48 protein-coding genes (2 of these 48 only partly in view) are annotated in these 56,669 nt (G+C 63.3%); 28 read left to right on the plus strand and 20 right to left on the minus strand.

The window, feature by feature from the left end:
- Positions 1 to 108, plus strand: the final stretch of a protein-coding gene (locus ACSQ3I_RS14610; RefSeq protein WP_436000030.1) for an NAD-dependent succinate-semialdehyde dehydrogenase. It extends 1,377 nt beyond the left edge of the window; the window shows 108 of its 1,485 coding nt (coding positions 1,378-1,485); its start codon lies off the left edge, out of view; the stop codon is at positions 106 to 108.
- A gap of 230 nt (positions 109 to 338) precedes the next feature.
- Here the strand turns inward: ACSQ3I_RS14610 and ACSQ3I_RS14615 are convergent, their stop codons facing one another.
- The gene (locus ACSQ3I_RS14615) at positions 339 to 632 is read right to left on the minus strand and encodes a type II toxin-antitoxin system Phd/YefM family antitoxin (RefSeq protein ID WP_436000031.1); all 294 of its coding nucleotides are present in this window, start codon (positions 630 to 632) and stop codon (positions 339 to 341) included.
- Positions 633 to 773: 141 nt separating this feature from the next.
- Positions 774 to 1,343 (minus strand): elongation factor P, encoded by a 570-nt coding sequence (gene efp / locus ACSQ3I_RS14620; protein ID WP_436000033.1) that lies wholly within the window; start codon positions 1,341 to 1,343, stop codon positions 774 to 776.
- 152 nt (positions 1,344 to 1,495) lie between these two features.
- Here efp and epmA point away from each other — a divergent pair, with 152 nt between their 5' ends.
- The 7 genes from epmA to ACSQ3I_RS14655 all read left to right on the plus strand — a co-directional run bounded on the left by epmA (position 1,496) and on the right by ACSQ3I_RS14655 (position 9,820).
- Entirely contained in the window at positions 1,496 to 2,560 is a 1,065-nt protein-coding gene (epmA, locus tag ACSQ3I_RS14625; protein WP_436000035.1) for an EF-P lysine aminoacylase EpmA, read from the plus strand.
- Positions 2,557 to 3,621 (plus strand): lysine-2,3-aminomutase-like protein, encoded by a 1,065-nt coding sequence (locus tag ACSQ3I_RS14630; RefSeq protein WP_436000036.1) that lies wholly within the window; start codon positions 2,557 to 2,559, stop codon positions 3,619 to 3,621. The genes epmA and ACSQ3I_RS14630 overlap by 4 nt, the downstream gene beginning before the upstream one ends.
- A 312-nt stretch (positions 3,622 to 3,933) precedes the next feature.
- Entirely contained in the window at positions 3,934 to 4,185 is a 252-nt protein-coding gene (locus tag ACSQ3I_RS14635; RefSeq protein WP_436000038.1) for an acyl carrier protein, read from the plus strand.
- Positions 4,185 to 5,366 (plus strand): acyl-CoA dehydrogenase family protein, encoded by a 1,182-nt coding sequence (locus tag ACSQ3I_RS14640; protein ID WP_436000040.1) that lies wholly within the window; start codon positions 4,185 to 4,187, stop codon positions 5,364 to 5,366. Before ACSQ3I_RS14635 ends, ACSQ3I_RS14640 begins: the two co-directional genes overlap by 1 nt.
- Before the next feature lie 4 nt (positions 5,367 to 5,370).
- Positions 5,371 to 6,279 carry an amino acid--[acyl-carrier-protein] ligase gene (locus ACSQ3I_RS14645; RefSeq protein WP_436000042.1) on the plus strand — a complete coding sequence of 303 codons (909 nt, stop codon included), beginning with the start codon at positions 5,371 to 5,373 and terminating at the stop codon, positions 6,277 to 6,279.
- Positions 6,280 to 6,287: 8 nt separating this feature from the next.
- Complete coding sequence (locus ACSQ3I_RS14650) at positions 6,288 to 7,253, plus strand: DUF1839 family protein (protein WP_436000044.1); 966 nt, start codon at positions 6,288 to 6,290, stop codon at positions 7,251 to 7,253.
- Positions 7,254 to 7,342: 89 nt separating this feature from the next.
- A complete protein-coding gene (locus tag ACSQ3I_RS14655) occupies positions 7,343 to 9,820 on the plus strand; it encodes a glycosyl hydrolase 2 galactose-binding domain-containing protein (RefSeq protein ID WP_436000046.1) in 2,478 nt (825 codons plus the stop codon).
- A 327-nt stretch (positions 9,821 to 10,147) separates the two neighbouring features.
- Here the strand turns inward: ACSQ3I_RS14655 and ACSQ3I_RS14660 are convergent, their stop codons facing one another.
- The 3 genes from ACSQ3I_RS14660 to ACSQ3I_RS14670 form a co-directional block, all read right to left on the minus strand.
- Positions 10,148 to 11,947 carry an alpha/beta fold hydrolase gene (locus ACSQ3I_RS14660; RefSeq protein ID WP_436000048.1) on the minus strand — a complete coding sequence of 600 codons (1,800 nt, stop codon included), beginning with the start codon at positions 11,945 to 11,947 and terminating at the stop codon, positions 10,148 to 10,150.
- A gap of 28 nt (positions 11,948 to 11,975) precedes the next feature.
- Entirely contained in the window at positions 11,976 to 13,493 is a 1,518-nt protein-coding gene (locus tag ACSQ3I_RS14665) for an oligosaccharide flippase family protein (RefSeq protein ID WP_436000050.1), read from the minus strand.
- A gap of 180 nt (positions 13,494 to 13,673) precedes the next feature.
- Complete coding sequence (locus ACSQ3I_RS14670) at positions 13,674 to 14,846, minus strand: glycosyltransferase family 4 protein (RefSeq protein ID WP_436000237.1); 1,173 nt, start codon at positions 14,844 to 14,846, stop codon at positions 13,674 to 13,676.
- Positions 14,847 to 15,035: 189 nt separating this feature from the next.
- Here ACSQ3I_RS14670 and ACSQ3I_RS14675 point away from each other — a divergent pair, with 189 nt between their 5' ends.
- The 6 genes from ACSQ3I_RS14675 (at position 15,036) to purU (ending at position 21,562) form a co-directional block, all read left to right on the plus strand.
- Entirely contained in the window at positions 15,036 to 15,995 is a 960-nt protein-coding gene (locus tag ACSQ3I_RS14675; RefSeq protein ID WP_436000052.1) for a GlxA family transcriptional regulator, read from the plus strand.
- 108 nt (positions 15,996 to 16,103) lie between these two features.
- On the plus strand, positions 16,104 to 17,012 hold the full coding sequence (locus ACSQ3I_RS14680) for a class II glutamine amidotransferase (protein ID WP_436000054.1): 909 nt from the start codon (positions 16,104 to 16,106) through the stop codon (positions 17,010 to 17,012).
- A gap of 59 nt (positions 17,013 to 17,071) precedes the next feature.
- A complete protein-coding gene (locus ACSQ3I_RS14685; RefSeq protein WP_436000056.1) occupies positions 17,072 to 17,758 on the plus strand; it encodes a protein GlxC in 687 nt (228 codons plus the stop codon).
- A gap of 9 nt (positions 17,759 to 17,767) precedes the next feature.
- Positions 17,768 to 19,096 (plus strand): FMN-binding glutamate synthase family protein, encoded by a 1,329-nt coding sequence (locus ACSQ3I_RS14690; RefSeq protein WP_436000058.1) that lies wholly within the window; start codon positions 17,768 to 17,770, stop codon positions 19,094 to 19,096.
- 161 nt (positions 19,097 to 19,257) lie between these two features.
- A complete protein-coding gene (glnT, locus tag ACSQ3I_RS14695) occupies positions 19,258 to 20,565 on the plus strand; it encodes a type III glutamate--ammonia ligase (RefSeq protein ID WP_436000060.1) in 1,308 nt (435 codons plus the stop codon).
- Between the two features lie 112 nt (positions 20,566 to 20,677).
- Positions 20,678 to 21,562 (plus strand): formyltetrahydrofolate deformylase, encoded by an 885-nt coding sequence (gene purU / locus ACSQ3I_RS14700; protein WP_436000062.1) that lies wholly within the window; start codon positions 20,678 to 20,680, stop codon positions 21,560 to 21,562.
- Here purU and ACSQ3I_RS14705 read toward each other — a convergent pair.
- Positions 21,538 to 21,873: a hypothetical protein gene (locus tag ACSQ3I_RS14705; protein WP_436000064.1), complete on the minus strand. Its 336-nt coding sequence runs from the start codon at positions 21,871 to 21,873 to the stop codon at positions 21,538 to 21,540. The genes purU and ACSQ3I_RS14705 overlap by 25 nt on opposite strands.
- Entirely contained in the window at positions 21,854 to 22,375 is a 522-nt protein-coding gene (locus ACSQ3I_RS14710) for an MgtC/SapB family protein (RefSeq protein ID WP_436000066.1), read from the minus strand. Before ACSQ3I_RS14710 ends, ACSQ3I_RS14705 begins: the two co-directional genes overlap by 20 nt.
- A gap of 374 nt (positions 22,376 to 22,749) precedes the next feature.
- Between ACSQ3I_RS14710 and ACSQ3I_RS14715 the strand changes: the two genes are divergently transcribed.
- From ACSQ3I_RS14715 to repB, 6 genes are all read left to right on the plus strand, one after another.
- A complete protein-coding gene (locus ACSQ3I_RS14715) occupies positions 22,750 to 23,982 on the plus strand; it encodes a 3-methyl-2-oxobutanoate dehydrogenase (2-methylpropanoyl-transferring) subunit alpha (protein ID WP_436000068.1) in 1,233 nt (410 codons plus the stop codon).
- Between the two features lie 3 nt (positions 23,983 to 23,985).
- On the plus strand, positions 23,986 to 24,999 hold the full coding sequence (locus ACSQ3I_RS14720; protein ID WP_436000070.1) for an alpha-ketoacid dehydrogenase subunit beta: 1,014 nt from the start codon (positions 23,986 to 23,988) through the stop codon (positions 24,997 to 24,999).
- 2 nt (positions 25,000 to 25,001) lie between these two features.
- Entirely contained in the window at positions 25,002 to 26,297 is a 1,296-nt protein-coding gene (locus ACSQ3I_RS14725) for a dihydrolipoamide acetyltransferase family protein (protein ID WP_436000071.1), read from the plus strand.
- A gap of 3 nt (positions 26,298 to 26,300) precedes the next feature.
- Complete coding sequence (gene lpdA, locus ACSQ3I_RS14730) at positions 26,301 to 27,695, plus strand: dihydrolipoyl dehydrogenase (RefSeq protein ID WP_436000073.1); 1,395 nt, start codon at positions 26,301 to 26,303, stop codon at positions 27,693 to 27,695.
- 89 nt (positions 27,696 to 27,784) lie between these two features.
- A complete protein-coding gene (repA, locus tag ACSQ3I_RS14735) occupies positions 27,785 to 29,005 on the plus strand; it encodes a plasmid partitioning protein RepA (RefSeq protein WP_436000075.1) in 1,221 nt (406 codons plus the stop codon).
- Between the two features lie 89 nt (positions 29,006 to 29,094).
- Positions 29,095 to 30,105, plus strand: coding sequence for a plasmid partitioning protein RepB (gene repB / locus ACSQ3I_RS14740; protein WP_436000077.1), 1,011 nt, complete (start codon positions 29,095 to 29,097; stop codon positions 30,103 to 30,105).
- 210 nt (positions 30,106 to 30,315) lie between these two features.
- Here the strand turns inward: repB and ACSQ3I_RS14745 are convergent, their stop codons facing one another.
- Positions 30,316 to 30,888: a TetR/AcrR family transcriptional regulator gene (locus tag ACSQ3I_RS14745; protein ID WP_436000079.1), complete on the minus strand. Its 573-nt coding sequence runs from the start codon at positions 30,886 to 30,888 to the stop codon at positions 30,316 to 30,318.
- A gap of 206 nt (positions 30,889 to 31,094) precedes the next feature.
- Between ACSQ3I_RS14745 and ACSQ3I_RS14750 the strand changes: the two genes are divergently transcribed.
- Positions 31,095 to 34,526 carry an acyl-[ACP]--phospholipid O-acyltransferase gene (locus ACSQ3I_RS14750; RefSeq protein WP_436000081.1) on the plus strand — a complete coding sequence of 1,144 codons (3,432 nt, stop codon included), beginning with the start codon at positions 31,095 to 31,097 and terminating at the stop codon, positions 34,524 to 34,526.
- Positions 34,527 to 34,728: 202 nt separating this feature from the next.
- Here ACSQ3I_RS14750 and ACSQ3I_RS14755 read toward each other — a convergent pair whose 3' ends face one another.
- Positions 34,729 to 35,622 (minus strand): DUF4344 domain-containing metallopeptidase, encoded by an 894-nt coding sequence (locus tag ACSQ3I_RS14755; RefSeq protein WP_436000083.1) that lies wholly within the window; start codon positions 35,620 to 35,622, stop codon positions 34,729 to 34,731.
- A 329-nt stretch (positions 35,623 to 35,951) separates the two neighbouring features.
- Between ACSQ3I_RS14755 and ACSQ3I_RS14760 the strand changes: the two genes are divergently transcribed.
- Positions 35,952 to 36,344 (plus strand): hypothetical protein, encoded by a 393-nt coding sequence (locus ACSQ3I_RS14760; protein WP_436000085.1) that lies wholly within the window; start codon positions 35,952 to 35,954, stop codon positions 36,342 to 36,344.
- Positions 36,345 to 36,368: 24 nt separating this feature from the next.
- Here ACSQ3I_RS14760 and ACSQ3I_RS14765 read toward each other — a convergent pair whose 3' ends face one another.
- Positions 36,369 to 36,956, minus strand: coding sequence for an IMPACT family protein (locus ACSQ3I_RS14765; protein WP_436000086.1), 588 nt, complete (start codon positions 36,954 to 36,956; stop codon positions 36,369 to 36,371).
- A gap of 60 nt (positions 36,957 to 37,016) precedes the next feature.
- Positions 37,017 to 38,204: an acyl-CoA dehydrogenase gene (locus tag ACSQ3I_RS14770; RefSeq protein WP_436000088.1), complete on the minus strand. Its 1,188-nt coding sequence runs from the start codon at positions 38,202 to 38,204 to the stop codon at positions 37,017 to 37,019.
- A gap of 92 nt (positions 38,205 to 38,296) precedes the next feature.
- Here ACSQ3I_RS14770 and ACSQ3I_RS14775 point away from each other — a divergent pair, with 92 nt between their 5' ends.
- Complete coding sequence (locus ACSQ3I_RS14775; protein ID WP_436000089.1) at positions 38,297 to 39,205, plus strand: LysR family transcriptional regulator; 909 nt, start codon at positions 38,297 to 38,299, stop codon at positions 39,203 to 39,205.
- Between the two features lie 69 nt (positions 39,206 to 39,274).
- Here the strand turns inward: ACSQ3I_RS14775 and ACSQ3I_RS14780 are convergent, their stop codons facing one another.
- Positions 39,275 to 40,057: an SDR family oxidoreductase gene (locus tag ACSQ3I_RS14780; protein WP_436000091.1), complete on the minus strand. Its 783-nt coding sequence runs from the start codon at positions 40,055 to 40,057 to the stop codon at positions 39,275 to 39,277.
- Positions 40,058 to 40,138: 81 nt separating this feature from the next.
- On the opposite strand from ACSQ3I_RS14780, the gene ACSQ3I_RS14785 reads away from it, so the two are divergent.
- Positions 40,139 to 40,948: a phosphate/phosphite/phosphonate ABC transporter substrate-binding protein gene (locus tag ACSQ3I_RS14785; RefSeq protein WP_436000093.1), complete on the plus strand. Its 810-nt coding sequence runs from the start codon at positions 40,139 to 40,141 to the stop codon at positions 40,946 to 40,948.
- A 7-nt stretch (positions 40,949 to 40,955) separates the two neighbouring features.
- Here the strand turns inward: ACSQ3I_RS14785 and ACSQ3I_RS14790 are convergent, their stop codons facing one another.
- Positions 40,956 to 41,936 (minus strand): Tim44 domain-containing protein, encoded by a 981-nt coding sequence (locus ACSQ3I_RS14790; RefSeq protein WP_436000095.1) that lies wholly within the window; start codon positions 41,934 to 41,936, stop codon positions 40,956 to 40,958.
- A 397-nt stretch (positions 41,937 to 42,333) separates the two neighbouring features.
- Between ACSQ3I_RS14790 and ACSQ3I_RS14795 the strand changes: the two genes are divergently transcribed.
- On the plus strand, positions 42,334 to 43,626 hold the full coding sequence (locus tag ACSQ3I_RS14795; RefSeq protein ID WP_436000097.1) for an O-acetylhomoserine aminocarboxypropyltransferase/cysteine synthase family protein: 1,293 nt from the start codon (positions 42,334 to 42,336) through the stop codon (positions 43,624 to 43,626).
- 75 nt (positions 43,627 to 43,701) lie between these two features.
- Here the strand turns inward: ACSQ3I_RS14795 and ACSQ3I_RS14800 are convergent, their stop codons facing one another.
- The gene (locus tag ACSQ3I_RS14800) at positions 43,702 to 44,670 is read right to left on the minus strand and encodes a DUF4214 domain-containing protein (RefSeq protein ID WP_436000099.1); all 969 of its coding nucleotides are present in this window, start codon (positions 44,668 to 44,670) and stop codon (positions 43,702 to 43,704) included.
- Positions 44,671 to 44,788: 118 nt separating this feature from the next.
- Positions 44,789 to 45,949 carry an acyl-CoA dehydrogenase family protein gene (locus tag ACSQ3I_RS14805; RefSeq protein ID WP_436000101.1) on the minus strand — a complete coding sequence of 387 codons (1,161 nt, stop codon included), beginning with the start codon at positions 45,947 to 45,949 and terminating at the stop codon, positions 44,789 to 44,791.
- A 184-nt stretch (positions 45,950 to 46,133) separates the two neighbouring features.
- Between ACSQ3I_RS14805 and ACSQ3I_RS14810 the strand changes: the two genes are divergently transcribed.
- The gene (locus ACSQ3I_RS14810; protein WP_436000103.1) at positions 46,134 to 46,739 is read left to right on the plus strand and encodes an RBBP9/YdeN family alpha/beta hydrolase; all 606 of its coding nucleotides are present in this window, start codon (positions 46,134 to 46,136) and stop codon (positions 46,737 to 46,739) included.
- Between the two features lie 353 nt (positions 46,740 to 47,092).
- On the plus strand, positions 47,093 to 48,514 hold the full coding sequence (locus ACSQ3I_RS14815) for an FAD/NAD(P)-binding protein (RefSeq protein ID WP_436000105.1): 1,422 nt from the start codon (positions 47,093 to 47,095) through the stop codon (positions 48,512 to 48,514).
- Between the two features lie 2 nt (positions 48,515 to 48,516).
- Here the strand turns inward: ACSQ3I_RS14815 and ACSQ3I_RS14820 are convergent, their stop codons facing one another.
- Both ACSQ3I_RS14820 and ACSQ3I_RS14825 read right to left on the minus strand, forming a co-directional pair.
- On the minus strand, positions 48,517 to 49,254 hold the full coding sequence (locus tag ACSQ3I_RS14820) for a glutathione S-transferase (RefSeq protein WP_436000106.1): 738 nt from the start codon (positions 49,252 to 49,254) through the stop codon (positions 48,517 to 48,519).
- A 56-nt stretch (positions 49,255 to 49,310) separates the two neighbouring features.
- A complete protein-coding gene (locus ACSQ3I_RS14825) occupies positions 49,311 to 49,559 on the minus strand; it encodes a hypothetical protein (protein WP_436000107.1) in 249 nt (82 codons plus the stop codon).
- Between the two features lie 280 nt (positions 49,560 to 49,839).
- On the opposite strand from ACSQ3I_RS14825, the gene ACSQ3I_RS14830 reads away from it, so the two are divergent.
- Positions 49,840 to 50,454, plus strand: a complete 615-nt coding sequence (locus tag ACSQ3I_RS14830; RefSeq protein WP_436000239.1) for an HAD family hydrolase — start codon at positions 49,840 to 49,842, stop codon at positions 50,452 to 50,454.
- 14 nt (positions 50,455 to 50,468) lie between these two features.
- On the opposite strand, the gene ACSQ3I_RS14835 is transcribed toward ACSQ3I_RS14830, so the two are convergent.
- The 3 genes from ACSQ3I_RS14835 to ACSQ3I_RS14845 form a co-directional block, all read right to left on the minus strand.
- The gene (locus ACSQ3I_RS14835; RefSeq protein ID WP_436000109.1) at positions 50,469 to 50,606 is read right to left on the minus strand and encodes a hypothetical protein; all 138 of its coding nucleotides are present in this window, start codon (positions 50,604 to 50,606) and stop codon (positions 50,469 to 50,471) included.
- 355 nt (positions 50,607 to 50,961) lie between these two features.
- Positions 50,962 to 53,046, minus strand: a complete 2,085-nt coding sequence (gene pbpC / locus ACSQ3I_RS14840; RefSeq protein ID WP_436000111.1) for a penicillin-binding protein 1C — start codon at positions 53,044 to 53,046, stop codon at positions 50,962 to 50,964.
- Between the two features lie 7 nt (positions 53,047 to 53,053).
- On the minus strand, positions 53,054 to 56,669 hold the 3' portion of the coding sequence (locus ACSQ3I_RS14845) for an alpha-2-macroglobulin family protein (protein ID WP_436000241.1). The gene runs 1,829 nt beyond the window's last position; 3,616 of the gene's 5,445 nt are visible here — the last part of the coding sequence; the start codon falls outside the window, past its right edge; it ends in the stop codon at positions 53,054 to 53,056.

Below are 56,669 nucleotides of genomic sequence, written 5' to 3' on the forward strand. Positions count from 1 at the left end.
GCCCCCTTCGGCGGCATCAAGCAATCCGGCCTCGGCCGCGAAGGCTCCAAGTACGGCTTGGAGGATTACACCGAGCTGAAATATCTCTGCCTCGGCGGCATCGAGTGAGTTGACTAAAAAGCCCCGGAGCGATCCGGAGCCAGACTGCTGACAAAGTCATAAAATCTCTCTTTCGTCACCCTCGGGCTTGTCCCGAGGGTCCAAGCACGGCGGATATATCCTTTGCCGTCAATGTCTTAGTTGCCGAAGGCAGATCCTCGGGACAAGCCCGAGGATGACGTGATCAGGAGAGCGGCGGTTTGTCAGCAGTCTGAGTCCCGGATGGCTCCGGGGCTTTTTTATTCACCGCGCAACTTTTCCTGATAGGCAAGGCCGTCGGCGGGATGGTCGGCCCAGAGACCGAAGGCTTGCTGCTCTTCCATATCGCGGTCTGACTGTATGGGTGTGATGAAATCGGGCACAGGACCGGTAACGAGATCCTTCAGCAAGCCGAATTTGAATTCGGACTTTCGAATAGGTACGAGTTGAGCCACCGGCGTTCGCCCTCTGGCGATGATGACGTCTTCACCAGCAAGTGCGGCCTCGATCAGTTTCGAAAGATTTTTCTTCGCCGCTTGAATGGTGACCTGCATAGACGCCTCCTGCGATGTGCAGCAGAGCATAGCTGACTTGGCCAAGAAGCGTCGAAATTTTTCATCTGCCTCTACACCAATACAAAAAGCCTCCGGAGCCATGGGTTCCGAAGGCTTTGTGAAAGCAATATCCGACTGAAATCAGTCCTTGGCGCGTTCCACGTAGGAATTGTCTTCCGTCATGATCACCACGCGGGTGCCGGCGCTGACGTGTGGGGGTACGGACGTGCGAACGCCGTTGGACAGAATGGCCGGCTTGTAGGAAGACGATGCCGTCTGGCCCTTGACGACCGGTTCGGTCTCGACGATCTCGAGAATGACGTGACGCGGCAGTTCCAGCGCCAGCGCCACGCCTTCGTGGATCGACAGGGTGACGGTCATGCCTTCCTGCAGGTAGGGCTTGGCATCGCCGACCGTATCGACGTCGACGGCGACCTGGTCGTAGTTTTCCGGGTTCATGAAGTGGAAGCCTTCGCCGTCTTCATACAGGAACTGGAACGGGCGGTCTTCGACGAAGGCGCGCTCGACCTGTTCCGTCGTCCGCCAGCGTTCCGAAACCTTCACGCCGTCGACGATGCGGCGCATGTCGACCTGCGTTACCGGCGTGCCCTTGCCGGGATGAAAGTTCTGGGCGGTGAGAACGACATAAAGCTTGCCGTCCACATCGAGAACGTTGCCCTTGCGGACCGAAGAGGCGATGATCTTGACCATAAGACTTCCTTGTAACTCGCGTCATGGCGTCGTAGAGGACTGGCAACAGCCATGCCGGAGACGCTTTATTTGTTTTTCTGGGGCGCCACTACCGCAAATCCACGGAAATAGCCAGCCTTCCGTGATCGAAAGCCGTAAAGAAACCGTTGGAAATGACAGCTTCTTCCTTCAAACCGTCGCCCTGGTGGATACCGGCCGTGCATGCTGACCGCAGGCCTTTCCTGATGGCGCGCAACCGCATTCGCGTGGCACTCGCCGGGTATTTTGCGGCGCGTGATTTTGTCGAGGTGGACACGGCGACGCTGCAGGTTTCTCCGGGAAACGAGGCGCACCTGCATGCTTTTGCGACCGAAGGCATAACCACCAGCGGCGGGCGCGCACCGCTTTACCTGCATACGTCGCCGGAATTCGCCTGCAAGAAACTGCTGGCGGCGGGAGAAGAACGCATGGCCTGTTTTGCGCATGTCTACCGCAATCGTGAGCGGGGGCCGCTGCACCATCCGGAATTCACCATGCTGGAGTGGTACCGCGCCGGGGAAACCTATGAGGCGCTGATGGCCGATTGCGCCGCGCTTCTGGCGCTGGCGGCGGAAACGGCCGGGCAGGCAAAGCTTACCTATCGTGGCCAGACCTGCGACCCGTTCGCCGAGCCGGAACGGCTGAGCATTGCCGAGGCTTTCGAGCGTTATGCCGGTGTCGACCTGCTGGCAACCGTAGCGCCGTCAGGCGAAACGGACCGGGACGGGCTGGCGGATCGCGCCGGTGCCGCCGGCATTCGTGTGGCGGCGGATGACGGCTGGGCCGACATCTTTTCCCGGATCATCGTTGAAAAGGTCGAACCCAACCTCGGTTTCGGGCGCCCCACCATTCTCGATGAATATCCGGTCAGCGAGGCGGCGCTGGCGCGGCCTTCGGGACGCGATCCGCGGGTGGCGGAACGTTTCGAGCTTTATGCCTGCGGCGTCGAGCTTGCGAATGCTTTTGGCGAACTGACGGATGCGACGGAGCAACGCCGCCGCTTCGAGATCGAGATGGCGGAGAAGGCGCGCATCTATGGCGAGACCTATCCGATCGACGAGGATTTCCTCGCGGCCCTGGCGCTGATGCCGCCTGCCAGCGGTTCGGCGCTCGGCTTCGACCGGCTGGTGATGCTGGCGACCGGTGCTGCGCGCATCGACCAGGTCTTGTGGGCGCCGGTTGCGGAGTACGGGCAATGAGTGTCGCCCGCGCCATCACCACTCCGGACGAACTGGAAGCCGCAGGGCTTGCCGATCCGCGGCAACGGGTCGGCATCGAGGCCGTCGCCGCGCGGTATGCCGTGGCCATCACGCCCGATATCGCCCGGCTGATCGAACCCGGCGTTGCCGCCGATCCGATTGCCCGGCAATTCGTGCCCGATCCGGCGGAACTGCTGACCACGCCGGAAGAGCGGGCCGATCCGATCGGCGACCATGCCCACAGCCCGGTGGAGGGCATTGTCCACCGTTATCCGGACCGGGTGCTGCTCAAGGCGGTGCATATCTGTCCGGTCTATTGCCGTTTCTGCTTCCGCCGCGAGATGGTCGGGCCGAAAGGCGAGGGGACGCTGACGGCGGAAAAGCTGACAGATGCCATGGATTATATCCGCAGCCATCCGGAAATCTGGGAGGTCATCCTCACCGGCGGCGATCCGCTGGTGCTGTCGCCGCGGCGGCTTGCGGCGATCATGGCGGAACTGCGCGATATCGAGCACGTCAAGATCGTGCGGTTCCATTCGCGGGTGCCGGTGGTATCGCCCGACAGGATCGATGCGGCGCTGATCGACGCAATCCGTGCCTGCGGCAAGACCGTCTACATCGCGTTGCATGCCAACCACCCGCGTGAACTGACGCCTGCGGCGCGGGCCGCCTGCGCGCGGCTGGTCGATGGCGGTTTCGTAATGATCAGCCAGTCGGTGCTGCTGCGCGGCGTCAACGACGATCCGGCTGTCCTGGCCGAGCTGATGCGGGCGTTCGTCGAGATCCGGGTCAAGCCCTATTATCTGCATCACCCCGACCTTGCCCCCGGCACCGGCCATTTCCGCCTGTCGATCGAGGAGGGCAGGGCGATTGTTGGCGCGTTGCGCGGACGCATATCCGGTCTCTGCCAGCCGACCTATATTCTCGATATTCCCGGCGGTTACGGCAAGGTGCCGATCAGCGCGGAAGCGGTGAAGGCCACCGGCGAGGGCTGTTATTCGGTGTCCGATTATCGCGGCGAGGACCATCTCTATCCGCCGGCTGTGCCGTCCGCCCTCTGAATCTGGTCATTCTGGCACAGTTCGGAATGATCCGACATGGATAGATGGGCCGGATCGGCCCCGGTCGCCTTTGTGCCGAAATGATGCGGGCAGGCACAAAAGCTGCGCTGCAATCGCCTTCATCGGCCGCCTGTTGCCGATGTTGCGCCGCTGCCGGGGCGATTTGGCGGTTTCATTCAAATTCTCGGTAATTCTCTGACGATACTTTCACCACGTCGCTTAGACGAATCTTATGCTTTTTTCTCTACTCATTTCCCTATCGGACGGCATCAGGCCGTTCTTCGGTGTTTGTGTTACGAGAAGGATGTCGAGATGAACGAGACAATTCGAGGCCTGCTGACGAAATTTGGTGGCCTGCCGGTCGCCGTCGAGCAGATTGCAGACGATGCCGATCTTTACAGCGCGGGCCTCTCCTCTTTCGCATCGGTGCAGCTGATGCTCGGGCTGGAAGACGCATTCGACCTCGAGTTTCCCGACACGTTGCTCAACCGAAAATCCTTCTCCAGCATCAACGCCATCGCGGCGACGCTGGCCCAGATCCTCGATCAGAGGGATGTCGCCTGATGAACATGTCCGTCAGCATCCCCGATGCCGGACTTGTGGCGCGCGCGGCCCGTGTCGCCACCATCGCGGCCAAACATGCCGATGCGGTCGATGCCGCGGGGTGTTTTCCCCGGGAGGCCGTCGACGCGATGATTGCCGAGCGCTTGCTCGGCATCCAGATTCCCCGCAGCCACGGCGGCGAGGACGCGGATTTCTCGAAGATCGCCGAGCTTTGCTCGATCCTGGGGCAGGCCTGTGCCGCCAGCGCCATGGTGTTCGCCATGCACCACATCAAGCTCTCCAGCCTGGTGCAGCATGGCAGCGAAAGCGCCTGGCACACGGCCTTCATGCGCCGGGTGGCCGATGAACAGCTGCTTTTGGGCTCGGCGACGACCGAAGGCGGCATCGGCGGCAACCTGCGCAACTCCATCTGCGCCATCGAGGTCAAGGACGGCGTCTGCCATCTCGAAAAGGATGCGACGGTCATTTCTTACGGCGACTATGCCGATGCGATCCTGATCACCTCGCGCTCCAACGCCGAGGCGGCATCCTCCGACCAGGTGATGACCGTCTTCCTCAAGGAGCAGTACACGCTCGAGAAGACGCATGTCTGGGATACGCTCGGCATGCGCGGCACCTGCTCCGACGGTTTCCTGTTCAAGGGAACGGCGCCGGCCGAGCAGATCTTCCCGAAACCGTTTGCGGAAATCGCGGCGCAATCGATGCTGGCGGCCTCGCACCTCCTGTGGAGCGGCGTCTGGCACGGCATCGCGGCCGATGCCGTCTCGCGCGCCCAAGCCTTCGTTCGTGCCGCCGCACGCAAATCGCCCGGCGCCATGCCGCCCGGCGCGCTGCGTCTGGCCGAGCTGTCCAACATGCTGCAGACGCTGCGCTCCAACGTCGTCGCCGGCCTGAAGGCCTACGAAGACGCCAAGGACGATCCGGACAAGCTCGCCTCGATGGGTTTTTCGGTGGCGATGAACGGCGTCAAGGTCTGCTCGTCGGAGATGATCCTGCCGATCGTCAACCATGCCATGCTGATCTGCGGCATCATGGGTTACAAGAACGGCACGCCCTTCAGCCTCGGCCGGCATCTGCGCGACGCGCATTCGGCGCAGCTGATGATTTCCAACGACCGCATCCTGAGCAACATGTCGACCATGCTGCTCGTCCACAAACTCGACACGAGCCTATTGGGGTAAGACCATGGATATGCAAGTATCGTTTCTCGACCGACTTTTCGAAGCCGGTCTGCTCATCGACACGGGTGTCGAGGGCCTTTATGGCCGCAGCGGCCAGTTTGAAGACGTGATTGCCGCTTTCGAACGTCTCATCGACCGCTTCGGCGGGGCCGATGGCGCCGAGGCCATCCGCTTTCCGCCCGGCATGAACCGCGCCTATTTCGAAAAGAGCGGTTACATGAAGAGCTTTCCGCAGCTTGCCGGCACGGTGCATTCCTTCTGCGGCTGCGAACTCGATCACGTCAGCCTGATGAAATGCATGGATGAGGGCGGCGACTGGACGGGCGAGCAGAAGGCGACCAACATCGTTCTGACGCCGGCGGCGTGTTATCCGCTCTATCCGACGGTCGCCAAGCGCGGCCGCTTGCCGGCAGACGGCGGGCTTTACGACCTGCAGTCCTACTGTTTCCGCCACGAGCCCTCCACCGATCCGGCTCGCCAGCAGCTGTTCCGCATGCGCGAATATGTCTGCATGGGCACGCAGGACCACGTCACCGATTTCCGGCAGCGCTGGATGGATCGCGGCGTGCAGATGATGGATGCGGTCGGGCTGACCGTCGAGATCGACGTTGCCAACGACCCGTTCTTCGGCCGCGCCGGCCGCATGCTGGCCAACAACCAGCGTGACCAGAACCTGAAGTTCGAACTGCTGATCCCGGTCACCTCGACGGCCAAGCCGACCGCCTGCATGAGCTTCAACTACCACCAGGATGCCTTCGGCACCAAGTGGGGCCTGGAGCTGGCAGACGGCAGCACGGCGCATACCGCCTGTGTCGGTTTTGGCCTGGAGCGCATCGCGCTGGCGCTGTTTGCCCATCACGGCCTCGACGTCAAGGATTGGCCGGCCAACGTTCGCAAGGCCCTGTGGGGTTGAGCGGCGCCATGCAGGCCGTCTTTGCCAAGCTCAATCCGGCCGCCTACGCGCCGCATGCGCTGCATGCGGCCGAGCGGATGTGGCCGGAGACCAATTGTTACGTCGATCTGTGGATCGAGGTGTTGTCGGCCTTCGGCGCGGCGCCGGAAGCGATGCTCGGTTTCACGCTGACGCAGGATTTCGAGGGCGACCAGCTGACCTTCTTCAAGGTGCCGCTGGAGGATCTCGAAAGCCTTTACGGCATCCGGGTCACGGAACTGGCGATCTTCGACGACGTTAAGGGCCATGTCCTGCAGCAGATCGCCCGCGGGCGGTTGTGCCTGCTGGAGATGGACAGTTTTTACATGCCCGATACGCAGGGCGTGGCCTATCGCAAGGAACACGGCAAGACCACGGTTGCCATCAACCGTCTCGATCCGCTGAGCCGCACCATCGAATATTTCCACAATGGCGGCTATTTCGGCCTGCAGGGCGATGATTTCGACGGGCTGTTCCAGCATCACCTCGGCGAGGACGATCCGCCGTTCCTGCCCTATACGGAGTTCGCCAAATTCCCGGCGGTTGCGCCCGGCGGAGAGCACCAGCGCAACGAAGCGCGGCGCCTGCTGCAGGTCCACTTCCGCCGCCGGCCGGAGGCCAATCCGCTCAGCGCCTTTTCGGCCGTCTTCCCGCAGCAGGTGGAGGCGGTTGCCGAGCGGCCGTTCGGGTTCTTCCACAAATATGCGTTCAACACGCTGCGGCAGGTGGGCGCCAATTTCGAACTGCTGGGCAGCCATCTGGACTGGCTGGCACCGGGCGAATTCGAGCAGGCGGCAACGGAAGCGAGACGTATTTCCGAGGTGGCAAAGTCGGTGCAATTCCAGCTTGCCCGCGCCGTGACGCGTAAAAAATTCGAGCCGCTGGCGACGGCGCTGGCGCCGGCTGCGGATGCCTGGGATAGCCTCATGGACGATCTCGGCAGCCGGATCGGCTGATTTTCACCCATAGACTGAGCCGGCCGGCTGGCAAGACGGCCGGGAATCACCGAGAACGGCAACATCGTCGAACCGGAGTGCGTTTCATCATGCCTCGTAGCCTGTCTCTGTCCGGCGGCACGCACACGCCGCTTTCCGAAGGGTGGAGGCTGGTGCTGACCGCCGCCGGTGCGCATGCCGGACCGGAAACGGTCGATGCGACGGCCGGCCTGCCGGCGCCGGTGCCGGGCACGGTGGCGGAAGCATTGGAAAATGCCGGGCTTTTCGACCGGGAGAAGCCGCAACCACTGCATGACAAGGATGCCTGGTATGTTCGCCCGCTGACGGAGTTTGGCGGCGGCGCGGCGCGGCTGTGCTTCGAGGGGCTGGCGACCGTTGCCGAAGTCTATCTGAACGGTGACCTTATCCTGACCTCCGGCAGCATGTTCGAAGCGCATGCGGTGGACGTCGTCCTCACGGGGGCGGAAGACCGGCTGGCGATCTGCTTCCGGGCGCTGCGACACTTTCTCGATGCCAGCGGTCCGCGAGCCCGCTGGCGGCCGCAGATGATGGAGACGCAAGGCTTGCGGCTGGTTCGGACCACGGCGCTTGGCCACATGCCGGGTTGGTGCCCGTCGATCGATGCCGTCGGCCCCTGGCGAGCCGTGTCGCTTCTGCGGCGGGACGGTGCGGAGCACATCGCCTTCGATCTGTCGCTGGCGGCCAGACTGGCCGACGACGGAGACGGTATCCTGCATCTCTCCTTTGCCTGTGGCATCGATCTGGAGGATGTCCATCTTGAATGCGCCGGCCAGAGGTGCGTCGTGACGCGTGATGCGGACGGCCGCTGGCAGGCGGTGCTGACGCTGCCGCAGGTGGAGGCCTGGTGGCCGCATACCCACGGTCAGCCGAAACTGTATGAGGCGCATCTGTCTGTCGGTGGAAAGACCATTCCGCTCGGCAAGGTCGGCTTCCGCAGCCTCGACATCTACCGCGGCGCGGACGGCAAGGATTTTGCCGTCATCGTCAATGGCGAACGGGTGTTCTGCCGCGGCGCGGTGTGGACGACGGCGGACATCGTCCGCCTTCCCGGCGGGCAAGACGATTATCGCTCGTGGCTTCTGCAGGCGCGGGACGCGGGCATGAACATGCTGCGCATCGGCGGCACGATGGCCTACGAGACGCCGGAATTTTTCGAGATCTGCGACGAGCTTGGCCTGATGGTCTGGCAGGACCTGATGTTCGCCAATTTCGATTATCCGGTGAAGGACGAGGCTTTTGTCGCACATGTGCGGCGGGAGGTAGAGCAGCTTCTGGCCGGCCTCCAGGCATCGCCGTCACTCACCGTTCTCTGCGGCGGCAGCGAGATCTACCAGCAAGGCGCCATGCTCGGCCTGCCGGAACGGATATGGAAGGGATCGCTTACCGAAGAGATCCTTCCGGAGGTCTGTAGCAAGGGCCGGCCGGATGTGCCCTATGTCGCCAATTCGCCATGCGGCGGCGCCATGCCCTTTTCGCCGAACGAGGGTGTGACCCATTATTACGGTGTCGGCGCCTATTGCCGGCCGCTCGACGATGCGCGGCGCGCCCATGTGCGTTTTGCCGCCGAAAGCCTTGCCTTTGCGCATGTGCCGCAGGCCCGCACGCTGGCGCAGCACCTGCCGGTGCCGGCGCTGCATCACCCGCGCTGGAAGGAGCGGGTGCCGCGCGACCGCTCGGCCTCCTGGGATTTCGAGGACATCAGAGACTTTTACCTGCAGGATATCTTTGCCGCCGATCCCGCCCGGTTGCGCCGCGAAGAGCCGGATCGCTATCTCGACCTCTCCCGCGCTGTGACGGCGGAGGTGGTGGAGGCGGTCTATGGCGAATGGCGCCGGCCCGGCTCGTCCTGCAATGGCGCGCTCGTCTGGACGCTGCAGGACCTGCTGCCCGGAGCCGGCTGGGGCGTGATCGATGCGACCGGCGAACCGAAACCCGTCTGGTACGGCCTGCGCCGCGCCTTCCGCCCACTGCAGGTGATCCTGACCGACGAAGGCACCAACGGTCTTTATGTCCATATGCTCAACGAAACGCAGCAGCAATGGACCGGCACAATCGAACTCGCCTGCCTGCGTAATGGCGAACAGGTGGTGGTCTCCGGGCGCCGTGCCCTGACGCTTGCCCCGCGTGGACAGGAGAGTTTTGCGGCGACGGACCTTTTCGGCGCGTTTTTCGACACCACCTACGCCTTCCGCTTCGGCCCGCCCTCCCACGAGGTGACGACGGCGCGGCTGCTGGACGGCGACGGCGCGGTGATGGCCGAAGCCTTCGATTTCCCGCTCGGCCGCAGCAAGGCGTTTTTCGATGCCGACATCCAGGTTTCGCTGGTGAAATCGGATGCCGGCTGGTGCCTCGATCTGGAGACGAACCGTTTCGCGCAGTCCCTGCATATCGAAGCGGACGGATACCGGGCCGAGGAGGACTGGTTCCATTTGGCCCCAGGCAGCCGCAAGCGTATAACGCTGCTGCCGCGGGAAGGCACGGATGCGTCCGCCTTGCCCAGCGGCGAAATCAGCCACATCGGCAGCCGGCGGATCATCCGTTTCTAAGAGAAGGAGCGTTCCGGTCTCAGGCCGCGGACAAGCCGCCACCGTCTCCACCCCAGGGCTATCGTATGTGGCGCGACATCGCCCCTTTCCCCTTCTCCCCCGCGGGGAGAAGGTGGCCCGAAGGGTCGGATGAGGGGGCCAAACGGATAGACCTTCGCTTGGGGCACCCCCTCATCCCGCTGCCGCGACCTTCTCCCCTAGGGGAGAAGGGGCAGATGGCCCCCTCTCATTCCATATGTGATAACCCTGGTCTCCACCCCGCCGTCCTCGGGCTTGTTGCAAAGCCCGAGGACGGCGGAAGAGAGGTTATCGGCAAGCCGGAGCCGTTCAGGCCTCCCGCCCTTCGGGGAAACACTTCACAGCCACCGCTTCGATCTCCTGCTGATAAAGCGCGCGAAAATGCGGTGTCGTCAGATCGTGGTCGGCATCGGGGACGATCATGAAGCGGGCGTTCGGATACCGCGTAAGCCCGGCTCCGTCATTGCCGAAATGAAAGCTGAAATGGTTGAGGCCGACATCGGCCTGGCTGTAGAGCAGCGACAATTCCGTGCCGTGCGCCAGCATCGATTGAAAGACGTGAAACACCTCGCGGCGCTCGCGCGACAGCGAGGGGATGGCTTCGAACAGCGGACCGGCGAATTTCAGGCTGCGTTTGCGTAAAGACCGCAGCGTGTTGATGACGGCGTATTTGAGGTTCACCTGGCCGCTGGCGATCCGCCGCCAGGTATCCGCCCGAAAAATCTTCACGCCGTAGGTGGAAAGCTGCTGCGGCACGAACTGCAGCAATTCCTCGATCGAGTGGCTGCCATCCCAGAAGAAGGCATAAGGATTGGCCGAGACCGCGCCGCGGATGCGCACATCCCGCGCGGCGGCGCGGACGGCGAGATATCCGCCGCTGCAGCGCCCGGCAATGACGACCGGGCCGAGGCCGCGGTGGATGATCAGGTCAACGGCGGCATCGACGTCGTCATATTGCGCATCGGAATAGATGATCTGCTGCGGCGCGCCGGCAACGGGCGGGCTGTCGGCGGCATTGGCAGCGTCGAAGCGCAGCGAGGCGATGCCGGCGGCGGCAAGCTTTCGGGCGGTTTCCGTCGCCACCCGGCCCCAGCCCGACATCCGTTCATAGGCCGTGGTCAGCATGATGACGGTGGCGCCGGTACGCTGGCCGTCTGCCGGTTCGCAGAGAATGCCGAGCAGCCGGCCGTTGTCGCCGAAACGCAGCGGCGTTTCACGGAAGGTTTCGCCGTGCAGCGGTTCCGGTTTCGCCGGTATCTTGACGGGCAGGGAAGGGGATTGCGGCTTGGCGGCCTCCACCCATTTCACCCAGTTGACGACGGCTTCGATAACGGCAAGCGGCGGCCTGGAAAACACCAGATTGCCGACCAGCTGGTCGTAACCCTCGTAGGAAACGGTTTCCACCGAGGCACCCGCTGCCTGGAACCGTGCCCCGAGCTCGCCGTCGCCGGGCCTGTCGGCGCGGGTGGCGACGAAGCAATGGCGGGCCGGTGCCGCCTCGTGTTTGCTGAGATTGACCTGCTTGATGTCGGCGGCGATGGCCTCCGGCATGGTGACGCCGGCGACGGTCAGGCCATCGCCCGTCTCCGCCGCGCCGCGGACCATACGCGACCAGACCGAGAGTTCGCGCAGATAGGCGCGGCCGGCGATAACCGGCGCCAGCAGCGCAACCCCTTCGACATCGCCGATGGCGGCTGATGCTTCGCAGGCGAGGGCGGCACCCAGGCCATGGCCGACGAGGATGAGGTCGCCGACGCCGGACAATGTGCGCAGCTGCGCCGCCGCGTCGAGAATGCTTGCGCGCCACAGGTCGAGGCCGGCGGCGACATCGAGGGCATCGCCGGTGCCGGGATAGTCGAAACGCAGGCTGGCAATGCCCGCCGCCGCCAGATCTTCCGCCAGCATGCGCCACAGCTTGCGCACGCACATTTCCTCGTAGCCCCAGGGGCTGACGAGCAGGACGGCGATGTTGCAGCTGGCGGCACCGGCTTTCGGCGGCATGTAAAGCCCGACCGTCCGCGAGAAGGTGACCGGGAAAGCCGCGCCCCCGGCGGCGGCTCCAAGGCCTGACGCTGCGGCAAAAGGCTGGACTGTCGCGTGTATCGTCATCGTTTCGTCGGCCTCCTCTCGTTGCAGCTCAGACGGGTTTGCCGCTGGCGATCAGGTTGAGCATGTGCTTGCCGGGGCCTTTCAGCCGGCCGGGCAGTTTTTGCAGCAGTCGCTCCATCAGCGCGATGTCGTCGGGCGGCACGACGCGCAGCAGGCGCAGCGCCAAGGCATAGACCGCCACCCCGGCGATGATCGCAAGCCCGACGCCGGCAAGGCCGTCGATGGCATCGGCGACGAAGAAGGCGGCGACGGCGCAACCGATCGACGCGACGAGGATCCGCACCAGCGAGGCGAACATCGGCGCCAGCGACCCGTCGAAATCCATGCGGCGCACCAGCAGGACGCTCATGAGCAGCAGCGCGGCGATGCGCGTCAGCGCCGCTCCCTCTCCGCCGAAATGGGGAACGAGGGCGAGGCAGCCGAGAACCATGGCGATGGCGCCGGCGATGCCGATCTTCAGGCGGTCGCGTTCGCGGTCGATGGCGAACAGGTATTTGGTGGCGATCTGGACAAAGACCGACACCGGGGCGCTGAGCGCCAGGATGGCGACGATGTTGCCGGCCGGCAGGAAGGCCTCGCCATAGACCTCGGAGACCATTTCCCAGGAGATGGCGGCAAGCCCGAGGCTCATCGGCAGCGTGAAATAGGCAAGGCTGCGGATCAGGTCCTCGAACAGCCGGACGGGCAGCTTGCCGTTCGGCTGGGCCTGCAGCTGTTCGGTATAATAGGGCACGAGGGTGCCGGTCAGCTGCACCGGCAGCTGCAGCGCCAGATTGGCGAGCGACAGGCCGATGGCGTAAAAGCCGACGAGCTGGACGCCATGGAACTGCTGCAGGAATAGAAGCTCGATGCGGTTGAGGAAGATCGAATCGATGACGATTTGCAGCGAGATGACGGCGGAGCTGCTGGCAAGCGTCCCGGCATGGGTGCCGCAGGCATTCGGGCGCACGGCAAACAGCCTGATGGCATAGACGAAGAACACGCCTTGGCCGACGACATAACCGACGAGCGCCCCGGCAGCGCCGTAATAAAGGGCGCCGAACAGCACGACGCTCAATTGCAGCGCCGCCGAAACGAGCGTCAGCTTGAAGAAGGTCGTGACCTGCTGCTCGCCGATCATGAAGCTGATCGACATCATGCCGAGCGATTGGACGAGGAACAGCAGGCCGGTGATGATCAGCACGTCCGGTGCCGTCGAGGCCCAATGCAGCCGCTCGGTTTCATAATAGCTGGCGGCATAGAGGCAGAGGATGAAAAACACCACGGTAACGACGACGCGGGCGAGATGGGCGCCGAAGCCGCGGCGGGCCATGGCGTCGTATCCGCGTGCCTTCAACTGCGGCAGCATGCGCGGCAGGATGACGTCGGTGCCGAGGCCGGCGATCATCGTCGCCGTCGTCGACAGCCAGAAGGAAAAGGTGATGATGCCGTTGGCCTCGGGGCCGAGCAGGCGGGCGGCGATGATCGAGCAGGCAAAACCCGTGACGAGCATGGTCAAGCCGGCCGCCGCGTTCAGCAGCGAATTCGCCATGATGCCCTTGCTCATCTCGTGCACCACCTCCGTTGCAACGCCTGTCGCCGGCCTCGTCCTCTCGCGGGGTAACCGGATGCGTTTTTTATGCGAAAGAGCTTAAGGTTCTGCATGACGATTGTGTCGGATTGTCCGGAATTCGGTGTTTGTGGCGGGGCGCTGTGTCCATTCAAGACAGCGGCGATAGGTCTGATTTCAAGGGCGGCGGCCGGCGAGCACCGTCTCGTAGACATCGACATACCGATCCGCGACGCTGTCCCAGGAGTAGGCGGCGGCTTCCGCGATGAGGCGGTTTCTGGCGGCATCGGTGCAGTCGAGAGCGTGCCGATAGGCGTCCTCGAAATTCCGTGCGGCACTTTCCGCTTCGCTGAAATCCACGAGCCGGATACCGTCGTGGCGGCCGGCGAGATTGCGATAGGCGTCGTTGGGATGCAGCAGCGGCACGAGGCCGGCGCTCATCGCCTCGATGGCGACGACACCGAACCCTTCATATTCCGAAGCCGAGGCAAAGAAGGATGCCTTGCCGATGCGCTCGGCGATCGTGGCATCCGGCACGCCGGCGAAGACCGCAATGTTTTGCGACAGGCCCGCTGCCGCGATCTGCGTCTCGAGGTCTGCCGCCGACAGGTCGGACGTTGCGCCGATGATATCGAGATGCCAATCCGGATTGTTTTGGACGAGCGGGCGCATCATGGCGATCAGTCGGTCGAGACGCTTGTTCACCGAGAAGCGGCCGATCGTGGCGATATGCCGGGCCGGCGTCGTCGAGGCGCGGCCGGCGAATTTTTCGGTGTTGGCGCCGTTTTCGATCGTCACGGTCCGCTGCGCGGCGATCTGCGAAAACAGGGCGGCATCGGACTGGCTGCAGCAGACCAGGCGCCGGTAGCCGAGCGCCGAGGCGCGCGTGACGGTGCGGAACCAGATTTTCTTGAGCGCTGCATATTTTTGCGTGTGGAAGAAGCCGCCGTGTGTCGTCGCCACCATCGGCCGGCGGTGCAGCAGACGGCCCCAGGACAGGGCGTCGAAGAAGAAATCGATGGCGTGGACATGGATGAGGTCGGCATCGGCCAGATGCCGGAAGACCTGCGGGGCGAGGGGATAACGGGTGGAACCGGACCACGGCACGCGGACGACCTCGATGCCGTCGACGATCTCATGCGCCGGCAGGATCGGGCCGGGCTCGGCGAACACCGAATTGCAGGTGACGACACGAACGCGAAAACCGCGCTTCAGCAATTGCCGGCAAAGATTGCCGATCACATCCTCCAGCCCGCCGCGGCTCGGCGCAAACTGTCGGGTGACATGGACGATCAGCGGCGCGGTGCCATCTGTCCGGCGAAGGGCTTGCGGGGTGGCGGTGGAGATCATGTTCATCGGACACCTGGGCTTTGGCAGCGTCCTCATGACGCATGGGCGGATAACGGCTTGCGGAGGCAAGGCCGGACCGCTCTAAATGGTCGACAGACCCCTTAATATCGGGTGTATTTCCGGCTATCCCGGCCAGACCTTCGGGATGTGGTTAGCAAAGGTCGAAGAGAACGGCTCCGCAGGAAGCGCATGAGGGACGAACAGAACACCGTTCAGGAAATCGGCTTCATGCTGATCCCCGGTTTTGCGCTGATGTGTTACGCATCGGCGGTGGAGCCGCTGCGGGCGGCGAACCTGCTGGCCGGCCGGGAAATCTTTCGGCCGCGGGTTTTTTCGCCGAAAGGGGAAATGGTCGCCGCCTCCAATGGCACGCTGGTGCCGGCGGAAATCCTGCCGGGCAGGGGCGGCCGGCTGCACACGGTCTTCGTCGTCGCCGGCGGTCATCCGTCCAGCTGGGACTATCCGTCGGTCTTCCCGGCGCTCAGGGCGCTCGACCGCGACGGCGTTCGCCTCGGCGGCATATCGGGCGGTCCTTATCTCCTGGCGCAGGCCGGGCTGCTGGAGGGCCGGCGCTTCACCCTCCACTGGGAGCATGCGCCGGCGCTGATGGAGGCCTTTCCCGGCATGCGGCTGGAGCAGGCCCGCTACATCATCGACGGCAACCGGGTTACCTGCGGCGGCGGCGTCGCCCCTCTCGACATGATGCATGCGCTGATCGCCGCGCAGATGGGGGCCGATTTCGCCCGCCGGGTCAGCGACTGGTACCTGCATGCGCATGTGAGTTCGGCCAGCGAGCCGCAACGGGCATCGCTGGCGGAGCGCCATGGCGTGCATCACCCGGTGCTGCTGGCGGTGATGGAAAAGATGGAAACCACCATCGAGCAACCGCTCGACCGGACGGCGATGGCTCGTTTTGCCGGGATTACGCCGCGGCATCTCGACAGGCTCTTCGCCACCCATCGCGGCGCAACTTTCCTGGCGGAATACCGGCGCATCCGCCTCGCCCATGCGCGCAACCTGCTGCAGCAGAGCACGCTTTCCGTTTCGGAGATTTCTTTCGCCTGCGGCTTTTCCAGCCCCGGCCATTTTTCCCGCTGTTACCGGGAGATGTATGATGTGCCGCCACGGGGAATGCGGGCGATGAAATGAAAAGGGTCGAGGCGGTATATTTCTTTTAATGAAATATACTTTCTTGTAAGTTGATTTTTTCGCCTGCTGCTGCTAGGTCGAGAATGAGGCTGGTTTTGGAGATCGTCTATGTGTGGGATTGTTGGTTTGTTTCTGAAGGATCGGGCCCTGGAGCCGCATCTGGGAGCGCTGCTCTCCGACATGCTGGTGACCATGACCGATCGCGGCCCCGATAGCGCCGGCATCGCCATCTACGGGGCGCCCGATCCGGTGCGCGCCAAGCTGACGGTGCAATCGCCCTATCCCGCGCGGGATTTCGAGAACCTCGAACACGATCTTGGCGCGGCCATCGGCGACACGGTCGAGGTGATCGTCAAGAACACCCATGCCGTCATTTCCGTCGATCCCGAATGGGTGGGCGTCGCCCGTGCCGTGCTGGCCTCGATCCGGCCGGATGTGCGGGTGATGTCGAGCGGCGAAACCATCGAGATCTACAAGGAAACCGGCCTGCCGAAGGATGTCGTCGGCCGTTTCGACATCCGCTCGATGGGCGGCACGCACGGCATCGGCCACACGCGCATGGCGACGGAATCGGCGGTGACGACGCTTGGCGCCCATCCGTTTTCCACTGGCGCCGACCAGTGCCTGGTGCACAATGGCTCGCTGTCCAACCACAACAACCTGCGCCGCGAACTGGTTCGCGAAGGCATGACCTTCGAGACCGAGAACGACTCCGAGGTCGCCGCCGCCTACCTGACGGCGGAAATGGCTAGGGGCAAGAATCTTGGGCAGGCGCTGGATGGCGCCGTCAAGGATCTCGACGGCTTCTTCACCTTCGTCGTCGGCACCAAATCCGGTTTCGGCGTGCTGCGCGATGCCATCGCCTGCAAACCCGCCGTGATGGCCGAGACGGACCAATATGTCGCCTTCGGTTCGGAATATCGCGCCCTGGTCAACCTGCCGGGCATCGAGACCGCCCGCATCTGGGAACCGGAGCCGGCGACGGTCTATTTCTGGGAACATGAAAAGGCGGCGTGATCCGTTCGTCGGTTATTTCGCCTGCCATCTCGATTGAAGAAGACGACAAGGACAGCTCCATGCCGGTCATAGACCTCGCGGTCACGCCATTGCGCGAACTCAACCAGGCCCTCCACGATATTACCTCGGGCAGCAACGACACCCATTTCGAAGTCATCAATCCGCGCGGGCACCACGCCGTCGCCGTCGGCGTCGACCAGCCCGTCACCGTCGATGTGAAGGGCAGCGTCGGTTATTATTGCGCCGGCATGAACGACCAGGCGACGATCACCATCCATGGCTCGGCAGGCCCGGGCGTGGCCGAAAACATGATGTCCGGCACGGTGGTGGTCAAGGGTGATGCCAGCCAGTATGCCGGCGCCACCGGTCGCGGCGGCCTGCTGGTGATCGAAGGCAATGCCTCGTCGCGCTGCGGCATCTCGATGAAGGGTATCGATATCGTCGTGCACGGTAATATCGGCCACATGTCGGCCTTCATGGCCCAGGCCGGCAATCTCGTCGTGCTCGGCGATGCCGGCGAGGCGCTGGGCGATTCCCTCTACGAGGCGCGTATTTTCGTGCGCGGCGCGGTGAAAAGCTTAGGCGCCGATTGCATCGAGAAGGAGATGCGGGCGGAACATCTCGAAATCCTCGCCGAGCTGCTGGACAAGGCGGGTGTCGCCGATGCCCGGCCGGAGGAGTTCAAGCGGTACGGATCGGCCCGCAAGCTCTACAACTTCCACATCGACAATGCCGATGCTTATTGAGGCAAGACCATGAGCTATCAGAACCCGCCCACCACGCCGCGCACATCGGCCACTTTCGACGACTACACCACCTCCGAAATCCGCCGCGCCGCAGCCACCGGCATCTACGACATCCGCGGCGGCGGCGCTAAACGCAAGGTGCCGCATTTCGACGACCTCTTGTTCCTCGGCGCCTCGATCTCGCGTTATCCGCTCGAAGGCTACCGCGAGAAATGCGAGACGAACGTCGTACTCGGCGCGCGTTTTGCCAAGAAGCCGATCGAACTGAAGATCCCGATCACCATTGCCGGCATGAGCTTCGGCTCGCTCTCCGGGCAGGCCAAGGAAGCGCTGGGGCGCGGCGCGACGCTGGCCGGCACCTCGACGACGACGGGCGACGGCGGCATGACCGAGGAGGAACGTGGCCACTCGCAGACGCTGGTCTATCAATACCTGCCGTCGCGCTACGGCATGAACCCGCGCGACCTGCGCCGCGCCGACGCCATCGAGATCGTCATCGGCCAGGGCGCCAAGCCCGGCGGCGGCGGCATGCTGCTCGGCCAGAAGATTTCCGATCGCGTTGCCGACATGCGCACGCTGCCGAAGGGCATCGACCAGCGCTCCGCCTGCCGCCATCCGGACTGGACCGGGCCGGACGACCTGGAAATCAAGATTCTGGAACTGCGCGAGATCACCAACTGGGAAAAGCCGATCTATGTGAAGGTTGGCGGCGCGCGTCCTTATTACGATACCGCTCTGGCAGTGAAGGCCGGTGCCGATGTCGTGGTGCTCGACGGCATGCAGGGCGGCACGGCGGCGACGCAGGAAGTCTTCATCGAGAATGTCGGCATGCCGACGCTCGCCTGCATTCGCCCGGCCGTGCAGGCGCTGCAGGATCTCGGCATGCACCGCAAGGTGCAGCTCGTCATCTCCGGCGGCATCCGCTCCGGCGCCGACGTGGCCAAGGCGCTGGCGCTGGGGGCCGATGCCGTGTCCATCGGCACGGCGGCTCTGATCGCCATCGGCGACAACGATCCGCGCTGGGAGGCGGAATACAATGCGCTCGGCACCACGGCCGGCGCCTATGACGACTGGCACGAAGGCAAGGACCCGGCCGGCATCACCACGCAGGACCCGGAATTGTCGCAGCGGCTCGATCCGGTCGCGGCCGGGCGGCGGCTTGCCAACTATCTCAAGGTCATGACGCTGGAGGCGCAGACCATCGCGCGCGCCTGCGGCAAGAACCATGTCCACAATCTCGAGCCGGAAGATCTCTGCGCGCTGACGATCGAAGCCTCGGCCATGGCCCAGGTGCCGCTGGCCGGCACCAGCTGGATACCCGGAAAAGGCGGGTTCTGATCGGTCCGGGCCACGCTTTCCGTAGGGAGGAGATGGAAGGCGAGGCGCGGGCATGAATGACTGACGACTTTTCCCTTCCCGCCAACGGGAAGGGCGAGGGTGAGGAGAACACTCCCATCCGCATCGAACATAAGTGTCTCAAAAATCCAAAAGGGGAACAAATGACACTGGATCTTGCAGCCTATGCCAAGGAGCATGGCATCAAGTATTTCATGATCAGCTATACCGATCTTTTCGGCGGCCAGCGCGCCAAGCTGGTGCCGGCCCAGGCGATATCAGGCATGCAGGCGGAAGGCGCGGGTTTTGCAGGTTTTGCCACCTGGCTCGACATGACGCCCGCCCATCCCGACCTGTTCGCCCTGCCGGATGCCGCTTCGGTGATCCAGCTTCCGTGGAAGAAGGATGTCGCCTGGGTGGCGGCCGATTGCATGATGGACGGCAAGCTGGTCGAGCAGGCGCCGCGCAACGTCCTGAAAAGGCTGATCACTGAAGCGGCAGCCATGGGCAAGCGGGTGAAGACCGGCGTCGAGGCCGAGTTCTTCCTGATCACGGCGGATGGATCGGCGATTTCGGACAGTTTCGATACGGCGGAAAAACCCTGCTACGACCAGCAGGCGGTGATGCGGCGCTACGACGTCATCGCCGAGATCTGCGACTACATGCTGGAACTCGGCTGGGGGCCGTACCAGAACGACCACGAGGACGCCAACGGCCAGTTCGAGATGAACTGGGAATTCGACGACGCGCTGAAAACCGCTGACAAGCATTCCTTCTTCAAGTTCATGGTCAAGTCCGTTGCCGAAAAGCATGGGCTGAAGGCGACCTTCATGCCAAAACCGTTCAAGGGGCTGACAGGCAACGGCTGCCATTGCCACATTTCGGTCTGGGATACGGACGGCACGGTGAACGTCTTCGCCGACAAGGCAGCCGATTTCGGCCTGTCGGCCGAGGGCCGGGAATTCCTCGGCGGCATCATGGCGCATGCCTCGGCGCTGGCGGCGATCACCAACCCGACGGTCAACTCCTACAAGCGCATCAACGCGCCGCGCACCACTTCGGGCGCCACCTGGTCGCCGAACACCGTCACCTGGACCGGCAACAACCGCACGCATATGGTGCGCGTGCCCGGTCCCGGCCGGTTCGAACTGCGCCTGCCGGATGGTGCCGTCAACCCTTATCTGCTGCAGGCGGTGATCATCGCCGCCGGGCTGGACGGGCTGAAGAGCAAGGCCGATCCCGGCCCTCACCATGACATCGACATGTATGCCGAGGGGCACCTGGTGAAGAATGCGCCGCGCCTGCCGCTCAATCTTCTCGATGCCCTGCGCGAATACGACGCCGATCAGCGCCTGAAAGACGCAATGGGGACGGAATTTTCCGCAGCCTTCCTTAAGCTCAAGCATAACGAATGGAACGCCTACGCTTCGCATTTCACCGAATGGGAGCGCCAGACGACGCTGGATATCTAGCGGCGCTGCGGCAGGGCGAAGATTTCGATCAGGAGGCGGGCGCCGGAGGCTTTCCGGCGCTTTTGATTTGATTTAAGCAAGCCGCCGAAGGCCTGCTTTGAAAGGAAGATCGATGACGAATTATGTTCTGACGGTGAGCTGCAAGTCGACACGGGGCATCGTCGCCGCCATCACCGGTTATCTGGCCGGGGAAGGCTGCTACATCAGCGACAGTTCACAGTTCGACGACCTGGAGACCGGGCTGTTCTTCATGCGCCTGACCTTCATCAGCCAGGAAGGTGCCTCGCTCGAGAAGCTTCGCACCGGTTTTGAGGCGGTCAAGGCACAGTTCGGCATGGAAGCCGAAATCCGCAACAGCGAGCATCGCATGAAGGTGCTGCTGATGGTGTCGCGCTTCGGCCACTGCCTCAACGACCTGCTCTACCGCTGGAAGATCGGTGCGCTGCCGATCGATATCGTCGGCGTCATTTCCAACCACTTCGATTATCAGAAGGTGGTGGTCAATCACGACATCCCGTTCCACCATATCCCGGTGACCAAGGCCAACAAGCCGCAGGCGGAAGCCCGGATCATGGACGTGGTCGAGCAGACCGGCACCGAGCTGATCGTTCTCGCCCGCTACATGCAGATCCTCTCCGACCAGATGTGCCAGAAGATGTCCGGCCAGATCATCAACATCCACCACTCCTTCCTGCCGAGCTTCAAGGGCGCCAACCCCTACAAGCAGGCCTATGAGCGCGGTGTGAAGCTGATCGGCGCGACAGCGCATTACGTCACCGCCGACCTCGACGAAGGCCCGATCATCGAGCAGGACATCGCCCGCATCACCCATGCCCAGAGTGCGGAAGATTACGTCTCGATCGGCCGCGACGTCGAAAGCCAGGTGTTGGCGCGCGCCGTGCATGCGCATATCCACCACCGCACCTTCATCAACGGCAACCGCACCGTCGTCTTCCCGGCGAGCCCCGGCTCTTACGCTTCCGAGCGCATGGGTTGAAAAAATCTCGGCCGGTCGAATTTTTTCGGGAACCAACGGCATCCCGGAACGTTTGGGATCTGGCTGAAACAACAAGTGGCGATATGACGAGGTATCGCCACTTTGTCTTTTTGTCGCGAGATGGAACAGACGGAGGCGCAAGCGCCGGTAACCGCAAGGAAATCGGTGTATTGGGCTGGATTTTCCGGTGCAGTTTCTGCTGGCGGACCACCGATGACGGCATCGTTGGCCTGAATTCGCGCCTCTCCCATCTTCCCCGTGCCGGATTTCGCCGGCGCGGGGATTTTCGTTTCAGCCGCCGGCTTTTTCATCGTCGACCGCCGCCGGGCCTTGTTTCTCCTCCATGCCGAGGGCGATCTGCATGCGGGCGAGGATGAAGAGCACGACCAGTGCCGCGCCCGTCGCGAAGGCGGCGATGAACCAGTGGCCGAAGCCGAGCGCAAGACCGATACCGCCGGACAGCCACATGCCGGCGCCGGTGGTCAACCCCTTCACCTCGCCGCGCGAAAAAACGATCATGCCGGCCGCGAGAAAGGCGACGCCGGCAGTGACGGCCTCGATGACGCGCAGCGGATCGATGCGCACCTGGTCGTCGGCGAAACCCGGCATATGGACGCTTTCGATCGAGATGATCGCAAACATCGCCGCCGCCAGGCTGACGAGGATATGGGTCCGCAGCCCGGCGGGCCGATCCCGCGCTTCGCGCTCCAGGCCAATGATGCCGCCGAACAGGATCGCTGCCGCAAGCCGCGCGAAGATGACCGGATAGGGCGTCTGGGTCTCGTGATACATGTCGGCAATGATCTGCTCCATCTTCCGCAAAAACTCCTTTGAAACGCGATTCTGAAAATCCGCCGGGCAGGTGTCGGAGGGCCGGCGTCCGAAAGAAACGCGGACAGCCTCTTTCCGGTTCGAAACGATCGCAAAAAGATCCGGAATCGCACATTTGCTGCGAATATCGACGGCAGGGCGCAAGGCTCTCGCCAAAAGGGCGGTTTTCGGCTCAATTCGAACAGTGCTTCAGAAAAACCGCATTGCCTCGGCCCGCCGTTGCGAACAGTTTTTGATGAAGCCACACCCGTTTTGAGGAGACGGGTGAGAGGAGGACGCCAGCTTTTGCCGCCGTTGTCGAACCGGCCGGCAGGCGTGGGCGTTGATAATGCCTGAGGAGGAGGAGGAGGAAACCGATGCCTGACGCGCCACGTCTTTCCCTGCACGTGCCGGAGCCGGAATGGCGGCCCGGAGACCAGCCGGATTTTTCGCATGTGAAGATCCCGCGCGCCGGCACCATCCGCCGTCCGGAGATCGACGAAAAGCCCGAGGATATGCGCGACCTCGCCTTCTCGATCATCCGTGTGCTGAACCGGCAGGGCGAGGCCGTCGGTCCTTGGGCGGGAACGCTGACCGACGACGAACTGCGCGACGGCCTGCGGCACATGATGACGCTGCGGGCTTACGATGCGCGCATGCTGATGGCGCAGCGCCAGGGCAAGACCTCGTTCTACATGCAGCATCTGGGCGAGGAAGCGATCAGCTGCGCCTTCCGGATGGCGCTGGAACCCGGCGACATGAACTTCCCCACCTATCGCCAGGCGGGGCTGCTGATCGCCGGCGGCTATCCGATGGTCACCATGATGTGCCAGGTCTATTCCAACGACAAGGACCCGATGCACGGCCGGCAGCTGCCGGTGTTCTATTCCTCGAAGGAGCATGGTTTCTTCTCGATTTCCGGCAATCTGGCGACGCAGTATATCCAGGCGGTCGGCTGGGCCATGGCTTCCGCGATCAGCCACGACCGCAAGATCGCCGCCGCCTGGATCGGCGACGGCTCGACGGCGGAAAGCGATTTCCATGCGGCGCTTGTGTTCGCCTCGACTTACAAGGCCCCCGTCGTCCTCAACATCGTCAACAACCAGTGGGCGATCTCGACCTTCCAGGGCATCGCCCGCGGCGGCTCCGGCACCTTTGCCGCGCGTGGCCATGGTTTCGGCATCCCGGCGCTGAGGGTGGATGGCAACGATTATCTTGCCGTGCATGCCGTCGCCAAATGGGCGGTGGAGCGGGCGCGCCGCAATCTCGGGCCGACCATCGTCGAATATGTCACCTACCGTGCCGGCGGTCATTCGACCTCGGACGATCCGGCCGCCTATCGCCCAAAGACGGAAAGCGATGCCTGGCCGCTCGGCGATCCCATCCTGCGGCTGAAACTGCACCTCATCGCCCGCGGCCTCTGGTCGGAGGAACGGCACAAACAAGCGGAGGCCGAGGTGTTGGACAGCGTGCTCGTGGCGCAGCGCGAGGCGGAAGCGATCGGCACCCTGCATACCGGCCGCCGGCCGTCGCCGCGCGACATGTTCGAGGACGTGTATGCCGAGATGCCGGCGCATCTCCTGAAACAGCGCCACGAAGCGGGGTATTGAGCCATGGCAAAGATGACCATGATCGAGGCGATCCAGAATGCCCTCGACATCGCCATGGGCGACGACGACAAGGTTGTCGTGTTCGGCGAAGACGTCGGTTATTTCGGCGGCGTCTTCCGCTGCACCTCCGGCCTGCAGAAGAAATACGGCACCTCTCGCTGCTTCGATACGCCGATCAGCGAGCTCGGCATCGTCGGCACGGCCATTGGCATGGCGGCCTATGGCCTGAAGCCGTGCGTGGAAATCCAGTTCGCCGATTACATGTATCCCGCCTACGACCAGATTGTTTCGGAGGCGGCGCGGCTGCGCTATCGGTCGGCCGGGGAGTTCACCTGCCCGCTGGTGGTGCGCATGCCGACAGGCGGCGGGATTTTTGGGGCGCAGACGCACAGTCAAAGCCCGGAGGCGCTGTTCACCCATGTCGCCGGCCTGAAGACCGTGGTGCCTTCGACACCGGCGGATGCCAAGGGCCTGTTGCTGGCGGCGATTGCCGATCCCGATCCGGTGATTTTTTTGGAGCCGAAGCGGCTCTACAACGGTCCCTTCGACGGCTACCATGAAAAGCCGGTGGTTTCCTGGAAGAAGCACGATCTCGGCGAGGTTCCGGACGGGCATCACCTGGTGCCGCTCGGAAATGCCGCCATTCGCCGGGAAGGGCAGGCGGTGACGGTTCTGGCCTACGGTACCATGGTGCATGTGGCGCTGGCCGCTGCCGAAGCCACCGGCATCGATGCCGAGGTGATCGACCTACGCACGCTCTTGCCGCTGGACACGCCGACCATCGTCGCTTCCGTGCAGAAGACCGGGCGCTGCGTCATCGTTCACGAGGCGACGCTGACCTCCGGTTTCGGCGCCGAGCTGGCGGCCGTGGTGCAGCGCGATTGCTTCTACAATCTCGAAGCGCCGATCCTGCGGGTGACCGGCTGGGATACGCCTTATCCGCATGCGCAGGAATGGGATTATTTCCCCGGCCCGGAGCGTGTCGGCCGGGCGCTGCAGCAAATCATGGAGGCCTGAACATGGGTGTGTTTTCGGTCAAATTGCCCGATGTCGGCGAAGGCATTGCGGAAGCCGAGCTTACCGAATGGCATGTGAAATTGGGCGACATGGTGCGCGAGGACGACCTGCTGGCCGCCGTGATGACCGACAAGGCGACGGTGGAAATTCCCTCCTCCGTTTCCGGCAAGGTGATCTGGCTCGGCGCGACGGTCGGCGAAACGATTGCCATCGGCTCCGAGATCGTGCGGATCGAGGTGGAGGGTGAAGCGCACGGCGTGGACGACGCCGAGGATGAGGGCGAGGAACCGGTACCAGTGACTGTTGCCGTCCCCGAAAAAGCACGCCAGCAGGAGATCGCCAGGCCGGCTGCCATTGCGCCTGAGAGGGATGCCTTATCTCCGGCCAGCCGGGCCTTCGCGGGCGCCGGCCCCCGGCGCCCCGAGGGCGAAAAACCGCTGGCGCCGCCTTCCGTGCGGCTGCGGGCGCGCGAGGCCGGTATCGATCTTCGCCGGGTGCGCGGCTCCGGGCCGGCCGGGCGGATCACCCATGACGATCTCGACGCCTTCCAGCAGCAGGACGACACGGCCCAGCCTTCCGCCACGCCGGCGGCCGATCTCTCCGTCACCGAAATCAAGATGGTCGGGCTGCGCCGCAAGATCGCCGAACGCATGGCGGAGGCCAAGGCGCATATCCCGCACATCACCATCGTCGAGGAGGTGGATGTCACCGCGCTGGAGGACCTGCGGACACGGATGAATGCCGAGGGTGTGGCGGGCCGGCCGAAGCTGACCGTGCTGCCTTTCCTGATCCGCGCCATCGTCAAGGCGGTGAAGGAACAGCCGGCGCTCAATGCCCATTACGACGACGAGGCGGAAATCATCCGCCAGTTCGGCGGCGTACATGTCGGCATCGCGACGCAGACGCCGAACGGGCTGCTGGTGCCGGTGATCCGCCATGCCGAGACGCTGGGGCTTTATGCTGCGGCAAGCGAATTGGCCCGGGTGGCCGAGGCCTCGCGCAACGGTACGGCGAGGCGCGAAGAGCTTTCCGGATCGACGATCACCATCTCTTCCCTCGGTCCGCTGGGTGCCGTGGCGACGACGCCGATCATCAACAGGCCGGAGGTGGCAATCGTCGGCGTCAACAAGATTGCGGTCAGGCCGCATTGGGACGGTCAACAATTCGTGCCGCGCAAGATGATGAACCTCTCCTCATCCTTCGATCACCGGGTGATTGACGGCTGGGATGCCGCTGTTTTCGTCAAGCGATTGAAAACGCTGATAGAAACGCCTGCAATGATGTTCCTGGAGGGCTGAGCGATGAAGGATATCACCTGCAAGGTGGCGGTGATCGGCGGTGGTCCCGGTGGTTATGTCGCGGCGATCCGGGCCGGGCAACTCGGACTCGACACCGTGCTGATCGAAAAGAAGATGCCGGGGGGAACCTGCCTGACGGTCGGCTGCATTCCATCCAAGGCACTGATCCACGCGGCTGACGAATTTTCGCGTTTGCGGCATTTTGCCGATGGCGGCGCCATGGGCATCACGGCGTCCGATCCGGCCATTGACCTGCGCCGCACCGTCGAGTGGAAGGACGGCATCGTTTCGCGGCTGACATCCGGCGTTGCCGGATTGCTGAAGAAGGCCAGGGTGAAAACCGTGTTCGGCACGGCGCGGTTCCTCGATGGCAAGACCATCGCCGCCGAGACCGATATGGGCGAACAGATCATCCGCGCCGAAAACGTGATCATCGCCACCGGCTCGGTGCCGGTCGAGCTATCGGCGCTGCCTTTCGGCGGCCGGGTGATGTCTTCCACCGAGGCGCTGGCGCTGACGGCGATGCCGAAGACGCTGGCCGTTGTCGGCGGCGGTTACATCGGGCTGGAGATCGGTACGGCTTACGCCAAGCTCGGTGCGTCCGTGACGGTGGTCGAGGCGGCGGAGCAGATCTTGCCGCTCTACGATGCCGAACTGATACGCCCGGTGGCGAAGCGGCTGCAGGAGCTTGGCGTGCGTGTGCTCACCGGTGCTTCCGCCAAGGGACTGGCGCCGGATGGAGAAGGGCTGGTGGTGCGCCGGGCAGATGGCACGGATGAAACGATTGCCGCCGAGCGGGTGCTGGTGACCGTCGGTCGACGGCCACTGACCGAGGGGTTCGGTCTCGACGAAATCCGGCTCGACATGGCCGGGCGTTTCATCCGCATCGACGAGCGTTGCCGCACGTCCATGCGCGGCGTCTACGCCATCGGCGACGTGACCGGCGAACCGATGCTGGCGCACCGGGCCATGGCGCAGGGCGAGATGGTGGCGGAGATCATCGCCGGGCTGAGGCGCGGCTGGGACAAGCGTTGCATTCCCGCCGTCTGCTTTACCGATCCGGAAATCGTCTCGGTCGGCCGCACTGCGGAGGAGGCGCGCGCCGCCGGACTGGAGGTCAAGACCGGCAGCTTCCCCTTCCAGGCGAATGGCCGGGCCATGACCATGGGCCGGGAGGACGGTTTCATTCGTGTGGTCTGCGAGGCGAACAGCCATCTGGTTCTCGGCATCCAGGCGGTCGGCGCCGGGATCTCGGAACTCTCGACCGCCTTCGCCCAGGCCATTGAAATGGGTGCGAGACTGGAGGATATCGCCGGCACGATCCACGCCCACCCGACACTGGGCGAGGCCTTGCACGAGGCGAGCCTGCGCATTCTCGGACACGCCCTGCACATCTGACGGAAGCCGCCGCCGCTATCATTGCGTTTTCATCTTGTCACGGTAATGATCTCCAATAACGGAAATAACCGTGATCAGGGAGAATGAGCGTGAGCAATCGCAGGCATCTGGAAAATCTTCCCTCCGTCGATGAAACCATCGGTCAGCATGCGTCGATCCTGAGTTCGCAGCTGCAGGCGATGAGCGAAGCGTTTTTTCCGCCGACCTCTCACAAGACCCTGCGCCGTTTCACCTCCGGGGAGGCGGCGCGGCTGATGGGGATTTCCGATTCCACCCTGCGCAAGATGGCGCTGGCCGGCGAAGGGCCGGAGCCGACCACCAGCCCGGCCGGCCGCCGCTTCTACAGCCTGCAGCAGATCAACGAAATCCGCCGGCGACTGGCGAGCACGGCGCGCGGCCGGGATGCCTACGACTTCGTGCCACGGCGCGGGGAGGGCGATCATCTGCAGGTGCTGGCGGTGACGAACTTCAAGGGCGGCTCCGGCAAGACCACGACATCGGCGCATCTGGCGCAGTATCTCGCGCTGCGCGGCTATCGCGTTCTAGCAATCGACCTCGATCCGCAGGCCAGCCTTTCGGCGCTCTTCGGCGTGTTGCCGGAAACCGATCTTGCCAGCAACGAAACGCTCTACGCCGCCATCCGGTATGACGGCGAGCGGCGGCCGTTGCGCGAGGTGGTGCGGCAGACCTATTTCGACGGTCTCGATCTGGTGCCGGGCAATCTCGAACTGATGGAGTTCGAGCACACCACGCCGCGGGCGCTCGCCACCGGTGATGCCAAGGGCGGCGAGATTTTTTTCACGCGCATCGCAGCGGCCATCGACGACGTCGCCGACCAGTATGACGTCGTCGTCATCGACTGCCCGCCGCAACTGGGATACCTGACGCTCAGCGGTCTTTGCGCCTCGACGGGCATGGTCATCACCATTCACCCGCAGATGATGGACATCGCCTCGATGAGCCAGTTCCTGCTGATGACGCAGGACCTGCTCTCCGTCGTGCGCGAGGCGGGCGGCACGCTGCGGTACGATTTCATTCGCTATCTCGTCACCCGCTTCGAACCGCAGGATGCGCCGCAGACGAAAGTGGTCGCCCTGCTGCGCAATCTCTTCGGCGATGCCGTGCTGCTCAATCCGATGGTGAAGTCGGCGGCTGTCTCCGATGCCGGATTGACCAAGCAGACCTTGTATGAAATCGGCAGGGAAAGCATGACCCGATCCACCTATGATCGTGCCCTCGAAGCGCTGGATGCTGTGCATGGCGAAATCGAAGGCTTGATCCGCGCCGCGTGGGGACGTACTTCTCGTTAAGATCGACGCACCGCGCTGTTGGGAGCTCCCAACAGCGCGGTGCAAGCCCGACATGATGTCGTGGGTGCGGTTACGACGAGGATCCTGATATGAGCCGGAAAGACACCGTCAATTCGCTTTTCATGATGAAGTTGGGATCTCCCAACACGACGCCACCGGAGAAGGAGCGCGAGCGCGTTCGCACCGGCGCCGTCTCCGCCATGGGCGCGTCTTTGCAGGAACTGACGGAAGGCGCCCGCGCCGCCAGCAGGCTTAAGGAGCAGATTGCCAGCGGCACTGTCGTCATCGATCTTGAGCCGGCCATGGTCGATGGCTCGATGGTGAACGACCGGCTGATTATCGATGTCGATCCGGATTTCCAGGAGCTTGTTGCCAGCATTCGCGAAAGCGGTCAGCAGGTGCCGATCCTGGTGCGGCCGCATCCGGAAAAGACGGAGCGCTATCAGGTTGCTTACGGCCACCGCCGCCTGCGCGCCGCGCAGCATCTCGGCATTGCGGTCAAGGCCGTGGTGCAGCCGCTCAGCGACAACGAGCTGGTGATCGCCCAGGGCAAGGAAAATCTCGACCGCAAGGATCTCTCCTATATCGAGAAGGCGCTGTTCGCGCGGCGCCTCGAAGAGAAGGGGTTTGACCGCGTGACCATCATGGCGGCACTCTCCACCGACAAGGCGGATCTGAGCCGTTACATCGCCGTGGCGCGGATGATCCCCGAAAGCCTGCTGAACCAGATCGGTCCTGCCCCCAAGGCGGGCCGTGCCCGCTGGCTGGCCATGGCCGACCGGCTGACCGTGGCGGATGCCATGGACAATGCCGAGGCGCTGACCGGTCAACGCGAATTCCTGATGGCCGATAGCGATGGCCGTTTCATCAAGCTGTTCGATGCGCTGGCGCCGGTCGCGCCCGCAAATGCGTCGAATGACCGCGATGTCGTCGTCAACGGCACCGTGAAGGCGGCGCGGCTGGAGGCACGGCGTGCCCAGACGTCGCTGGTTTTCAACAACAAGATCGTGCCGGAATTCGGGGAATATGTTGCGACGCAGCTGGATCAGCTTTACATTCAATTCCTGAAAGCGAATCGCAAGGACAAGGGGCGGAACTGAGCCCCGGCGGTATTCCCGATCTTACAGGACGCTTTGATCATCCATTGCAGACATCGGTGACTTGTACAGGCGACAAGAATCGCCTGTAACGCAAGTGAAGTGGTATTTTGCTTTAGCAACGGCCAAAAAACGATTTCTGTGTTTATGGTTAGCAAATCGTTAAAATAGGCCTGACACAGCGAAAACCCGAGCATATGCTAGGGCGGACGGTCACATTCCGGCGCTCGGCGAGGTCTGTCGAAAGCCGGCAGCCAGTGCCAGGACCACCAGCCGCAATTGACCCCGCAAGGTCGCCTCATCCACGCGCCCCAGCCGGTCCTCGATGCTCAACGAAACGATGCCGTGGACGGCGGAATAGATGGTTCGCGCCAGCGCCGCTGCCTGGGCCGGCGTCAGGCCGGGGTCGAGTTCCCGTAGGGGTTCCTCGATCATGGCGAACAGGCGGTAGTGATCGTCGCGGTGCCAATCGGGCAGGGACCTGCCATCGGGCAGGCGGTGCTCGAACAATGCACTCCAGGCATTTCGCTCGCCGAGCGCAAAATCCAGATAGGCATCCGCCATGCCGCAGAGTCGTTGCTCAACCGGCAGCGCCCGCGTGCCCTCGCGCAGTTCGGCAAGGATGGCGCCGAAGCGGGCGAGCACCCGCGAATTGACCGCCAGCACCAGATCGTCGAAATCGGAAAAGCGTGTATAGATAGAGCCACCGGAACATCCCGCCTCCCGCGCGATCGATCGGGTGGAGACGGCCGCGAGGCCGTTTTCGGCAATCTGTCTTTCTGTCACGTCAAGGATCCGTTGCGTGAGCTCTTCTTTCTGTTCGGCGGAAATCGGCATGAGGGTTCCCTGGGTAACTGCATCAATCTTATTTTGAGCGATGATCAAAAATAAGATTGATCAGCGTTCAAATTCATTCTATCTTAAAATGAACGATGTTCAAGTTCAAGTGTCGAGCCAGCAGTTGGCGGCTCCCAACAAGGGATGGAGTTAGCATGCAAGAACAACAGAAAGCCGGGCCGCTGATCCTGTCACGGCGTTTTGCGCCGCTGTTCTGGACGCAATTTTTTGCGGCCTTCAACGACAATTTCTTGAAGAACACGTTGGTGTTCCTCATCCTGGCCAAGATGTCGGCCTCCGAGGCCGCCTCGCTGGTGACACTGGCCGGCGCCATCTTCATCGCTCCCTTCCTGCTGCTCTCCGCCCTCGGTGGCGAACTGGCCGACCGCTTCGACAAGGCGGTCGTCGCCCGCTGGTTGAAACTCGGCGAGATCGCCGCCGCCGTTGTCGCGGTCGGCGCCATTGCTTTCCACTCGATCGAAGGCATGATGGCGGCGCTGTTCCTGTTCGGCGTCGGCTCGGCGCTGTTCGGCCCGATCAAATACGCCATCCTGCCCGATCATCTCGATCGTGAGCAGCTGCCAGCGGCGAATGCCTGGATCGAGGGCGCGACCTTCATCGCCATCCTCTCCGGTACGATTTTCGCCGGCCTCTCCTTTGCCAGTGGCGGCGATCATCCGGCGATCTTTGGGCCGCTGATCATCGGTTTTGCCGCCATCGCCTGGGGCGCAAGCTGCCTGATCCCGCGCACCGGCAGTGCCGCGCCGGACCTGTGCATCGATGCCAACATCGTTCGTTCCACCTGGCGTCTGACGCGGGAAATCTGCGGCGAGCGGCGCATGCTGGTTACCTCGCTGATGGTCTCTTGGTTCTGGCTGATGGGCGCGATCGTGCTCTCCATCCTGCCGCCGCTGGTCAAGACGCTGGGCGGCAGCGAGATCGCCATCACCGCTTACCTCACCATCTTCGCGATTTCCATCGCCATCGGTTCGTCGATTGCCGCCTGGCTGTCGGCCGGCCGCATCGTGCTGGTCCAGGCGGTCATCGGCACAGTTCTCTTTGGCGTGGTCGCCATCGATCTCGGCATCTTCATGTCCGGCCTGACACCGGCTGCCACCGTTGCGCCTGACCTTTCCACCTTCTTCAATACCCCCGGCGCCGTCCGCGTCGCCATCGACCTGGCGCTCGCCGCTGTCACCGGCGCCTTCCTGATCGTGCCGAGTTTTGCTGCCCTGCAGGCCTGGGCGAAGCCGGAGCAGCGTGCCCGCGCCGTCGCCGCCAACAACGTGCTGAATGCTGTCTTCATGGCGTTCGGCGGGGTTGCCGTCGCGGCGATCCAGGCAGCCGGCGCGCCGCTGTGGCTCATCACCGTCGGCCTCGGTGTCGCATCCCTGGTTGCGGCCGGCCTGATGCTGCGTTTCCTGCCGACCGATCCGTTTCGCGATTTCATCTCGATCCTGATGCGCGCCTTTTTCCGCCTCGAAGTCGAAGGCATCGAGAATCTTGCGAAAGCCGGCCCGACGCCGATCCTGGCGCTGAACCACGTCTCCTTCCTCGATGCCGCGCTGGCGCTGGCGCTGTCCGATGCCCAGGGCATGCGCCCGCCGGTCTTCGCCATCAACACCGACATTGCCCAGCGCTGGTGGGTGCGGCCATTCCTGAAACTCGCCAATGCCTTCCCGCTCGATCCGACCCGGCCGATGGCCACCCGCTCGCTGATCCGCGCGGTGGAAGGTGGCGAACCGCTGGTGATCTTCCCCGAAGGCCGCCTGACAGTGACCGGCAGCCTGATGAAGGTCTATGACGGCGCGGCGATGGTGGCCGACAAGACCGGCTCGATGATCGTGCCGATCAAGATCGACGGCCTGGAGCGGACGATTTTTTCGCGCCTCAGCTCCTTCCATACTCGCAAGCAGCTTTTCCCCAAGGTGCGTGTGACGATCATCGAGCCGGTGAAACTCTCCGTCTCGCCGGAACTCAAGGGCCGCAAGCGCCGGCAGGCCGCCGCCGCTGCCCTCTACCGCATCATGTCGGATCTCGTCTTCGCCACCAGCGGCAAGACCGGCACCATTCTGGAAGAGATCATCAAGGCCGGCCACACCTACGGCATGAAGCGCAACGCGCTCGAGGATCCGCTGAGCGGCCGGCTGTCCTATGCGACGATGCTGACAGGTGCGCGGGTTCTGGCGACGAAGTTCGACCGCATGTTCCCCGGCGAAGAAACGCTCGGCCTGCTGCTGCCGAATGCCAATGGCGCGGTCGTCAGCCTGCTCGGCCTCGTCTCCGCCGGCAAGGTGCCTGCGATGATGAATTTTACCGCCGGTCTCGCCAATCTGCGTGCCGCCTGCACCGCGGCCGACATCCGCACCATCCTGACGTCGCGGGCTTTCGTCAAGCAGGCCCGGCTGGAAGCGGTGATCGATGGCCTGACGGAAAGCGGCATCCGCATCGTCTATCTCGACGACCTGCGGGCGACCGTTTCCAAGCTCGACAAGATCCGTGGCCTGATCGGCCGGTCGCGGCCGCTGAAGGCGCGCCAGACCACCGACCGTGCGGCGATCCTGTTTACGTCGGGTTCGGAAGGCACGCCGAAGGGTGTGGTGCTGACCCATGCCAACATTCTCGCCAACGTTTCGCAAGCGGCGGCGCGCGTCGATTTCCACAATGGCGACAAGGTGTTCAATGTCCTGCCGGTGTTCCACTCCTTCGGCCTGACGGCGGGCACCATCCTGCCGCTTGCCAGCGGCGTTCCGGTCTATCTCTACCCGTCGCCGCTGCATTACCGCATCATTCCGGAAGCGATCTATTCCAGCAATGCGACGATCATCTTCGGCACCGATACCTTCCTGGCCGGTTATGCCCGCTCCGCCCATCCCTATGACCTGCGTTCGATCCGCTACTGCTTTGCCGGTGCCGAGCCGGTGAAGCGCTCGACCCGCGAAACCTACATGGACAAGTTCGGCATCCGTATCCTGGAAGGGTATGGCGTCACGGAAGCGGCTCCCGTCGTCGCGCTCAACACGCCGATGTACAACAGGCCGGGAACGGTCGGAAAACTGATGCCGGGCATCACGGCACGGCTGGAGCCGGTGCCGGGCGTCGATGAGGGCGGTCGCCTGTACGTCAGCGGTCCGAATGTCATGGCCGGTTACCTGCGGGCGGAAAATCCCGGCGTGCTGGAAGTTCCGGCCGACGGCTGGCACGATACCGGCGACATCGTCACCATCGACGAGGATGGTTTCGTCACCATCCGCGGCCGGGCCAAGCGGTTTGCCAAGATCGGCGGCGAGATGGTGTCGCTGGCAGCGATCGAGGTGCTGGCGGGCGAAGTCTGGTCGGGTATTCCGGTGGGTGTCGTCGCCGTTGCCGACCCGAAGAAGGGCGAGCGGCTGGTGCTGGTCATCGACAATCCCAAGGCGAACCGCGCAGACCTGCTGGCCCATGCCCGCGCCAAGGGCGTCAGCGAACTGGCCATCCCCGCCGAGATCCTGCAGGGCAGCGTGCCGCTGCTCGGCTCTGGCAAGACGGACTTCGCCGGCTTGAAGAACTATGTCGATATGCGTCTGGCCGAACGGCAGGCAAGTTAAAGCAATTCCAGCAAAAGTGCGTCGCGGTTTTGCGTCCGGAATTGCGTAGAAACAAAGAGATAGAGCATTTTCGCGTTTCGGAGAAAGGCGGAAATGCTCTAAAACAAAGGCCGGAGCGAACCGTATCGCTCCGGCCTTTTTCTGTTGCGGTGGAGATCACCGTCGGCATCCACGTGCCCGACGGTGATTTCGCGTAAAGCTGCTATTGTTCGATCGGGCTACCTGCGTCAAGGATCTTACCCGCATCGCCCTCTTCCTGCTTTCCTTCTTCTTGCTGGCCCTCTTCCTGCTTGAAGGTGCCGGCCATGGCCTGGGTATACCACTGGGAAAGCTCGTAGCAGTAGGTCATTTCCCGGTCGCCCGCCGACCAATAGGCATTGGCATCGCCGCATTCCGAAGCCGTCAGCTTGATGCCGTCCTTGAGCTTGTACATGGCGGCGACCTGCTGGACGACTTCCAGTATGTTGGACACCTTCACCAGTTCGGCATAGTCGGAGAGGTTCTTGTCCTTCGGCTTCTGGTAGCTGACGGTGAAACGGGGTTCCTTGCCGCCCTTGCGAGCATGCTTTTCAAGCAGGCCGAACCAGCTGCCATGTGCCTTCTTGTAATCGTCGGCACATTCCTCGCGCCGGTCGTCCGGCATTTCCATGTCGTTGGCCACTTTCTTGAATTTTTCCGCATTCTTGCCGATCATCATGCAGACCATGTGATAGGCGCGCTGCCGGTCGAGGGAGTGCGTGTCCCAGAGATCGGGGTCCTCGCCGGCCTCGGAGGACATCTTCCACCCTTCGACGCTGTCGGACAGCGCCTTGTCGAACACGGCATCGTCCATTTCCAGCAGGATCAGCGTCGAGAGCGTATCGGCGGCGTCTTCTTCCCGGCCGAGCACCGGCAGGTTGAATTCCGAAATCAGCATGTGCCCCATTTCGTGGAACAGGAAGAAGAGGCCGTTATCGAAGGCGAACTCAACCGTTTTTTCCATCTGGCTGTCGGTCAGGCCGGCTACATCATCCTCGAACGTCGTTGTTTCGGCGCAAGCAGCGGTGGCCGTAAGCAAGGTGGTGGCGGCAAGGAAGGCAAGCTTCAGGCGGTTCATCTTCGTGTCCCTCAAGGTGTAAAATATGGCGGGAATCTATAGTTGAGACCGGCTAATTGGCTGTAAATGCGGAAAGCAATGCCGGGGGATATTTACTTTCAAGGGATAATGAAAGGTTTCAATAGTGATTTATATACCATCATTGTTCGTTTCTTATTATGTTTGAGTGATTGGCTTTTATTACTGGAACTGAGCGTTCGGAGGGCGCCTTGCTCCCCCGCGGGCCATCGCATCAGTTGCGGACAAGGAACATTTACGGCCGGGCGTCGTTTCCAATCCGGACGCTTTCGCAATTGCAATCCGGCAAACCGGCGTCCGGAGGTGATACCATGGCACAATATATCGACGAACGTGGCGATGTGGTTTCGACCGCGCAAACCAACAGGCGGGAAGAGCTGACCCCGGTTGAGGCGCGTCAGGGACTGCTGGGCCGGCCGGTTCTGATGGTGCTGATCGGTGGCCTGATCCTTGCTCTTCTGGCTTGGGGCGGTGCCGAAATGTGGGGCGAAAGCCAGGACCGTGATGCCGCCGCGCCCACGACGACAACGACATCGACGACGGAAAATACCGTCGCCAACCAGCCGAGCGGCAGCGGCACTTTCGACAACAACACGCCGGCCGGCGACACGCAGCAGACCGTTCCCACGGACCGGGATCCCACGCCGGAGACAAGCACCGGCGGTGCGTCGCAGCAGGTAACGCCTGACGGCACGCAACAGTAAACAGTGACTTACGGAAAGGGCAGGTCAGTCATCCAGGCGGAGCTGTACCTGCCCGCGGGTCAGATCGCTGATCATCGCCTGGATGGGTGCTGCCCATTCCAGCGTGACGCGGATGGAAATGTCCGCACCGCTTGCGGTAAACTCTTCGGAAAGCACCTGAACATGCGGCGAGGCGGCAAGCCTCGCCTGCAGAAGCGCAAGATCGGAAAAGCCGCAGGCAAAGGTTCCTGTTACGGTGGCGATCTGCTCGACCTTGGCGGCGTTGCGCAGGCATGAGGCGGCGGTGCCGCCATAAGCGCGGATAAGCCCGCCGCTTCCCAGCAGAATGCCACCGAACCAGCGGGTGACGACGGCGACGACGCCATCCAGCGATTGGCCGTCGATGGCCTGCAGGATCGGCTTGCCGGCGGTGCCGCGCGGCTCGCCATCGTCGCTGAAACGGTAAGCCTGGCCGATGCGCCATGCCCAGCAATTGTGATTGGCGGTAACGTCGGAATGGGTGGCGAGGAAACGTTTGGCGTCGTCCTCGCTGGAGATGGGACCGCAAATCGCCAGAAACCGGCTCTTCTTGATGTCCTGTTCAAAGATGGCAGTTTCGGTCAGGGTGAACATCGGCGTTTCCATTCGCCGATGTTCATAAGATGAGGGCGTTGCTATTGCCAACCCCGGCGATCAAAAGAATGCCTGGATACCCGTCTGCGCCCGGCCGAGGATGAGCGCATGCACGTCGTGCGTGCCCTCGTAGGTATTGACCGTTTCGAGGTTCTGGGCGTGGCGCATGACGCCGTATTCGATCTGGATGCCGTTGCCGCCGTGCATGTCGCGGGCTTGGCGGGCGATGTCGAGCGCCTTGCCGCAATTGTTGCGCTTGACGATGGAGATCATCTCTGGCGCGAACTTGTGCTCGTCCATCAGGCGGCCGACGCGCAGCGAGGCCTGCAGGCCGAGGGTGATTTCCGTCTGCATGTCGGCCAGCTTCTTCTGGTAAAGCTGGGTACCGGCCAGCGGCTTGCCGAACTGCTTGCGGTCGAGGCCGTACTGGCGAGCGCGGTGCCAGCAATCTTCCGCAGCGCCGAGAACACCCCAGGAAATGCCGTAGCGGGCCCGGTTCAGGCAGCCGAACGGACCCTTGAGGCCGGAAACATTCGGCAGCAGCGCATCTTCGCCGACTTCGACGCCATCCATGACGATTTCGCCGGTGATCGAGGCACGCAGCGAAAGCTTGCCGCCGATCTTCGGCGCCGAAAGACCCTTCATGCCCTTTTCGAGAATGAAGCCGCGGATCTGGTTGTCATGTGCAGCCGATTTTGCCCAGACGACGAAGACATCGGCGATCGGCGCATTGGAAATCCACATCTTCGAGCCGCGCAGGCGGTAACCGCCGTCGATCTTCTCGGCGCGGGTGAGCATGCCGCCCGGATCGGAGCCGGCATCCGGTTCCGTCAGGCCGAAGCAGCCGATCAGTTCGCCGGAGATCAGGCCCGGCAGGTATTTCTGCCGCTGTTCTTCCGAGCCGTAGGCCTGGATCGGATAGATCACCAGCGAGGACTGCACGCTCATCATCGAGCGGTAGCCGGAATCGATGCGTTCGACTTCGCGGGCAACGAGGCCGTAGGAAACATAACCGGCACCGGCTGCGCCATATTGTGCCGGGGCAGTGATGCCGAGAAGGCCGGTGCTGCCCATCAGGCGAAACAACTCGGCATCGGTCTTTTCATCCAGATAGGCATCGTGAATGCGCGGCAGAAGTTCCGCCTGCGCAAAGGCTGCCGCGGTATCGCGGATCATGCGCTCTTCTTCGGTCAGCTGGTCTTCGATCAGGAAAGGATCGCTCCAGGAAAATTCCACACGTTCGGTCATCATCGCCTCCAAGGTTGAGCATGAAATAGCGCCGACACCCCTGCGACGCAATCCACGTTTACGCATCGATCTATTCCATCTAGTAATAGGTGATGATCGGTATACCACGAAAACTCCTGCCTTCGAGCAGCGCGCTGGCAGCTTTCGATGCGGTGGCGCGGCTGGGCAGTTTTTCGGCCGCCGCCCATGAGCTTTCGCTGACGCAAGGGGCGATCAGCCGGCAGGTGGCGGGTCTGGAGGAACAGCTGGGCACCCGGCTGTTCGAGCGCAACAGCCGCGGTGTCTTTCTCACCCCCGTCGGCACGGCCTATGCGGAAAGTATCGGCCCGGCGCTGCGAATGATCCGCCAGGCCTCGCTGCAGGCGATGACAAAGACCCAGGCCAACAGCCTGCACCTCGCCATCCTGCCGATGTTCGGCACCCGCTGGCTGATGCCGCGCATTCCGCGTTTCGTGGCGCGGCATCCGCACATCACCCTGAACTTCGCGACCCGCATCGGCCAGTTCGATTTCGAGCGCGAGAATATCGACGCGGCGATCCATATCGGCCAGCCGGATTGGCCGGGTGCGGTATCGACTTTCCTCATGGATGAATTTGTCGTGCCGGTCTGCAGCCCGGCCTTTTTCGCCCAACACAGGATCGAGGCGCCGGACGATCTCGTCGGCTTGCCGCTGTTCCACATGGCGTCGCGGCCGGGCGCCTGGGATCACTGGTTCGGCGCCCTCGGCCTGAAACCCGCTTCCGGCCGTGGCATGTGGTTCGAGCAATTCTCGAATGTCTCGCAAGCCTGTATCGCCGGCCTCGGCATTGCCCTGATGCCGCAATTCATGATCCGTTCGGAGCTGGAAAGTGGCCAGTTGCTGGTCGCCGTGCCGCATGCCGTCAAGAGCCCGAGCGCCTATTACATCGTGGCCCCGCATGCGCGTATGTCGCATGCGCCGGTGGCGGCGTTCATCGCGTGGATATTGGAGGAAGTGGCGGCGGAAAACCCGGCAGCTTAGACGATGCGGCCAGATCGGCAGTCGAAGCGCGCGCGGAAGGCTTTTGGGCAAACCGTCGCTGACGCCGGATTACCGCAACAGGCCCTGACCACCATCCACCCAGATCGGGCTGCCCGTTACATGACGAGAGGCATCCGATGCCAGGAACACCACGACGTCGGCCACGTCTTCGCTCTTGCCTGCCTCGCCATGGGTTATCGGAATATCGCCTTCCGGCCAAACGACCGGAATTTCCGCTTCCTGTTTGCCCCGTTGCGTGGTGCTGTCTGGAATGTTGGTCTCGATCAGGCCGGGGCATACGGCGTTGACGCGGATCCGGTGTTTTCCAAGCTCCAGCGCCAGTTGCTGCACCATCGCCACCTGCGCCGCCTTGGTGGCGGTATAGGCGGTGGCGCCCGGCGTGGTGAAGGTCCGCGTGCCGTTGATCGAAGAAACGACGATGACCGAACCGCCGCCCGCCGCCTTGAGATGCGGCACCCCGTAATGCAGCGTCAGATAGGTGCCGCGGAGGTTGACGGCGATGGTCTTGTCCCACTCGGCAGGACGAAGATCGTCGATCGGCGCCCAGACGCCGTTGATACCGGCATTGGCGACGATGATGTCCAGCCGTCCGAACCGCGCCACGAGGCTTTCGACGGACGCCTGCATGTCCGCTTCGTCGGCAATGTCGGCTGCAATCGGCAGGTCTTCGCCGCCGAGATGCCGGATCTCGGCGCAGGTCTGTTCGATGTCGGCTGCCGTGCGGCTCAGCACCCCGATTTTCGCCCCCTCGCGGGCGAGCGCCAGGGCCGTTGCCTTGCCGATGCCGGAACCGCCGCCGGTCACCAATGCCACCTTGCCGGTCAATCTCATCCGCGGCTCCCCTGTCATGTCGGACCGTGATATCAACAGCGCGCCATTCGAAAAGTTCCGCCTCTCCATCCCGGTTGCCTCATGCGTCTCGCCAGCCTCTCCATGTATGTCAGCCCGCCGCCGGTCGCCCGGGCACAGGAGGAGTTCTGGGCCTTTCTGCAGGATTGGCTGAGACAGGCGGGCCTTGCGGATGTGCCCGAGCGGCTCGATCGGTCGGTTGCTTATGATGCTGCATGGCATGACCCGGGCCTGCTTCTGGCGCAGTCCTGCGGATATCCTTACGCAAAATCGCTGCGCGGCGTCGTCCGGCTTGTCGCGACGCCCGTTTATGATCGGCCGGGCTGCGAGGGACCGTTGATGTGCAGCCTGCTGATTGCCCGCCGGGACAGTGCCGGTGCCAGACTTGCGGATTTCCGAGGGAAGGTTGCTGCGCTCAACGCATACGACAGCAATTCGGGCGCCAATCTTTTTCGCGCCTCGGTGGCGTCGCTGGCTGGTGGCGAACGTTTCTTCGCCTCGGTGGTCGAAACGGGCAGTCATGCGGCCAGCATCGATGCCGTTGCCGCCGGCCTGGCCGATATCGCGGCAATCGATTGTGTCACCTACGGCAATTTTTCCGCCCATGCGCCGGAACGCGTTTCCGGCCTCACGATCATCGGGGAGACGCCGAAAGGACCAGGCCTGCCCTTCGTGACCAGAGCTTCAGCTTCCGACGAGGAAGTGGAGATGTTGCGGCAGGCGCTTGCCGCGGCGATCGTCGCACCCGGCCTTGCGCCGGCGCGGGCTGCGTTGGCGCTTAAAGGCTTCGCCGTTCTCGACGACGCAGCTTATCAAGGGCTGCTGGATATGGAAAAGGCTGCGGAAGCCGCAGCCTATCCCGTCATCGCGTAATGACCAATCAGGCGGACTGGATGGCCGAAAGCTGCCAGTCGGTGCCGCTCTTGCGGACGAAGGTCCAGAGCTCCACGGTCTCGCTCGGATTGACGGCATCGCCATCGACGACCTTGCCGGTGGTGCGGTCGACCAGCGCATCGATGCTGGAATAGCGCATGGCAAGGGTCGCATAGTCGAGCGGGCCTTCGCGCCAGGCTTCGGAAATGTCGCCCTGCAGCAGCTTGACATCGGAGACCGTGTTGCGCACGCCGTTGGTGGCGTTGTCGCCGAGTTCTTCCGCGAGGTAAGACATGGCTTCGGGCGTCGCGAGACGGCGCAGTGCCGGATAATCTTCGCGTCCATAGGCCGTCTGGACTTCAGTCAGCAGCGCTTCGAAGCGATCGAGGTCGGCCGGCGACAGCTGGATGTCCTGCGTCACCGGTTTGGTGGCGCGGGGCGTGGCTGCCGAGCCGGAACCCATGCCGGGAATCTGGAAACCAGGCTTGTTGCCGCCGGCACCGGCATAAGCTTCCCGCTGCATGTTGCCGCCGGCGGGATAGGCCGACGCCTGGCGACGATTGGCGAGGAACCGCATCAAGAGCATGCCGAGACCGACGATCAAAGCGATCTGCAGCAGCATGCCGAGGAAACCCATCATGCCGCCGAAGCCGCCGCCGAGCAGCATGCCGAACAGGCCGCCGAGCAACAGGCCGCCAAAAAGCGTCCTGCCGAAGCCGCCGAAGAGGCCGGGGCGCTGTGCCTGCTGCTGGCCGACATTGCGTTGCGGCTGGGCAGAATTCTGCTGGGTCATGGTGCGGTTGATCGGCGAGGCATCGGACGGCGCCGTGCGGGTGACCGAAGGCGTATCGAACGTCCGGCTGCCACGGCTGCCGAAGCCGCCGCTTGCCCGCCGCGCCTCGGCCACATCGATGGCGGCGAGCGACAAGGCAAGGCCGATCGCAAGCGCAGCGACCAGGCCGGAATAACGCGAAAGACGACGTAACATTCAGTTCTCCTCACGCGCGATGATGATGTGCGCGCGATCCCCATATAGTGAGCGCTGCGCAGAATATAAGAGATTTACCGTTATCCGGCGTGTCTTTGGCGGCGGGAGCGGGTTAAATCCGGGAAATTTCGGCCGGGTCATGCAAAAAATTCGGGCATGCCGCCGCCGGAAAAAACGGCTGTTGCCGTTTGGGCGGCGGCTTTCTTTGCCGCCTCGGGAAATCTTTTCCTTGCCATCGCGGTACGGCAACAACTATTTCAAACAGGCCGCAAAGATCGCAACAATCGTCCCATGAAAAGCCGGCGATATCGATAAGATGGCGCCCGAGAGGTGGGGCAGGACGCGGTGCTGAGAGTCCTACGCGAATTTTCATTCTGTCTATTTGGGGAGTATTCATATGACTGAAAACCTTCGTCCCGAAACGCTGGCGCTCCATGCCGGCTGGCGAGCCGATCCTGCGACCGGTGCCGTCGCCGTTCCGATCTACCAGACGACCTCGTTCCAGTTTCGCGATGCCGAACATGCCGCCAATCTCTTCGCGCTGAAGGAACTCGGCAACATCTACACCCGTATCGGCAACCCGACGGTCGACGTGCTCGAAAAGCGCCTGGCCGCGATCGAAGGCGGCGTTGCCGCGCTCGCGCTCGCCTCGGGACAGGCGGCATCGGCCTTCGCGATCCAGAACCTGGCGCGTGCCGGCGACAACGTCGTCACCTCCACCGATCTTTACGGCGGTACCTGGAACCTCTTCGCCAACACGCTGAAGGACCAGGGCATCGAAGTCCGCTTCGTCGACCCGGCCGATCCGGAAGGCTTCCGCCGCGCCACCGACGACAAGACCCGCGCCTATTACGCCGAAACCCTGCCGAACCCGAAGCTCACCGTCTTCCCGATCGCCGAAGTGGCTGCCATCGGCCGTGAGTTCGGCATTCCGCTGATCGTCGACAACACCGCGGCACCGATCCTGACGCGCCCGCTGGAGCATGGCGCTGCCATCGTCGTTTATTCGGCAACGAAGTACATCGGCGGCCACGGCACCTCGATCGGCGGCGTCATCATCGACGGCGGCAATTTCGACTGGGAGAAGCACAAGGAACGCCAGCCGGCGCTGAACACGCCGGACCCGAGCTATCACGGCGCCGTCTGGTCCGAAGCCGTCAAGCCGCTCGGCCCGGTCGCCTACATCATCAAGGCCCGCGTCACGCTGCTGCGCGACCTCGGTGCGGCCCTGTCGCCGTTCAACGCCTTCCAGCTGATCCAGGGCTTGGAAACGCTGGCGCTGCGCATCGAGCGTCACTCCTCGAATGCGACGGCCGTGGCAAAATTCCTCGCCGAGCAGTCGGATGTCGTGAAGGTCATCCATCCGTCGCAGCACAGCGGCGTTAACCGCGAGCGCGCCGACAAGTACCTCAAGGGCGGTTTCGGCGGCCTCGTCGGCTTCGAACTCAAGGGCGGCCTGGAAGCCGGCCGCAAGTTCATCGATGCGCTGAAACTGTTCTACCACGTCGCCAACATCGGTGACGCCCGCAGCCTGGCGATCCATCCGGCCACCACCACCCACTCGCAGCTTTCCGAAGCCGAACAGGCTGCCAGCGGCGTATCGGCCGGTTACATTCGTCTCTCGATCGGCATCGAGCACATCGACGACATCCTCGCCGATCTGAAGCAGGCGCTGAACGCAGCGCGCTAAATCGCGCATATAGAAAGACCCCGGCTTTCTTGGGCCGGGGTCTCCTCTGCTTTTGCGACGATCATTATCGCCGTATCAGGCGGCGAACCATGTCGGGTCCAGATGGACGCCGAGGCCGATGGTCGATTGCAGATTGGCGATGTTTTCGCTGCTTTCCGAAAATCCGAGCAAGGCATCGGCAACGCTGCGCCCGCTCTTGATCTGGTCGACCCAGTAGGCGATGCCGGCGGCATCCGGCTGGCGGTCGAGAACGTTGACATAAAAACGCGTGACGATGTCTTCGGTCGTCGGGTTGCTGCCGTAAATGCTGCGAAATTCGTCGGAAGACGCGAAGCCTGCGGCAACGTCGCGTAAACTGGCGCCGTGATCCAGCGCATTCACCCAGTAGGACAGGCCGCCCTTGTCCGGGGTGCGATTGAAGGCCGCCTCATAGACGCGGTAGGCCTGTGCGGCCAGGCTGTCGAAGGCGACGATTTCGTCGGTGAAAACCAGGCGCTCGATGCCGGTCAGCGTGTCGGTGCCGTCGCGCGACGCGGTCTTGTCGGTCACGGTTATCGTGCCGTTTTGACTGGCTATGCCGTAGTCCGCGGCCGCGCCGCTATAGACGGAAAGGTCGAATCCGCCTTTGCCATTCACCTTGTCGTCGCCACTGCCTGCAAAAAACTTCTCGGCCCGGTCGGATCCATCGAAGGTGTCGTTCCCGGCAAAGGCTGCCTTGACCAGGGCGCTGAGATCGTCGGTGGCCGGTTGCTTGAAAGGAACGTTGGGTACATCGGTGACGCTTTCGTAGACGATGCTGCCGCCGACGCTCGTTCGACTTAGTCCGGTGATCGTCCCGCCAGTAACGAATTCGAATGTGCCATCGGGTTTGGTGACGACATCAATGGAGAGATTGTTTCCCGTTATCCGCAATTCGAAATTCGAAGGCGTGGATACAACCATCAAAGTGCTGGAAGATGATGTGATGTTAAATCCGGAAATAGACATCTCGAAAAGAGATGACGTCGGCGCTCCGGCGACGGCAAAATCCGTATAAACTGTCATTTTCCCCTCCTCTTTATTAGTTAATAGTATGGAGGGAATTATTTTTGTCAATTCTATTGTCTAGTTCGAATTTGATTTCTCTTTTGTCAAGTTTGAGCTTCTATCCCATGGCAGGCTACTATGAATTCAGGTGAAAACGCCCGGTCTCCTGAAAAAGCTTGCGCACCGGTTCGTTGGCCGAATGCGCGCGGATGTTGCGCCAGTGGCGATCGAGGTTGAGCCCGATCTTCGTGGCGCCGGCATCGGCCAGTTCGAACAGGGCATTGGCGCTCTCCGCGGCAATGCGGCTGGTCACGACCCGGGCGGCAGCGGTGGACAGCGTCGCCTCGGTCTCCTGGGTGTCGTTGCCGTTGATCTGCGCAAAATCGATCTTCTTGCCGGCGCGCTCGAGCAGGGCGGTGGCCGCTTCGAGTTCGGTCGCCAATTGCCCGATGCGGGATTGCAGCAGCGGATCGCCAGCCTCCCTTGCCGCCCTGCTGCGGATGAAGCCGAGAAGGTCGGCAAAGGCGGCGCGGGCGATGCCGAGATCGATGCCGGCGTGGATGATCTGACCGATGGCGGCGATGGTGGAATGCGGGTCCAACGTCCTGTCGCGCACAACGGAATCGGCATTGATGTAGACGTTCTGCAGGACGGTCGTGCCGCTGGCGGCGGTGCGCTGGCCAAAGCCGTCCCAGTCGTCGATGACCTGCACGCCGTCGGCTTTGCGCGACAGAATGCCGAAGACGGGTTTTTCCTGGGGATCGAGGGCCGCGACCACGACCCAGTCGGAAAAAAGCACGCCGGTCGAATAATATTTGCGGCTGTTGATGCGATGGCCGATGCCATCGGGGGCAAGACGTGTCGCCTCTGCGCCCTCCGCATGCGGCTGTTCGATGATCGCCCCGGCGAAAAGATCGCCGCCCAGCGCCCGCGCATAGAAGAATTTCTTCTGTTCCTCGCTCCCCGCCAGGCGAAGCGCCTCGATGAACTGGAAATGGCTTTGCGGTACCTCGGCGATGGCGCTGTCGGCTTGGGCCAGGATGGCGATGACATCGGCAAGAACCGCGTTGGAAACGTCGATGCCGTCATATTCGCTCGGCACGGTGATGCCCAGCAGCCCGGATTGCGCCAAAAGGTCCAGCTCGGCATAGGGCAGGATGCGGTTGATGTCGCGGTCGCTCGCCCCGGGCGCGAATTCGCCGGCAAGAGTGCGGGCGATATCAAGGGCTTCCTCCTCGCTGGCGATGCGGTGCGCGACTGGCCGTGTGCGGTCGTGAAGATGCGATACGGTTCCCATGGGCCAACTCCAGTGTCAGATGACTTTCCATGCCTGATACGCGCGGCCGGAATAAGAGAAGTTATTCTATCGATCTTATAGAGTTTGAACTTTCATTTCTTAAGCTTTTGTCGCCGGCGCGCATACTAGGCAGAAAGAGACTGGCACGACAACCATGCGCCGGTCCGCATCAGCGAGGTGCGCCATGTCGAAGACATTGCTCGTGCCCGGCCTGAACGGCTCGGGTGAAGGGCATTGGCAGCGGTTCTGGGCTGCCGATCATGACGATACGGTTTTGCTTGAACAGGACCGTTGGGAATATCCCGTGCTGCGGGACTGGCTGTCGCGGCTGGAAGATGCCCTGCTGGCGAGCCCGGGCGCCAATCTTGTCGGGCACAGCCTCGGCTCGGTGCTCATCGCGCATCTGGCCGGCCGCCCGGCGGCGAGGCTGGTCAAGGGGGCGCTGCTGGTCGCTCCCTGCGATGTCGGCCTGACGGGGGTTCTCCACCCGGGGCTGCTGCGCTTCGGCGAGATGCCGCAGGTGCCGTTGCCGTTTCCGACGCTTGTGGTCGGCAGCCGCAACGATCCCTATATGCCTGCGGATGCGCTGCGCCGCTACGCTTTGGCCTGGCAGGCCGATGTCGTCGACCTCGGGGAGGCCGGTCACATCAACATTGCCAGCGGTTTTGGGCGCTGGCCGGCGGGTTATGAACTGCTGCGGCTTCTCGGTGCGCGGGACCGGCGTCGTCAGGCGGTGGCAGGCAATGTGATGCAACCCGCCGCCGGAAGTGCCGAACACCCCGTGCCATAAGGTGCCGCCGGCGGGATTGCCATGGAAATGCAGAAATGCGCCAATGAACAGAGACAGTTACCGCAGGGTCGGAACAATGCGGTTGAATCGGCCGGTGTTTCGTGCCTTTAATAAATAATTAAAATAATAGACTATTGAGAGGTCGAACGTGCCGGATTGCTCCGGCAATCATCTGCAAGCGATGCGCCGGAACGCAAGGACGATGTGGCGCATTGTTAGGCGAGGTGGCTTGCCACCTCACAAACGGAGTCTTCCTGAAGAAGATAGACCAGGCCGTGCGTGCGGACGTTCGAAGTTTTCTGCGTTGCTCTTGTCGCCCCATGACGCCGCCTGCCGAGAAAAAAGGAGATGACATGACACTTCATGGCAGTTTCCTCCCCCAGGCGCGGTTTGGGGAGCCTGGGATGCCCGTTCCGCGTTTTGCCGTCATCGGCCGCGGCTTTTCGGGGCTGATGATGGCGATCGCGCTGCTGCGCGTCGTGCGGCAGCCTTTCGACCTGCAACTGTTCGATCCCAACCCGAATATCAGCGGCGGCCAGGCGCTGGCGTCGCTGCAGATCGGCGAAATCCTCAACAGCCGCGTCCGCGATCTTTCCGTCGCCGACGGCGATCCGGACGATTTCAATCGCTGGCTGCTCGACAATGCCGAGTTCCGCAGCGCCGTTTCGGCGGCGATCCCGGGTTTCCAGCAGATCTTCGTGCCGAAAAGCATCTTTAGCGATTATGCCTACCGGCGTTTTTCCGAGGCGCTCGCCTCGCGGCGCGATGTAACGGTGCGCATCTGCACCGATGTCGTCGAGACCATCGATCGCCGGCCGGATGGCCGCTACCACATCGCCACCTGCGACGGCGAACCGGCGCTTTATGATACGGTGGTGCTGGCGACCGGTTACGGCACCGAAGCCGTAGCGGCACCGACGGAGGCAACGGATGAAGGAACGGTGCGGGCGCGTCGCCTGGTCGATTGTCCGCAGGCGCTGCTCCTGGGCAGCGGCATCCGCGTGGTCGACCGCCTGTTCCAGCTGCGCGACAGCGGTTATGCCGGCCGCATCACCATTCTGACGGCGCACGGATTTCTGCCGCAGAGCCATACGCGGCTGGCGGCCGATCCGGTCGAGCTTACGACCCCGCTGCCGGCCAACCTGCGCGACATCGTCCGGCACCTGCGCCAGGCCTGCCAGCAGGCGGAAGCATCCGGCCAGGACTGGCAATCGGTGATGAACGCCTTCCGCAAGCAGGCGCGCTCCTTGTGGCGGTCCCTGCCGGCGCGGCAGAAGCGCCAGTTCAACCGGCATCTCCGGGCCATTTACGACAGCCACCGCAACCGCTTGCCGGAGCCGCATTACCTGCGCCTGCAGCGCGAGCTTGCCATCGGCAACACGGTCGTCCGCAAGGGGCGCGCCGGACGGGTGACGAACAAGGGTGTCGCGGTTCGGTGGCGGGAGGCGGCCAACGACGAATTCCTGGCTGCCGATCCGGTGATCGATTGCCGTTGCGCGGCTCCGGATCTGACCGCGCCGCTGCTCGCCAATCTGCTGCGGGCCGGGCTGGCTGTTCCCGACGAACTCGGGCTGGGCCTGCTCGTCAACGCCACCGGACAATTGCTGGTGGAGGGCAAGCCGACCGACGATCTTTATGCCGTCGGCCCGTTGGGCCTCGGCAGCCTGCCGGATATCGATCTGGTGCCGGAAATCGTCAGCCAGGCCTATGCGGCTGCCGAACGGATCGCCTACAGGTGCCTCGACGTCGGGCTGGGTGTCGGCAAGGCCTGTTGATCTCAGTCGGCGGGCTGGTCGAGTTCCGGATAATGGCGGAAAATGCCGGCCTCGCTGAAGGCCAGCCGGCGTTCGGATCCCAGATAGGCCTTGATCTTCGGTCGTTGTCTGACGGCGTCGTGCAGCGCAATCAGCAGCGGAATGTCCTTCTCCGCAGCGGTCATCGCCTTCGGGAAGGCGTAACGCAGGCCTTCGACGACATGGAAAAGCGACAGGTCGACATAGGTCGCCGCATCTCCGACAGAGTGAGCGCGGCCCGCCGGGTTCTGTTGCAGCACGCGTTCGAAATAGCGGAGGAATTTCGGCAAGCGTTCAGCGATAAAACTGCCGGTCCGCCGCTTGGCCTCCGTTTTCTGATCCTCGTAATAGAGCGAGGTTGCGATCGGGTGATGGCAATCGTGGATTTCGGCGATGAAATCCGTCAGCGTCAGTTGCAGCCCGTTGGCGAAGATGCGGCCCTGTTCATCCTGCGGGGAAAGGCCAAGCTTCGGGCCGAGATAGAACAGGATGTTGGCGACATGCGAAACGAGAACCTCGCCGTCCCTGAGGAACGGCGGTGCAAAGGGGATGTTGGCTTCCTGCCGGCTGCCGAGAATGTCCAGCATCGCAGTCGTGCCTTGCCCCTGTGCTTCCGAGCCGCGGACGATATCGACATAGGCCGCTCCGGCATCCTCCAGAGCCAGCCTGACGAATTCGCCCCGTCCGGGAATGCCGTCCCAATAATAGAGTTCGTAGGTCATGCCGTCTCCGCTCCGCCGGTTTCCAACCTTTCCATCTAACCCGGTCTGAGGCCTTTCTACCAGCGGGAATGGTCGGCATGGCTTGAGCCGCTGCCGAGCAGATAACCCAGCACGAAACCGATCACGCCGACAGCGAGCAGGGCGCCGGTGGTTGCGGTCGGATGGTCGCGGGCCGTGTCCGCGACGGCGGAGGCTTCATCGCGAACCGTGGCCGCCACCTGCCTGGCGCGTTCGCCGACCTTGGGCTTTTCTTCGTTGACGGTGCCGGTGAAGCCGGCGCGCAGGTGTTTCGGTGTCTCGGCCATGGGGAGCCTCCTCTTTCGGTTGCCCCGGAAAAACTGGCACCGGCCGTGTTTGGTTCCAACCTTTGCCGGCAGGCGGAAAGCAGAGAAGGATTTTACCGTAGAACGGCGGAGCGGCAAAAGCCGGCCCTCGACTTGGCCGGCGACATTGCCTAAACATGTCATCCTTTCCGGATATCCTGTCCGCTCAGGATCGTCTCTCCCGCTCCCTGCAAAGGAAACTCCCTTGTCTGCCGCCGACCGCAAGATCTTTTCCCGCCCGCATGCCGCCTTCCTGTTCGACATGGACGGCACGTTGCTGAATTCCATCGCCGTCGTCGAGCGTGTGTGGGGCGCATGGGCCGAGCGTCACGGTTTCGAGCCGGAGGTTTTCCTCAAGACGGTCCACGGCGTCCGGGCTGTCGATACCATCCGCAATCTCGCCTTGCCGGGCGTCGACGCCGAGAAGGAAGCCGACGATCTGCTGCAGGCGGAGATGGAGGATGTCGAGGGCATCATCCCGATCCCCGGTGCGCTGGATTTCCTCGCATCGCTGCCGGAAGATCGCTGGGCGATCGTCACCTCGGCGCCGCGGGAACTGGCGCATCGGCGCATGATCGCCGCCGGCATTCCGTTTCCGAAGGTGATGGTGACGGGCGAGGATGTCTCGGCCGGCAAGCCGAGCCCGGAATGTTACCTGCTCGGCGCCGAGCGGCTGGGTGTTGCCGCCGATCAATGCGTCGTCTTCGAGGATGCCGTCGCCGGTATCCTGGCCGGAGAGGCCGCCGGGGCGGAGGTGGTGGTCATCACCACGACGCATTCCGGCGCCCATGACACACCACACTTTTCGACGGATACCTATGAGGCGCTGGCCGTCGGCAAGACCGCGGAAGGCCTGCTCACCCTGTCTCGCCGGTAGGCCGGCGCCCGCCTTCACGCGACGTTGCCGAGCAGTTTGACGCCAATCACGATGGCGTAGACCAACAGGCCGGCAATGACGCTGGCCATGCTGGCGGAGGGTGTACGTTCCTGGACATATTGCGGCATAGCCGGGTCTTTCCTGTTCTGCATCCGACACTCCATGCGGACGGTCGGGAAAGCTCTTGGGGCGCGTTCCCTGGCCGGTCCGTCACTTCTGCGTGGTGTCCCGTCCTTGTCCGCGCCCGGCATTTCCGTGCGGTTTGCACGGTGGGCCGGTCATGCGGGAACGGGACGTCTTCACGCCGATATGCCCGGATTTTAGGATGGTGGACAGCTATGCCGTGTATCCCAGGATACAGGCGCTTTCGCTCGTCTCAGAGGGTTTCGCTTAAATATGACGCTTTTTGGCCGCAATTTCGACATTCCGGATGCCGGAAAGCCTCTCGCGGCAGCAATATATGCATCTTGTGGTTGATTTTCGGATCAATGTATAGACCCGCCGCCATCACTCGATGAAAACCCTGACGGTGGCGGCGCGGCCGATGGCGTCGATGACGGTCAGCGTGGAATAACCGTTGCCATCGGGCAGCCATTGGGCCGTCCGCCGGCGGGATGCTTCTTCCAACGGCTTGCCGTTGGCGAGCCAGCGGAAGGGGGCGCGGCCGCCCTGCAGCTTCAGGGCGAGCGGCATGAGTTCGCCGCTTGCGAGGCTGCCGAGTTCGACGCGGGCGCCTTCCGGCGGATAGATGATCTGCGGCGCCGCCTCGCGGGTGGAAGAGGCCAGCAGGCCGCTCGACGTCATGGAGAAACGCCGCTGGCTGATCGGCAGGTCCGCCTGCTGGATGCGGATGGCGCCGGAAGGCGCCCGTGGCAGGGCGGTGATGGCAAACCCCGATTTCGCAAAGCCTTCGAAAAGGATCGGCGCTGCGGAGGCGAAACCGGTCAGGCCCGGCACCGCGCCGTTGTCCGGCCTGCCGACCCAGACACCGAGCACATAATTGCCGTCGAAGCCGACAGACCACGCATCACGGTAGCCGTAGCTCGTGCCGGTCTTGTAGGCGATGCCGCGCTGGACGGCGCCGAGCGGCGGCACGACGCCGGAGAGGATGTCGGCGACATGCCAGGCGGCCACCGGCTCCAGCAACGGTTCGCCATCGATTTCGCCGGGAATATCGCGGATGCCGTCGCCGAGCCGCACCGGCTTGCCGCGGTTGGCGAGGCCGGCATAAAGCTGCACCAGATCCTTGAGCGTGATGCCCAGGCCGCCGAGGCCGATCGCGAGGCCCGGCGTTTCGTTGGCGGGCAGCAGGGTCTGAACCTCGCCACGGCGAAACCGCACCATCAGCCGTGTCGCGCCGACGGCATCGAGCAGCCGGACGGCCGGAACGTTGAGCGACAGTTGCAGCGCCTGGCGAACGCTGACATCACCCTGATAGGTCATGTCGAAATTGCGCGGGCGGTAGCCGAAGAAATCCGCCGGCCGGTCTTCGATGATGGTTTCCTGCGCGACGATGCCCTGCTCGAACGCCAGTCCGTAGATAAAGGGTTTTAGCGTCGAGCCCGGCGAGCGGTAGACACGGCTCATGTCGATCCAGCCCGAGCGGCTGGTATCGAAATAATCCGCCGAGCCGACCTCGGCGACGATTTCGCCGGTGTGCACATCGGCCATCACCATGGCGATGGAGACTTTCGGGCCGAGTTTTGCCGCCGCCTCGCGCGCGACGGTTTCCAGCCCCTGCTGGGCCTTGCGGCGCAGCGTCGTCTTGTGCTGGATCACGCCCGGCTGCTTGCGCAACGCCGCTTCCGCCAGGTGGGCGGCAAAGGCCGGCAGTTGCAGCCGTCGTGTCGGAATGGCCGAGAGTTCGGCACGCTCGGCCTCGCCTTCGCCGATGACATCGACGACGGCCATGCGGCTCAGCACCCGCTTGCGGGCCGCTTCCGCTGCCGCGAGATGCCGGTCCGGCCGGCGTTTTTCCGGCAGTTGCGGCAGCGCGACGAGAAGGGCCGCCTGCGACACGGTCAGCCGCCGCGGCTCCTTGCCGAAATAGGCGAGGCTTGCGGCGCGCACGCCTTCGAGATTGCCGCCATAGGGGGCGCGGGTCAGGTAAAGATTGAGGATATCCTGCTTGCTGAGCCGCCGCTCGATCTGCACGGCGCGGACGATCTGCAGCAGTTTCGAACTGAAGCTGCGGCCGTCGCGCGGCTCGATCAGGCGGGCCACCTGCATCGACAAGGTGGAGGCGCCGGAAACGATCCGCCCGTTGGTGACGAGCTGGTAGGCGGCACGGCCGAGCGCCATGACATCCACGCCGCCATGGTCGTAGAAGCGCCGGTCTTCATAAGCGACCAGCATCTTGAGGAACTGCGGATCGACGTCCTCGGTCGTCGCCTTCAGCCGCCAGCGGCCTTCCGGCGTGGCAAAGGCACGAAGAAGCTGACCATCCGCATCCAGCACTTCGGCAGAAACCGTCGCCGCCCCTTCGAGCGGCGGCGGGAAGGCGCGGTCGGCGGCGTCGAGCCCGTAGGCGGCAGCGGCGGTGATGCCGGCTGCCGCCACGAGACCGATGCAGACCTTGCGCCAGATCGCCATGATCGCCTTACTCTGCCTTCAGCACTTCCATACGGCCGGTCGCCGTACGGGCCGAGAACTGCGGACGATACATGTCTTCGACGCTGGCAGCCGGATGATCGTAGGTGCCCGGCGTCACGGCGCGGACGACATAGGCGAGCGTGATATCACTCTTTTCGCCTTCCTCGCGATTGTAGGCCGCCACGAAACGGTCGCTGCGGAATTCGCTGTGGGCGGCGCTCTGTTCGCCGATCCACTCGAAATTCGTCATCTGGGCGCTGTCCACCAGGCTCGGATTGTCGATCTCGAACCCGGCCGGCAGAAGATCGCTCACCAGGATGCGCGAAGCCCAGGAGTTCTTCTCCACGATCTTCAGCACCACGACATACCGTTCGTTCTGCTTAGCCTGGCTGACATTGGCCTCTTCGCCATCGAGCGTGTAGTAGGTGCGCTCGATTTCGAAGCCATCGCCGCCGGCCGGCAGCGGCTGCAGCGGTGCCGCAACCGTGGTCACCACGGCGGTGACCGGGTCGTTCGTCCGGTTGGTGACGGTGACCGGCTGCTGCAGCAACTCGTCGCCGGTGATCCGGCTCTGGTAACCGCCCTGGTGCTCGGTGCCGTTGATGTCGATCTTCAGATCGGTATCGGAGTTCTTGATCGCCCGAGCGGCCAGCAGCATCCAGGTCTGTTCCTGCGTGCTGGTGTAGCGCGACTTTTCCCAGTTCCTGGCGACGATGGTCGACAGTGCCGGGATGATTTCCGGAACCGGGCGGCTTTCGGCGGCCAACGCCAGTACGGCAGCATCGTCACGCAGGGCCGAACCGTAGTCCGAACGCGACAGGCTGACATTGGTCACCAGCGACGACATGTCCAGCGCCTTGGCGAAGACGAGGCGCGAACGCTGCGCATCGCCGTAAAGCGCCAGCGCCGCGGCAATATGCGCCTTGGCGAGCGGTGTCGGGAAGTCGTCGATTGCCGTATCGGCATAGTAGCGCAGGTCGCTGATCGCGGCCTTGCGGTTGCGGGCCAGCACATAGGTCGCATAGGCGATTTCGTTGCCGCGACCGGTGATGTTGGTGTCATAGCCGACAGCGTTCTGCAGGTTGTCGAGTGCCACCACCAGCGAGCGTTCCGGAACATCGTATTTCTGTTCGCGGGCGCGGGTCAGGAAGTCGGTGACATAGGCGTCGAGCCAGAGGTCGCCGGAACCGGGGCTCCAGAGCCCGAAGCTGCCGGTGGACGACTGGTAGGACAGCACGCGATAGATCGCTTCCTGCACGCGCTTCGGCACTTCCGTGTCCTCGGCGATGTCCGATTGCTTGGAAAGCTCGCTCAGATAGAGCAGCGGCATGGCGCGGCTGGTCGTCTGTTCGGCGCATCCATAAGGATAACGGTCGAGGCTCATCAGCAGCGCCGGGATGTCGAAGGCCGCCGACCGCGTGACGTTGAGGCTGACCGAGGCACCCTGCAACATGCTGTCTGCCAGCAGTTCGCTGTTGATCGTCAGGCTGCCATTGGCGGCAACCGTGATCGGCCGGCGCGTGGTGATCGGCAGCGAGGACGGCCGCACGGGGATGTTGACCGACTGTTCCCAGCTGGCGCCATCGGCGCCGGACAGGCGGATGGTGATCAGGCCGTTGCCGGCATAACCGCCCATCAGCGGCAGCGTGACGTCAGACTTGCCGCCGGCTTCGAGGCGGATGGTGCTTCCGGCAGCGGCCGGGTCGACGGTCACCACGTCGTTGCTTGTTACCTGCAGCTGGTAGTCGCCGGCAGGCGCGTCCGTATTGGCGATATCGATGCGCAGGTCCGAAAGATCCCCGGGGGCGAGGAATTTCGGCAGGCTGGCCGTCACCACCACCGGATCGCGGATGATCACGTCGGAGGTGGCGTGGCCGACGCCATGCTTCGACCAGGCGACAGCCATCAGCCGCGCCGTGCCGTTGAACTGCGGGATGTCGAAGTTGATGGTCGCCTTGCCTTCGGCGTCGAGTTTGACCGGGCCGGAGAAGAAGGCCACCAGCTTTTCCGTCGGAGGGCTACCGTTCAGCGGGCCTTCCCCGCCGTCACCGCCGGTGCGCAGGCGACCCATGGCGCCGAGCGAACCGTCGATCAGGCGGCCGTAGATGTCGCGGATTTCAAGCCCCAGCATGCGCTGGCCGAAATACCAGCCGTCCGGATCCGGAACCTTGTAACGCGTCAGGTTGAGGATGCCGACGTCGACAGCCGCCAGCGTCACATAGGCTTCGTTGCCGACATCGGCACCGCTGACCTGGATCGGCACGGACAGTTCGCCGCGCGGCAGGATCTTTTCCGGGGCGCTCAGCGCAACCTTCAGCTTGCGGTCGCCGGGATCGACGGTCAGCCACTTGATGCCGATGGCGCGCATCGGCATGCGGCTTTCCTGCGCGTCGCCCGGCCTATAGAGCGTGGCGGTCACGTAAGCACCGGCACCCCAGTCGGCGGTCACCGGCAATTCGACTTCGCCGCCTTCGGCCGGAATGCTGGCGAGTTTGGTCGTCAGCAGGTTCTCGGCGCCGACAGTGACCAGCAGTTCGCCGGCAAAACGCGGGCTAACCTTCAGCTTGGCGGTTTCGCCAGGCGCATAACTCTCCTTGTCGAGAGCGATTTCCAGGCCGTCGGGCGTTTCCGTCGACTTTGCCTCGACATACCAGCCGGCATCGAATTCGACGCTCGACTGCGGGCCGTCGATGGCGGCCGTCTCGACCTCCAGCCGGTAGCGGCCCCAGCTGACGGGCGCCGCGATGCTGGCGCCGTCGGTGGTGGCGTCAACCTTGCCGGTGGCGATCTGGCTGGTCGTCAGGATCGGCTCGTACCGCCAGCTGTTGCCGTCGCGATACCATTGGTAATTGCGCGAGACCGACAGGAGTTTCCACTGCAGGCCCTGCATCGCCTGCTTCTTGCCATCGGCATCGACGCTGATGACGTTGAAGCGGGCCAGCGTGTTTTCAGCCAGGTCCGTGCCGAACTCCGGCTTGATGCCGATGCGGGCGGTTTCGGACTTGACCGGCAGCGTCAGCGTCCGCTCGACGGCCCGGCCGCCGGCTTCCAGCATCCGCACCAGGATCTCGGCGCTGAGCAGCTGCGTGGTGGACGGCGCCTCAGTGAGGTTGACGTCGATCACCGCCTTGCCGTCGTCGCCGATGGTCGGCAGGCCTTCCAGCGGGAAGCGGGATTCGTCGTCGCCGGCATCCTCGTCGGCAAGGCCGAAGAAATAGCCCTTGAAGGCATCCGTCGTGCGGGTGCGCTTCAGGCCCACCGCGCCTTGCAGTTCAAGGCCCACGGCCGGCGCGCCGTAGAGATAACGGCCGTCGATATCCACCTGGGCCGGCGTGCCGATCGCGATTTCCTTCGCCGTGCTCGTCATGTCGAATTCGACCCGATCGGGAACGAAGTCTTCGACGAGGAACTGTTTTTCGGCGATCGCCGTGCCGTTCGTATCGGTGAAGATCTGCATCGACCAGGTGCCGCGCATCGAGTTCGGCAGGAGGTCGAGGTCGTAGGTGTAGCCACCCATCGTGCCGGTGCGCACGACGCGGCGATCCTCGACGCCATCGGGGCGATTGAAGATGAAGGTCAGCGGCAGGTTTTCGATGGCAAGGCCGGCGCTGTCGCGGGCGAGC

This window comes from Rhizobium sp. LjRoot30 (assembly GCF_964253915.1).
Lineage (GTDB): Bacteria > Pseudomonadota > Alphaproteobacteria > Rhizobiales > Rhizobiaceae > Metarhizobium.

Excerpts from the sequence above, each read along its gene's own strand:
- ACSQ3I_RS14635 (WP_436000038.1), top strand. The coding sequence starts at position 3,934 with ATGAACGAGACAATTCGAGGCCTGCTGACGAAATTTGGTGGCCTGCCG.
- ACSQ3I_RS14790 (WP_436000095.1), bottom strand. The coding sequence starts at position 41,936 with ATGTTACGTCGTCTTTCGCGTTATTCCGGCCTGGTCGCTGCGCTTGCG.
- ACSQ3I_RS14650 (WP_436000044.1), top strand. The coding sequence starts at position 6,288 with ATGCAGGCCGTCTTTGCCAAGCTCAATCCGGCCGCCTACGCGCCGCAT.
- ACSQ3I_RS14810 (WP_436000103.1), top strand. The coding sequence starts at position 46,134 with ATGTCGAAGACATTGCTCGTGCCCGGCCTGAACGGCTCGGGTGAAGGG.
- ACSQ3I_RS14710 (WP_436000066.1), bottom strand. The coding sequence starts at position 22,375 with ATGGAGCAGATCATTGCCGACATGTATCACGAGACCCAGACGCCCTAT.
- efp (WP_436000033.1), bottom strand. The coding sequence starts at position 1,343 with ATGGTCAAGATCATCGCCTCTTCGGTCCGCAAGGGCAACGTTCTCGAT.
- ACSQ3I_RS14630 (WP_436000036.1), top strand. The coding sequence starts at position 2,557 with ATGAGTGTCGCCCGCGCCATCACCACTCCGGACGAACTGGAAGCCGCA.
- ACSQ3I_RS14690 (WP_436000058.1), top strand. The coding sequence starts at position 17,768 with ATGAGCTATCAGAACCCGCCCACCACGCCGCGCACATCGGCCACTTTC.
- ACSQ3I_RS14795 (WP_436000097.1), top strand. The coding sequence starts at position 42,334 with ATGACTGAAAACCTTCGTCCCGAAACGCTGGCGCTCCATGCCGGCTGG.
- ACSQ3I_RS14770 (WP_436000088.1), bottom strand. The coding sequence starts at position 38,204 with ATGACCGAACGTGTGGAATTTTCCTGGAGCGATCCTTTCCTGATCGAA.
- ACSQ3I_RS14680 (WP_436000054.1), top strand. The coding sequence starts at position 16,104 with ATGTGTGGGATTGTTGGTTTGTTTCTGAAGGATCGGGCCCTGGAGCCG.
- ACSQ3I_RS14780 (WP_436000091.1), bottom strand. The coding sequence starts at position 40,057 with ATGAGATTGACCGGCAAGGTGGCATTGGTGACCGGCGGCGGTTCCGGC.
- ACSQ3I_RS14785 (WP_436000093.1), top strand. The coding sequence starts at position 40,139 with ATGCGTCTCGCCAGCCTCTCCATGTATGTCAGCCCGCCGCCGGTCGCC.
- ACSQ3I_RS14755 (WP_436000083.1), bottom strand. The coding sequence starts at position 35,622 with ATGAACCGCCTGAAGCTTGCCTTCCTTGCCGCCACCACCTTGCTTACG.
- ACSQ3I_RS14640 (WP_436000040.1), top strand. The coding sequence starts at position 4,185 with ATGAACATGTCCGTCAGCATCCCCGATGCCGGACTTGTGGCGCGCGCG.
- epmA (WP_436000035.1), top strand. The coding sequence starts at position 1,496 with ATGACAGCTTCTTCCTTCAAACCGTCGCCCTGGTGGATACCGGCCGTG.
- pbpC (WP_436000111.1), bottom strand. The coding sequence starts at position 53,046 with ATGGCGATCTGGCGCAAGGTCTGCATCGGTCTCGTGGCGGCAGCCGGC.
- ACSQ3I_RS14765 (WP_436000086.1), bottom strand. The coding sequence starts at position 36,956 with ATGTTCACCCTGACCGAAACTGCCATCTTTGAACAGGACATCAAGAAG.
- ACSQ3I_RS14675 (WP_436000052.1), top strand. The coding sequence starts at position 15,036 with ATGAGGGACGAACAGAACACCGTTCAGGAAATCGGCTTCATGCTGATC.
- ACSQ3I_RS14760 (WP_436000085.1), top strand. The coding sequence starts at position 35,952 with ATGGCACAATATATCGACGAACGTGGCGATGTGGTTTCGACCGCGCAA.
- ACSQ3I_RS14820 (WP_436000106.1), bottom strand. The coding sequence starts at position 49,254 with ATGACCTACGAACTCTATTATTGGGACGGCATTCCCGGACGGGGCGAA.
- ACSQ3I_RS14805 (WP_436000101.1), bottom strand. The coding sequence starts at position 45,949 with ATGGGAACCGTATCGCATCTTCACGACCGCACACGGCCAGTCGCGCAC.
- glnT (WP_436000060.1), top strand. The coding sequence starts at position 19,258 with ATGACACTGGATCTTGCAGCCTATGCCAAGGAGCATGGCATCAAGTAT.
- repB (WP_436000077.1), top strand. The coding sequence starts at position 29,095 with ATGAGCCGGAAAGACACCGTCAATTCGCTTTTCATGATGAAGTTGGGA.
- purU (WP_436000062.1), top strand. The coding sequence starts at position 20,678 with ATGACGAATTATGTTCTGACGGTGAGCTGCAAGTCGACACGGGGCATC.
- ACSQ3I_RS14665 (WP_436000050.1), bottom strand. The coding sequence starts at position 13,493 with ATGAGCAAGGGCATCATGGCGAATTCGCTGCTGAACGCGGCGGCCGGC.
- ACSQ3I_RS14830 (WP_436000239.1), top strand. The coding sequence starts at position 49,840 with ATGGACGGCACGTTGCTGAATTCCATCGCCGTCGTCGAGCGTGTGTGG.
- ACSQ3I_RS14645 (WP_436000042.1), top strand. The coding sequence starts at position 5,371 with ATGGATATGCAAGTATCGTTTCTCGACCGACTTTTCGAAGCCGGTCTG.
- ACSQ3I_RS14660 (WP_436000048.1), bottom strand. The coding sequence starts at position 11,947 with ATGACGATACACGCGACAGTCCAGCCTTTTGCCGCAGCGTCAGGCCTT.
- ACSQ3I_RS14775 (WP_436000089.1), top strand. The coding sequence starts at position 38,297 with ATGATCGGTATACCACGAAAACTCCTGCCTTCGAGCAGCGCGCTGGCA.
- ACSQ3I_RS14655 (WP_436000046.1), top strand. The coding sequence starts at position 7,343 with ATGCCTCGTAGCCTGTCTCTGTCCGGCGGCACGCACACGCCGCTTTCC.
- lpdA (WP_436000073.1), top strand. The coding sequence starts at position 26,301 with ATGAAGGATATCACCTGCAAGGTGGCGGTGATCGGCGGTGGTCCCGGT.
- ACSQ3I_RS14825 (WP_436000107.1), bottom strand. The coding sequence starts at position 49,559 with ATGGCCGAGACACCGAAACACCTGCGCGCCGGCTTCACCGGCACCGTC.
- ACSQ3I_RS14815 (WP_436000105.1), top strand. The coding sequence starts at position 47,093 with ATGACACTTCATGGCAGTTTCCTCCCCCAGGCGCGGTTTGGGGAGCCT.
- ACSQ3I_RS14670 (WP_436000237.1), bottom strand. The coding sequence starts at position 14,846 with ATGATCTCCACCGCCACCCCGCAAGCCCTTCGCCGGACAGATGGCACC.
- ACSQ3I_RS14615 (WP_436000031.1), bottom strand. The coding sequence starts at position 632 with ATGCAGGTCACCATTCAAGCGGCGAAGAAAAATCTTTCGAAACTGATC.
- ACSQ3I_RS14835 (WP_436000109.1), bottom strand. The coding sequence starts at position 50,606 with ATGCAGAACAGGAAAGACCCGGCTATGCCGCAATATGTCCAGGAACGT.
- ACSQ3I_RS14685 (WP_436000056.1), top strand. The coding sequence starts at position 17,072 with ATGCCGGTCATAGACCTCGCGGTCACGCCATTGCGCGAACTCAACCAG.
- ACSQ3I_RS14750 (WP_436000081.1), top strand. The coding sequence starts at position 31,095 with ATGCAAGAACAACAGAAAGCCGGGCCGCTGATCCTGTCACGGCGTTTT.
- ACSQ3I_RS14800 (WP_436000099.1), bottom strand. The coding sequence starts at position 44,670 with ATGACAGTTTATACGGATTTTGCCGTCGCCGGAGCGCCGACGTCATCT.
- ACSQ3I_RS14720 (WP_436000070.1), top strand. The coding sequence starts at position 23,986 with ATGGCAAAGATGACCATGATCGAGGCGATCCAGAATGCCCTCGACATC.
- ACSQ3I_RS14715 (WP_436000068.1), top strand. The coding sequence starts at position 22,750 with ATGCCTGACGCGCCACGTCTTTCCCTGCACGTGCCGGAGCCGGAATGG.
- ACSQ3I_RS14725 (WP_436000071.1), top strand. The coding sequence starts at position 25,002 with ATGGGTGTGTTTTCGGTCAAATTGCCCGATGTCGGCGAAGGCATTGCG.
- ACSQ3I_RS14705 (WP_436000064.1), bottom strand. The coding sequence starts at position 21,873 with ATGAAAAAGCCGGCGGCTGAAACGAAAATCCCCGCGCCGGCGAAATCC.